Annotated in this window: 53 protein-coding genes; 32 read left to right on the top strand and 21 right to left on the bottom strand. The window is 71.1% G+C overall.

Features of this window, described 5'->3' with window-relative positions:
- Nucleotides 1-59: 59 nt before the first annotated feature.
- Both OG788_RS30145 and OG788_RS30140 read right to left on the bottom strand, forming a co-directional pair.
- Nucleotides 60-953 (bottom strand): PhzF family phenazine biosynthesis protein, encoded by an 894-nt coding sequence (locus OG788_RS30145; protein ID WP_406374488.1) that lies wholly within the window; start codon nucleotides 951-953, stop codon nucleotides 60-62.
- A gap of 365 nt (nucleotides 954-1,318) precedes the next feature.
- Nucleotides 1,319-2,491, bottom strand: a complete 1,173-nt coding sequence (locus OG788_RS30140) for a Ku protein (protein ID WP_406374487.1) — start codon at nucleotides 2,489-2,491, stop codon at nucleotides 1,319-1,321.
- A 53-nt stretch (nucleotides 2,492-2,544) separates the two neighbouring features.
- On the opposite strand from OG788_RS30140, the gene ligD reads away from it, so the two are divergent.
- The gene (ligD, locus tag OG788_RS30135) at nucleotides 2,545-3,426 is read left to right on the top strand and encodes a non-homologous end-joining DNA ligase (RefSeq protein ID WP_351547417.1); all 882 of its coding nucleotides are present in this window, start codon (nucleotides 2,545-2,547) and stop codon (nucleotides 3,424-3,426) included.
- A gap of 66 nt (nucleotides 3,427-3,492) precedes the next feature.
- On the opposite strand, the gene OG788_RS30130 is transcribed toward ligD, so the two are convergent.
- Nucleotides 3,493-4,296 (bottom strand): nuclease-related domain-containing protein, encoded by an 804-nt coding sequence (locus tag OG788_RS30130; protein ID WP_406374486.1) that lies wholly within the window; start codon nucleotides 4,294-4,296, stop codon nucleotides 3,493-3,495.
- 99 nt (nucleotides 4,297-4,395) lie between these two features.
- On the opposite strand from OG788_RS30130, the gene OG788_RS30125 reads away from it, so the two are divergent.
- From OG788_RS30125 to OG788_RS30095, 7 genes are all read left to right on the top strand, one after another.
- A complete protein-coding gene (locus tag OG788_RS30125) occupies nucleotides 4,396-4,902 on the top strand; it encodes a dual specificity protein phosphatase family protein (RefSeq protein ID WP_406374485.1) in 507 nt (168 codons plus the stop codon).
- A gap of 68 nt (nucleotides 4,903-4,970) precedes the next feature.
- A complete protein-coding gene (locus OG788_RS30120; RefSeq protein WP_406374484.1) occupies nucleotides 4,971-5,093 on the top strand; it encodes a hypothetical protein in 123 nt (40 codons plus the stop codon).
- Between the two features lie 850 nt (nucleotides 5,094-5,943).
- Nucleotides 5,944-7,227, top strand: coding sequence for an ATP-binding protein (locus OG788_RS30115; protein WP_406374483.1), 1,284 nt, complete (start codon nucleotides 5,944-5,946; stop codon nucleotides 7,225-7,227).
- A 71-nt stretch (nucleotides 7,228-7,298) separates the two neighbouring features.
- The gene (locus tag OG788_RS30110; protein WP_406374482.1) at nucleotides 7,299-8,051 is read left to right on the top strand and encodes an SH3 domain-containing protein; all 753 of its coding nucleotides are present in this window, start codon (nucleotides 7,299-7,301) and stop codon (nucleotides 8,049-8,051) included.
- Between the two features lie 73 nt (nucleotides 8,052-8,124).
- The gene (locus OG788_RS30105) at nucleotides 8,125-9,501 is read left to right on the top strand and encodes an FtsW/RodA/SpoVE family cell cycle protein (protein WP_406374481.1); all 1,377 of its coding nucleotides are present in this window, start codon (nucleotides 8,125-8,127) and stop codon (nucleotides 9,499-9,501) included.
- Nucleotides 9,498-10,967, top strand: coding sequence for a penicillin-binding transpeptidase domain-containing protein (locus tag OG788_RS30100; protein WP_406374480.1), 1,470 nt, complete (start codon nucleotides 9,498-9,500; stop codon nucleotides 10,965-10,967). Before OG788_RS30105 ends, OG788_RS30100 begins: the two co-directional genes overlap by 4 nt.
- A gap of 136 nt (nucleotides 10,968-11,103) precedes the next feature.
- Entirely contained in the window at nucleotides 11,104-11,577 is a 474-nt protein-coding gene (locus tag OG788_RS30095; RefSeq protein ID WP_351547436.1) for a DUF3291 domain-containing protein, read from the top strand.
- 109 nt (nucleotides 11,578-11,686) lie between these two features.
- Here OG788_RS30095 and OG788_RS30090 read toward each other — a convergent pair whose 3' ends face one another.
- Complete coding sequence (locus OG788_RS30090) at nucleotides 11,687-12,790, bottom strand: ferritin-like domain-containing protein (protein ID WP_406374479.1); 1,104 nt, start codon at nucleotides 12,788-12,790, stop codon at nucleotides 11,687-11,689.
- 140 nt (nucleotides 12,791-12,930) lie between these two features.
- On the opposite strand from OG788_RS30090, the gene OG788_RS30085 reads away from it, so the two are divergent.
- The 5 genes from OG788_RS30085 (at nucleotide 12,931) to OG788_RS30065 (ending at nucleotide 16,745) form a co-directional block, all read left to right on the top strand.
- Nucleotides 12,931-13,860, top strand: a complete 930-nt coding sequence (locus tag OG788_RS30085) for a diiron oxygenase (protein ID WP_406374478.1) — start codon at nucleotides 12,931-12,933, stop codon at nucleotides 13,858-13,860.
- Between the two features lie 60 nt (nucleotides 13,861-13,920).
- Nucleotides 13,921-14,646 (top strand): TetR/AcrR family transcriptional regulator, encoded by a 726-nt coding sequence (locus OG788_RS30080; protein ID WP_406374477.1) that lies wholly within the window; start codon nucleotides 13,921-13,923, stop codon nucleotides 14,644-14,646.
- A 10-nt stretch (nucleotides 14,647-14,656) separates the two neighbouring features.
- Entirely contained in the window at nucleotides 14,657-14,977 is a 321-nt protein-coding gene (locus tag OG788_RS30075) for a hypothetical protein (RefSeq protein WP_351547447.1), read from the top strand.
- A gap of 109 nt (nucleotides 14,978-15,086) precedes the next feature.
- A complete protein-coding gene (locus tag OG788_RS30070; protein WP_406374476.1) occupies nucleotides 15,087-16,244 on the top strand; it encodes an NlpC/P60 family protein in 1,158 nt (385 codons plus the stop codon).
- 78 nt (nucleotides 16,245-16,322) lie between these two features.
- The gene (locus OG788_RS30065; RefSeq protein WP_406374475.1) at nucleotides 16,323-16,745 is read left to right on the top strand and encodes a hypothetical protein; all 423 of its coding nucleotides are present in this window, start codon (nucleotides 16,323-16,325) and stop codon (nucleotides 16,743-16,745) included.
- Nucleotides 16,746-16,785: 40 nt separating this feature from the next.
- Here OG788_RS30065 and OG788_RS30060 read toward each other — a convergent pair whose 3' ends face one another.
- The 7 genes from OG788_RS30060 to OG788_RS30030 all read right to left on the bottom strand — a co-directional run bounded on the left by OG788_RS30060 (nucleotide 16,786) and on the right by OG788_RS30030 (nucleotide 25,119).
- Nucleotides 16,786-17,883, bottom strand: coding sequence for a CU044_5270 family protein (locus tag OG788_RS30060; protein WP_406374474.1), 1,098 nt, complete (start codon nucleotides 17,881-17,883; stop codon nucleotides 16,786-16,788).
- Nucleotides 17,880-18,578, bottom strand: coding sequence for an RNA polymerase sigma factor (locus OG788_RS30055; protein ID WP_406374473.1), 699 nt, complete (start codon nucleotides 18,576-18,578; stop codon nucleotides 17,880-17,882). Before OG788_RS30055 ends, OG788_RS30060 begins: the two co-directional genes overlap by 4 nt.
- Nucleotides 18,579-18,924: 346 nt before the next feature.
- Nucleotides 18,925-20,178, bottom strand: coding sequence for a styrene monooxygenase/indole monooxygenase family protein (locus OG788_RS30050; protein WP_406374472.1), 1,254 nt, complete (start codon nucleotides 20,176-20,178; stop codon nucleotides 18,925-18,927).
- A gap of 31 nt (nucleotides 20,179-20,209) precedes the next feature.
- Entirely contained in the window at nucleotides 20,210-20,848 is a 639-nt protein-coding gene (locus OG788_RS30045; protein WP_351547463.1) for an ATP/GTP-binding protein, read from the bottom strand.
- Nucleotides 20,829-21,239, bottom strand: coding sequence for a DUF742 domain-containing protein (locus OG788_RS30040; RefSeq protein ID WP_351547466.1), 411 nt, complete (start codon nucleotides 21,237-21,239; stop codon nucleotides 20,829-20,831). Before OG788_RS30040 ends, OG788_RS30045 begins: the two co-directional genes overlap by 20 nt.
- A complete protein-coding gene (locus OG788_RS30035) occupies nucleotides 21,236-21,739 on the bottom strand; it encodes a roadblock/LC7 domain-containing protein (protein WP_351547469.1) in 504 nt (167 codons plus the stop codon). The genes OG788_RS30040 and OG788_RS30035 overlap by 4 nt, the downstream gene beginning before the upstream one ends.
- Nucleotides 21,736-25,119 carry a nitrate- and nitrite sensing domain-containing protein gene (locus OG788_RS30030; RefSeq protein WP_406374471.1) on the bottom strand — a complete coding sequence of 1,128 codons (3,384 nt, stop codon included), beginning with the start codon at nucleotides 25,117-25,119 and terminating at the stop codon, nucleotides 21,736-21,738. The genes OG788_RS30035 and OG788_RS30030 overlap by 4 nt, the downstream gene beginning before the upstream one ends.
- 370 nt (nucleotides 25,120-25,489) lie before the next feature.
- Here OG788_RS30030 and OG788_RS30025 point away from each other — a divergent pair, with 370 nt between their 5' ends.
- Nucleotides 25,490-26,278, top strand: a complete 789-nt coding sequence (locus tag OG788_RS30025; protein WP_406374470.1) for a protein phosphatase 2C domain-containing protein — start codon at nucleotides 25,490-25,492, stop codon at nucleotides 26,276-26,278.
- Between the two features lie 46 nt (nucleotides 26,279-26,324).
- On the opposite strand, the gene OG788_RS30020 is transcribed toward OG788_RS30025, so the two are convergent.
- Nucleotides 26,325-26,843, bottom strand: a complete 519-nt coding sequence (locus tag OG788_RS30020) for a MarR family transcriptional regulator (protein WP_356461356.1) — start codon at nucleotides 26,841-26,843, stop codon at nucleotides 26,325-26,327.
- 301 nt (nucleotides 26,844-27,144) lie between these two features.
- Here OG788_RS30020 and OG788_RS30015 point away from each other — a divergent pair, with 301 nt between their 5' ends.
- Nucleotides 27,145-27,963, top strand: coding sequence for a lysozyme (locus OG788_RS30015; RefSeq protein WP_406374469.1), 819 nt, complete (start codon nucleotides 27,145-27,147; stop codon nucleotides 27,961-27,963).
- A gap of 112 nt (nucleotides 27,964-28,075) precedes the next feature.
- On the opposite strand, the gene lon is transcribed toward OG788_RS30015, so the two are convergent.
- Entirely contained in the window at nucleotides 28,076-30,490 is a 2,415-nt protein-coding gene (gene lon, locus OG788_RS30010; protein WP_351547483.1) for an endopeptidase La, read from the bottom strand.
- Between the two features lie 295 nt (nucleotides 30,491-30,785).
- On the opposite strand from lon, the gene OG788_RS30005 reads away from it, so the two are divergent.
- The 7 genes from OG788_RS30005 (at nucleotide 30,786) to OG788_RS29975 (ending at nucleotide 39,606) form a co-directional block, all read left to right on the top strand.
- Entirely contained in the window at nucleotides 30,786-31,448 is a 663-nt protein-coding gene (locus tag OG788_RS30005; RefSeq protein WP_406374468.1) for a GNAT family N-acetyltransferase, read from the top strand.
- 272 nt (nucleotides 31,449-31,720) lie between these two features.
- Nucleotides 31,721-31,999, top strand: coding sequence for a hypothetical protein (locus OG788_RS30000; RefSeq protein WP_351547488.1), 279 nt, complete (start codon nucleotides 31,721-31,723; stop codon nucleotides 31,997-31,999).
- Nucleotides 32,000-32,400: 401 nt separating this feature from the next.
- On the top strand, nucleotides 32,401-33,078 hold the full coding sequence (locus OG788_RS29995) for a spermidine synthase (protein WP_406374467.1): 678 nt from the start codon (nucleotides 32,401-32,403) through the stop codon (nucleotides 33,076-33,078).
- 113 nt (nucleotides 33,079-33,191) lie between these two features.
- Nucleotides 33,192-33,929: a response regulator transcription factor gene (locus OG788_RS29990; RefSeq protein ID WP_266762665.1), complete on the top strand. Its 738-nt coding sequence runs from the start codon at nucleotides 33,192-33,194 to the stop codon at nucleotides 33,927-33,929.
- A 62-nt stretch (nucleotides 33,930-33,991) separates the two neighbouring features.
- The gene (locus OG788_RS29985; RefSeq protein WP_406374466.1) at nucleotides 33,992-35,128 is read left to right on the top strand and encodes an ATP-binding protein; all 1,137 of its coding nucleotides are present in this window, start codon (nucleotides 33,992-33,994) and stop codon (nucleotides 35,126-35,128) included.
- Nucleotides 35,129-35,409: 281 nt separating this feature from the next.
- The gene (locus tag OG788_RS29980; RefSeq protein WP_406374465.1) at nucleotides 35,410-39,210 is read left to right on the top strand and encodes a multifunctional oxoglutarate decarboxylase/oxoglutarate dehydrogenase thiamine pyrophosphate-binding subunit/dihydrolipoyllysine-residue succinyltransferase subunit; all 3,801 of its coding nucleotides are present in this window, start codon (nucleotides 35,410-35,412) and stop codon (nucleotides 39,208-39,210) included.
- 210 nt (nucleotides 39,211-39,420) lie between these two features.
- Nucleotides 39,421-39,606, top strand: coding sequence for a DUF6104 family protein (locus tag OG788_RS29975; protein ID WP_030190019.1), 186 nt, complete (start codon nucleotides 39,421-39,423; stop codon nucleotides 39,604-39,606).
- A 287-nt stretch (nucleotides 39,607-39,893) separates the two neighbouring features.
- Here OG788_RS29975 and OG788_RS29970 read toward each other — a convergent pair whose 3' ends face one another.
- A complete protein-coding gene (locus OG788_RS29970; protein WP_406374464.1) occupies nucleotides 39,894-40,733 on the bottom strand; it encodes a hypothetical protein in 840 nt (279 codons plus the stop codon).
- 165 nt (nucleotides 40,734-40,898) lie between these two features.
- Here OG788_RS29970 and OG788_RS29965 point away from each other — a divergent pair, with 165 nt between their 5' ends.
- Nucleotides 40,899-41,897 carry a DUF4097 family beta strand repeat-containing protein gene (locus OG788_RS29965; protein WP_406374463.1) on the top strand — a complete coding sequence of 333 codons (999 nt, stop codon included), beginning with the start codon at nucleotides 40,899-40,901 and terminating at the stop codon, nucleotides 41,895-41,897.
- Between the two features lies 1 nt (nucleotide 41,898).
- Entirely contained in the window at nucleotides 41,899-42,975 is a 1,077-nt protein-coding gene (locus tag OG788_RS29960; protein ID WP_406374462.1) for a helix-turn-helix transcriptional regulator, read from the top strand.
- A 220-nt stretch (nucleotides 42,976-43,195) separates the two neighbouring features.
- On the opposite strand, the gene OG788_RS29955 is transcribed toward OG788_RS29960, so the two are convergent.
- From OG788_RS29955 to OG788_RS29940, 4 genes are all read right to left on the bottom strand, one after another.
- Nucleotides 43,196-43,765: a Clp protease N-terminal domain-containing protein gene (locus OG788_RS29955; RefSeq protein ID WP_406374461.1), complete on the bottom strand. Its 570-nt coding sequence runs from the start codon at nucleotides 43,763-43,765 to the stop codon at nucleotides 43,196-43,198.
- A complete protein-coding gene (locus tag OG788_RS29950) occupies nucleotides 43,765-43,974 on the bottom strand; it encodes a helix-turn-helix domain-containing protein (RefSeq protein WP_121405930.1) in 210 nt (69 codons plus the stop codon). The genes OG788_RS29955 and OG788_RS29950 overlap by 1 nt, the downstream gene beginning before the upstream one ends.
- A gap of 198 nt (nucleotides 43,975-44,172) precedes the next feature.
- Complete coding sequence (locus OG788_RS29945; RefSeq protein WP_406374460.1) at nucleotides 44,173-45,138, bottom strand: zinc-binding dehydrogenase; 966 nt, start codon at nucleotides 45,136-45,138, stop codon at nucleotides 44,173-44,175.
- Between the two features lie 324 nt (nucleotides 45,139-45,462).
- Nucleotides 45,463-46,686: an NADP-dependent malic enzyme gene (locus tag OG788_RS29940; RefSeq protein ID WP_356461335.1), complete on the bottom strand. Its 1,224-nt coding sequence runs from the start codon at nucleotides 46,684-46,686 to the stop codon at nucleotides 45,463-45,465.
- A gap of 538 nt (nucleotides 46,687-47,224) precedes the next feature.
- Here OG788_RS29940 and OG788_RS29935 point away from each other — a divergent pair.
- Genes OG788_RS29935 through OG788_RS29925 form a run of 3 tightly spaced genes read left to right on the top strand, consistent with a single transcriptional unit; the run spans nucleotide 47,225 to nucleotide 49,936 of the window.
- Nucleotides 47,225-48,184 carry an ABC transporter substrate-binding protein gene (locus tag OG788_RS29935; protein ID WP_406374459.1) on the top strand — a complete coding sequence of 320 codons (960 nt, stop codon included), beginning with the start codon at nucleotides 47,225-47,227 and terminating at the stop codon, nucleotides 48,182-48,184.
- Nucleotides 48,185-48,212: 28 nt separating this feature from the next.
- Complete coding sequence (locus tag OG788_RS29930) at nucleotides 48,213-49,178, top strand: amino acid ABC transporter permease (protein ID WP_406374458.1); 966 nt, start codon at nucleotides 48,213-48,215, stop codon at nucleotides 49,176-49,178.
- Nucleotides 49,175-49,936 (top strand): amino acid ABC transporter ATP-binding protein, encoded by a 762-nt coding sequence (locus OG788_RS29925; RefSeq protein WP_406374457.1) that lies wholly within the window; start codon nucleotides 49,175-49,177, stop codon nucleotides 49,934-49,936. The genes OG788_RS29930 and OG788_RS29925 overlap by 4 nt, the downstream gene beginning before the upstream one ends.
- A gap of 120 nt (nucleotides 49,937-50,056) precedes the next feature.
- Here the strand turns inward: OG788_RS29925 and OG788_RS29920 are convergent, their stop codons facing one another.
- Nucleotides 50,057-50,815: a class I SAM-dependent methyltransferase gene (locus OG788_RS29920; RefSeq protein WP_406374456.1), complete on the bottom strand. Its 759-nt coding sequence runs from the start codon at nucleotides 50,813-50,815 to the stop codon at nucleotides 50,057-50,059.
- Nucleotides 50,816-50,915: 100 nt separating this feature from the next.
- Between OG788_RS29920 and OG788_RS29915 the strand changes: the two genes are divergently transcribed.
- The gene (locus OG788_RS29915; RefSeq protein ID WP_406374455.1) at nucleotides 50,916-51,545 is read left to right on the top strand and encodes a CGNR zinc finger domain-containing protein; all 630 of its coding nucleotides are present in this window, start codon (nucleotides 50,916-50,918) and stop codon (nucleotides 51,543-51,545) included.
- Here the strand turns inward: OG788_RS29915 and sodX are convergent.
- A complete protein-coding gene (gene sodX, locus OG788_RS29910) occupies nucleotides 51,449-51,883 on the bottom strand; it encodes a nickel-type superoxide dismutase maturation protease (RefSeq protein WP_351547549.1) in 435 nt (144 codons plus the stop codon). The genes OG788_RS29915 and sodX overlap by 97 nt on opposite strands.
- Nucleotides 51,884-52,028: 145 nt before the next feature.
- Between sodX and sodN the strand changes: the two genes are divergently transcribed.
- Nucleotides 52,029-52,424 carry a superoxide dismutase, Ni gene (sodN, locus tag OG788_RS29905; RefSeq protein WP_261707948.1) on the top strand — a complete coding sequence of 132 codons (396 nt, stop codon included), beginning with the start codon at nucleotides 52,029-52,031 and terminating at the stop codon, nucleotides 52,422-52,424.
- A gap of 113 nt (nucleotides 52,425-52,537) precedes the next feature.
- Here the strand turns inward: sodN and OG788_RS29900 are convergent, their stop codons facing one another.
- A complete protein-coding gene (locus OG788_RS29900; RefSeq protein WP_266762642.1) occupies nucleotides 52,538-52,735 on the bottom strand; it encodes a hypothetical protein in 198 nt (65 codons plus the stop codon).
- Between the two features lie 701 nt (nucleotides 52,736-53,436).
- On the opposite strand from OG788_RS29900, the gene OG788_RS29895 reads away from it, so the two are divergent.
- The 3 genes from OG788_RS29895 to OG788_RS29885 all read left to right on the top strand — a co-directional run bounded on the left by OG788_RS29895 (nucleotide 53,437) and on the right by OG788_RS29885 (nucleotide 56,283).
- Complete coding sequence (locus OG788_RS29895) at nucleotides 53,437-54,669, top strand: DUF2254 family protein (RefSeq protein ID WP_406374454.1); 1,233 nt, start codon at nucleotides 53,437-53,439, stop codon at nucleotides 54,667-54,669.
- Nucleotides 54,670-55,292: 623 nt separating this feature from the next.
- Nucleotides 55,293-55,706, top strand: coding sequence for a PLDc N-terminal domain-containing protein (locus OG788_RS29890; RefSeq protein ID WP_406374453.1), 414 nt, complete (start codon nucleotides 55,293-55,295; stop codon nucleotides 55,704-55,706).
- 196 nt (nucleotides 55,707-55,902) lie between these two features.
- The gene (locus tag OG788_RS29885) at nucleotides 55,903-56,283 is read left to right on the top strand and encodes a helix-turn-helix transcriptional regulator (protein ID WP_406376885.1); all 381 of its coding nucleotides are present in this window, start codon (nucleotides 55,903-55,905) and stop codon (nucleotides 56,281-56,283) included.
- The last annotated feature ends 4 nt before the right edge of the window (nucleotides 56,284-56,287 follow it).

The raw sequence follows: 56,287 nt of genomic DNA, 5'->3' as shown, positions 1-56,287 counted from the left end.
GTCCATCGCCCGTCGGTCCGGCGTCGCCCGTCGGTCCCGGCCGGCCCCGCACCGTACGGCTAGGCCTCGGACGCGTTCCTCTCCTGGTCGACGCACGCCGTTCCTCCCAGTCGGATCCGTTGTCCCTGGTCGCCGGAGGAGTATGCCGTCGCGCTGATCGTGGCGGGGTTGCCGAGTGCGTCGCCCATGTCGATGGTGAGCTCGGCGGTGCCCTGTCCGGCCAGGTGTGCGGCGAGGCAGGCGCTGCTGTTGGCGTTGGCGATGTCCTCCGGGACGCCGATGGACGGGGCGAACATACGGGCCGCCAGGGAACCGGAGGGCGACGGCGGGGAGTAGACGTACGCACCCAGCAGGCCGAAGCGGTCGCAGGCGTCGCGGAGTCGGTCGAAGTCCGGGGTCAGCGCGGCGAGGGTCGTGCGGTCGGGAACGGGCACCAGGAGCCGTTCCCTTCCCAATGCGGCCACGCGGACCTTCGAGCCGGAGTCGTCGGGCTCTTCGGGCACCATGCCCAAGGCGGACAGGGCGAGGCCGCGTTCGGTTTCGGTCGGCTCGCGCAGGTCGACCGGGCCGGGGTCGAAAGCGGCGGCGACGTGGACGCCACGCGGTTCGGACCAGCCGTCGAAGACGCGTGTCGATGTCCGCAAGGTGGCCCTGCGGGGCGCGGGGGCGCCGTCGCGCGACGCGAGGTACGCCAGTGCGGCGACCGTTCCGTGGCCGCAGGCCGGCAACTCCCCCTCCGCGGTGAAGAATCGCAGGTCCACGATCGGTTCGCGGGTCTCGCCGGGGTGCACGCGGACGAAGACGGCGTGCGACGTACCCGACTCCACCGCCACCCGGCGCCGTTCCGCGTCACTCAGGCTCAGCGGCGTATCCTCCAGCACCACCGCCGTGGGGCTGCCGCCCGAGCCGTCGCGCAGGCAGGCACGGACGATAGTCGCGGGCGGCTCTGTCACTGTTCGTCCTCCAGCGTGGCGTAGCCGGTCACCCTCCGGCATGACGTGACCCGGCCGTCCTCCAACGTAGCGTCATCCGGTCGCCCTCCAGCATGGCGTGACCCGCTCGCCCCGCACGACGCGGCCTCGCCCGTCCTCGCGTCCTGCTCCGCAGTGGGCACCCTCCGGCCCCTCCTGGAACGGGAAGAGGCAGTCGCAGGGGCCTGTACCGCCGGAAGGCACCGGGCACCGAGCCTCATCCCGAGCGCCCGAGCCCCATCCCGCTCCCCCAAGACCACCGGAGACCGGCAACTGCACGGGCGTCGAGCGCCGGACACTCGCTTACCCGGCACCGGCACCCGACAGCCCGCACCCGGCACCGGGCGTTACGCGGACGCCCGCTTACGCGGTGCCGACTTCTTCGTGGTCGTCTTCTTGGCGGCGGTCTTCTTGGCCGACGTCCGGGAGCCGGCCGTGCCGCCGGTCGACTTCGCGGTGCCACCGTCGGCCGTCTTGGCTGTCGTTTTGGCGGTCGTCTTGGCTGTCGTCTTGGCGGTGGACTCCTTCGCCGTCGACTTCCTCGCTGTCGACTTCTTCGCCGCGGTCTTCTTGGCCGCCGCCTTCTTCGCCGTGGACGTCGTCTTCTTCCCGCCGACCTCCTTGGGCGCCGTACGGGCCGGTCCGCGGGTGGCGGACTTGCGGGCCGGCATGTGGGTGACCTCGGCGTCCTCGCCGGTCCCGGTGGTCTCCTCGGCCTCGTCGGTCTCCTCGCCCCGCGACTCCTTGGCCGCGCGCACGCTCTTCTCCAGGGCGGCCATCAGGTCCAGCACCTTGCCGCCGGACTTCTCCCCGGAGGGGGCGGCGGGTGCCTCGTGACCCTCGGCCTTGGCCGTGACGAGTTCCTCCACGGCTTCGCGGTAGTCGTCGTGCAGGTCCGCGAGGTCGACCTCGCCGAGCGTGTCCATCAGGGCGTCGGCCAGGTCGAGTTCCTTGTCGCGGACGGTGACGTCGGCGTCCGGGGCGACCTCGTCGGTGGCCCGGATCTCGTCCGGCCAGAGCAGGCCGTGCATGGCGATCACGTCGCCGACGACGCGCAGCATGCCGAGCCGCTCCCGCCCGCGCAGCGCGAATTTCGCCACCGCGACCTTCTGGCTGCGCTTGAGGGCCTCGCGCAGCAGGACGTACGGCTTGGCGGCCGGAACGCCGTTCGCGGAAAGGTAGTACGCCGTGTCCATCTGGAGCGGGTCGATCCGGTCGGCCGGGACGAAGGCCACGATCTCGATCGTCCGGGCGGTCGGGATCGGGAGCGATGCCAGATCCTCGTCCGTGATCGGGATCAGTGTGCCGTCCGCGTCCTCGTAGGCCTTGCCGATCTCCGCCGTCGAGACCTCGCTGTCCTCCAGCTCGCAGACCTTGCGATAGCGGATGCGGCCGCCGTCGTCGAGGTGGATCTGGCGGAAGGAGATCGAGTGGCTCTCGGTGGCGTTCACGACCTTGATGGGGATGCTGACCAGGCCGAAGGAGATGGCGCCGTTCCAGATGGATCGCACGTGCAGCACCCTTCCGATCACTTTGAGCCGTTTTCATGCCTTTTTCGTGGGATTCTCATCGTATGACGCCGATCACGGAGGTGGAGGGCAGAAGGCTCGCGCTCACCAACCTGGAGAAGGTCCTCCATCCGGCCACCGGCTTCACCAAGGGCGAGGTGCTGCACTACTACGCCACCGTGGCGGACGTACTGCTCCCCCATCTGCGTGACCGGCCGGTCTCCTTCCTCCGGTATCCCGACGGGCCGGACGGGCAGCTCTTCTTCACCAAGAACGTGCCGCCCGGTACGCCCGCCTGGGTCAGAACGGCCGAGGTGCCGCGCACCGAGGGGCCCGCGCGCATGGTCCTCGTCCAGGACCTGGCCTCGCTCATGTGGGCGGCGAACCTCGTGACCGAGTTCCACACGCCGCAGTGGACGATCGGCACACCCGGGATCGCCGACCGGATCGTCTTCGACCTCGATCCGGGGGCGCCGGCGACGGTCGTGGAGTGCTGCGAGGTGGCGTTGTGGCTGCGCGAGCGGCTGGCCGGCGACGGGATCGAGGCGTACGCGAAGTCGTCCGGGTCGAAGGGGCTGCATCTGCTGGCCGCCGTCGCGCCGACCCCCTCCGCCGATGTCAGCGCATACGCGAAGGAACTGGCCGTGGAGGCGGAGAAGGCGCTGCCCCGACAGGTCGTGCACCGGATGACACGGAGCCTGCGGCCCGGGAAGGTGTTCGTCGACTGGAGCCAGAACGCCGGCCGCAAGACGACGGCCACCCCCTACACGCTCAGGGCGCGGGCGGAGCCCACGGTCTCGGCGCCCGTGACCTGGGACGAGGTCGAGGCGTGCGGGACACCGGACCGGCTGGTCTTCCGGGCACCGGACATCGCATCCCGCGTGCGGGAGTTCGGCGACCTGCTGGCCCCGCTGTTCGACCCGGACCGCGCGAGCCCGCTGCCCTGAACGCCCCGGCGGAGGCTCACGGAGCGTACGCGTACGGGGAGGCCTCACGGAGCGTACGCGTACGGCTCATACCCGTTGCCAGGTGTGCCGGTCCCGGGCCATCGCGTGCAGGGCCTCCACGTCCGCCGGCTTGAGCACCCCGCCGAGCCGGGCGAGGCCCGCGAGGTCGGTGTCCCGCAGGACGCGGACCCCGCGCGGTGGCGCGGGCGCGTCCAGGCCGGCGGGGCCGACCACGGCGAGGACGGCGTGGACCTCGGCCGTCAGGGCATGGGACGCGCGGTCGGCGCCCGCGCGGACCCGGCGGAGCAGCGGGTGCGGTTCGCGGCGTCCGACGGCGACCATCGGGTGGGCGACCCGGACGCGCTGCTTGCGGGCGTACAGCGCGTGGACGCAGAAGAGGCCGGCGGGGCCGATCGCCAGGTGATGGACGCGGTCTCCGCCCGGGAGCGGGATCGAGTGCAGGGTGTGCCAGCCGCCCTCCTCCAGCCGGTCGAGGGCCGCGCCGACGATCTCCTCGGCGGCGAGCGCGTGGCGGCGCGGGTCGGGGCGCAGCCGGCGCGCCGGGCCCGGGTCGCGGTCGAGGGCGATCAGCAGGGCCTCGCCGGGCCGGTTCGGCGCGAGGTCGTCGTCCGGGTGGAGTGTCAGCCGGGCCAGTTCGGCCGGGGTGGGGACGGGGGGCGGCCCGACCGTCACCGGGCCGGTCAGGAACGGGCCCAGCACGTCGAGCACGTCCTCACGCCGGTCCTCGCTGAGCAGGTTGACCCGGGCCGCCTCACGGTCGTACCAGGCGACGTTCCTCCCGTCGGTCAGGCACACGTACAGGCGCTCCTGTCCGTGGCGCCAGGCCGGTATGACGCGCAGTCCGTTCATGCACCATCACCCCACGACCATGGGAACAGGCGGGGTGCTCCAGGGGCAAGAACCCGGTTACCTTTGGGAGCAGTTGGGGGAGTTGGGTGGGAGGCCCCGTTGCGGACTCGCAGGAAGTATCCGGATGTTCCGTCCCCGGACAGCCCATGGAGCGAGATCGTGCCCGGCCTGTGGATGGGCGGCCACGAGTTCGCGGGGCGTTCGGGGCAGACCGAATCCGCCGTCGTACGCGATGAGTTCGACCTGGTCCTGACGCTGCTGCGGCTGCCGGGGCACGGGCCCGACCCGGGGGTCGAACACTATGTGTGGCCGATACCGGACGGACCGTTGGACGGTACGCAGCTCACGGGGGTCATGCGGCTCGCGCGGGCCGCGGACGACGCTCTGGAGGACGGGCGCCGGGTGCTCGTCCGCTGCTACCACGGCTACAACCGCTCGGGGCTGGTCGTCGCGCACGCGCTCGTCCTCGCGGGGCACACCACCGACGACGCGATAGAGCTGATCAGGGCCCGGCGCTCGCCCTGGGCGCTGCACAACGAACTCTTCGTGGAGTACCTGCGGGCCGGGCTCACCACGGCACGCCTCCTCGAGGAACTCGCGGAGTAGGAGCGCTCGGGCGCATGACCAGGACCTGGGTGAACAAAAAGGACTTCTGTGTGAATAGGCACTTCTGTGTGAATAAGGTGTACGAGGCGACGGCCGGTCGTCCCGAGCCGTGCCCGATGGCCCGGCGCGGGGCCCTCGTGAACGGCCACCGCGCCGACGGCAGCACTTCCTTCGCCGATCTCGTGCGGTAGCGGCGCGGCAGCGCATCGCGCACGGGGCGGCCCGGACACAGGAGCGCAGTGATCCACAGCCGCCTCGCGCGCGGGACGGGCGGCCCCCGACGCGCCGTCCTCGGCGCCGCCGTCGCCGCCGTGCTGGCGGCGTCCCTGGCGGGCTGCGGCGACTCCGGCGCTCCGCGCGACGCGGGCGCGACCCCCACCGCCGTCGGCCCGACCAGACTGTGGCCGCAGCTGCCGCCCGCCTCGACGCCCGCGATCGACTACGGCGAGGCGGACACCGAGACCGTCAAGGGCGTCACGGCTCCCGGCGACGACATCCACGAGGTCGATCCGGTGGCCGTGGTGCGCGCCGAGGTCGCCGCCCATCCCGACGACTACAGCGGGCCGCACGCGATGTACGCCCAGACGGTCCGGCAGCTCGAGGACTGCGGGGAGGGCGGCACGCGGGGCGGGAAATGCCCGGTCCTCCAGGCGTACTACCGGGATCTCACGGGCGACGGGAAGGACGACATGGTGCTCGGCATCCGTTTCCCCGCCCACCAGTTGGCGGTACGGGTGTACGCGTTCCTGCGCCACCGGCTGGTGCAGGTCATGGGCACCTCGGACAGCGTGGTCAGCGTGGAGCTCGCGGGCCGTGACGTGATCATCCGCTCGCCCTCGACCCTGCCGGGATACAAGTTCCGTACGGTCTGGTCCTGGGATCCGCACCAGGACGCGATGCTGGCGGCCCGCGACGAGATCCTGCGGATCGGACCGGCGACACCGCCGGGCCGGCCCACACCGTCGGCCTCCCCTCCGTCACCCCCTCGCTCTCCGTCTCACCCACGCTCTCCCCGTCCGCGAGCGGCTCATGAGAGGGCTCATGAGGCGGCCCCCGCGCCTGCCGCGGTGGACCGCCACCCTGACCTGGAAGGCGGCCGCGTTCATCGCGGTGATGTGCTGCGGTCTGGCCGCCCTGCTGGGCGTCCTCGTGCATGTCTCGGTGACCGACCAGACCGTCGGCGAGGCGCGCGGCCGCGCGCTGGACCGGCTCACCGACGTCACGGCGGCCTACGAGGCGGGAGACCGGCTGCCGCCGGGCGCGGGCCTCGACCCTCCCGGGCTGCCCGCGCGACTGCGGCAGCTGGCGGTGGACGGGAAGCGCGGTTCGATGGTCGGCGAGCACGACACGCACCCCACGATGTGGGCGGCCGGGCCCGCCGACGGTGGACGCGCGCTTGCCGTCCAGTACGACTACGCCCAGGGCGCGCACACCATCGACGCGCTGGACCGGGCGATCGTGTGGTCGTCGGCGCTGGCGATCGGCGTGACGCTGCTGGTGGGGGCGTTCGCGGTGACACGGGTGACCCGTCGGCTGCACGCGACGGCGCGGGTGGCGCGCCGGATCAGCGGAGGCGACCTGGACGCGCGCGTCGACGACCCGCGCGCCCAGGATCCGAGGCGGCCGCAGGACGAGGTGGCCGCGGTCGCCGGCGCCCTCGACACGATGGCGTCGTCGTTGCAGGGCAAGCTGCTGAGCGAGCAGCGGTTCACCGCCGATGTGGCGCACGAGCTGCGCACTCCGCTGACCGGGCTGCACGCGGCGGCCGAACTGCTCCCGCCGGGGCGGCCGACGGAGCTGGTGCGCGACCGGGTGGCCGCGCTGCGCACCCTCACCGAGGACCTTCTGGAGATCTCCCGCCTGGACGCCCGCAGCGAGCGTCTGGAGCTGGACTCGGAGCCGTTGGCGCCGCTGGCCGAGCGGGTGGTGCGTGCGTCGGGGACCGACACGGCGGTCCGGGTGGTGCGGGGTGCGCGGGTCGAGACCGACCGGCGCCGGCTGGAGCGGGTGCTCGGGAATCTGGTGGCCAACGCCCACAGGCACGGCAGGGGGCCGGTGGTCCTGACCCTGGACGGCCCGGTCGTCACCGTCCGGGACCACGGGGACGGCTATCCGGGCTACCTCGTGGAGCACGGGCCGCAGCGTTTCCGGACCGACGGCGGTTCGAAGGGCCACGGCCTCGGCCTGACCATCGCGCTCGGCCAGGCGCAGGTGCTGGGCGCACGCCTGACGTTCGCCAACGCCCCGGACGGCGGAGCGGTGGCGACGCTGACGCTCCCTCAGGGCGGGTGGGAGGAGCCCGGCGTCTCCGATGGCGGAGTGTGAACTGCGCTCTCCGGCTCCCGATCCTAATGTGGCGATAAGTCAGGTTCACCCCCTTTCCGGAGGAGCCCCCCATGTCCCTGCGATCCACGTACACCCGAATCGGTATAACGCTCGCCGCCGGCAGCCTCGTCGCCCTCGCCGCGGCCACCCCCGCCCTCGCCGACGGCGATGGGGGCTCCGGAAGCGGTGGCACCCAGGAGTGGAGCAACGGCGGCGGTGACGGCGGCACCGGCCAGACCTGGAACAACGGCGGCACCGGCGGGGACGGCGCCCAGCAGGGCACCGGTGGCGGGGGTGACGGCCAGACAACATGGAACAACGGCGGCACCGGCGGGGACGGCGCCCAACAGGGCACCGGTGGCGGCGGTGACGGCGGCACCGGCCAGACCTGGAACAACGGCGGTGGCGGCGGTGACGGCCAGAACAACGGTGGTGGCGGCGACGGCGGCCAGACCTGGAACAACGGTGGCGGCGGGAACGGCCAGACCTGGAACAACGGTGGCGGCGGGAACGGCCAGACCTGGAACAACGGTGGCGGGGGCGACGGCCGCGAACCGGCGACCGGCAACAACAACCAGAACGACCCGCGCCTGTACAGGGGCAGGATCACCGCCCGCGACGGGCTGGCCCTGCGCAGCGCCCCGACCCGCGGCAGTCAGTTGATCCGCGTCGCGCGGTACGGCGAGACCGTCTCCATCTACTGCAAGACCTCGGGCCAGAACGTCCAGGGCAACCCTCTCTGGTACCTCCTCACGGACGGCACCTGGGCCTGGGGCGCCGCGCGCTACATCGACAACATCGGCCCGTCCCCCCGCTGGTGCTGACACGACGAACCGGAACGGCCTGTTCGTCATCGCATGACGGGACATCGGGTCGCCCGCTTGCTACGTTCCGGACATGATCCAGCCCGGAATGTCCGGAACGGCCGTTACGGCGGACCCGGCTCCTCCCGCCGAACGCCTGCCCAGGCGCCGTGGCATCGAGTTCACCCTCATCGTCGTCGCCGTCCTGCTCTGCGTGTACGGCTACTGCGCTGTCGGCCTCGCCAAGAACGGCACCGTCCCGCCCGGCGCCGCCGGTTACGGCGCCGGGCTCGGCGTGCTCGCGCTGCTCGCCCACGTCGCCGTGCGCCTCCGGGCCCCCTACGCCGATCCGCTGCTGCTGCCCATCGCCGTCCTCCTCAACGGCCTGGGCCTGGTGCTGATCTACCGGCTCGACCTGGAGACCCCGGCCGACCAGGCGGCGCCCATCCAGCTGATCTGGTCGACGCTCGGAGTCGCGTTCTTCATCGTCGCCGTGCTCTTCCTGCGCGACCACCGCGTCCTCCAGCGCTACACCTACGTTTCGGTGGTCTGCGCGCTCGCCCTGCTCGTCCTGCCGATCTTCTTCCCGGCGGTGAACGGCGCCCGCATCTGGATCCGGATCGCCGGATTCTCCATCCAGCCGGGCGAGTTCGCGAAGGTACTGCTCGCGGTCTTCTTCGCCGGCTACCTCGCCGCCAACCGCAACGCGCTCGCCTACAGCGGCCGCCAGATCTGGCGGTTCCGCCGGCTCCAGCTGCCCACCGGCCGTGTCCTCGGCCCGATCGTGGCGATCTGGCTGCTCAGCGTGCTGGTCCTGGTCCTGGAGCGGGATCTCGGGACCTCGCTGCTCTTCTTCGGCCTGTTCGTGATCCTGCTGTACGTCGCCACCGGCCGCACCGGCTGGATCGCGGTCGGGCTGCTGCTGGCCTGTGTCGGCGCGATCGCCGTCGGCCGGCTGGAGCCGCATGTGCACAGCCGGGTGCAGGACTGGCTGGACCCCTTCGCGTCGATCACCGCGGGCCGGGGCCCCAATCAACTCGCCCAGTCCCTCTTCGCGTTCGCGGCCGGCGGGATGCTCGGCACCGGCCTCGGGCTCGGCCACTCGATCCTCATCGGCTTCGCCGCCAAGTCCGACTTCATCCTGGCGACCGCGGGCGAGGAGCTCGGACTGGTCGGCCTGTCCGCGATCTTCCTCCTCTACGCCCTCCTCGTGGAGCGCGGATACCGTGCGGGGCTCGCCCTGCGCGACCCCTTCGGCCGGCTTCTCGCGATCGGCCTCGCCTCGATCGTGGCCCTCCAGGTCTTCGTCATCGCGGGTGGCGTGACCGGCCTGATCCCGCTGACCGGCATGGCGATGCCCTTCCTCGCCCAGGGCGGCTCCTCGGTCGTCACCAACTGGATCATCGTGGCGCTGCTGATCCGGATCAGCGACTGCGCCCGCGGTCAGTACGACGGGACACCGGCGCCATGACCAAATACATCCGCCGGGCCATGGGACTGTGCGCCGTGCTGCTGGTCGCCCTCCTGGTCAACGCCGCCCGCGTCCAGGTCGTCCAGGCCCCGTCGCACGACCACAACCCCGCCAACCGCCGTCAGGCGATCGCCCGTTACGGCCAGCCCCGCGGCGACATCGTCGTCGACGGCCGCACGGTCACCGGCTCCAAGGACACCGGCGAGCAGCTCCGCTACGAACGGACCTACCGGGACGGCCCGTTGTACGCGTCCGTCACCGGCTTCGCCTCGCAGTTGTACGGGACGACGCTGCTGGAGAGCACCGAGGACGGCATCCTGTCCGGCGCCGACCCGATGCTCGCCCCGTTTCCGCTGCTGAACGACGTCACCCGGGCGCGGAACCCGGGCGGCGAAGTCGTCACCACGCTCGACGCGGCGGCGCAGCGCGCGGCCTTCGAGGGGCTCGGCTCCCGGCGGGGTGCGGTCGCCGCGATCGAGCCGTCGACCGGCCGGATCCTGGCACTGGTCTCCACTCCGTCGTACGATCCCGGGGACCTGTCCGGGACGGGGCCGACCGCGTCGAAGGCGTGGGAGCGGCTGAACGGCGAGGCCGCCAAGCCGATGCTCAACCGGGCGATCCGGCAGACGTATCCGCCGGGGTCGACGTTCAAGGTGGTGACCGCCGCGGCGGCGCTGGACGCGGGCGTGGTGAGCGACGTGGACGAGCCGAGCAGGTCGCCGAACCCCTACCGGCTCCCCGGCACCACGACGAGGCTCACGAACGAGATCGAGGGCTGCGAGGACGCCTCCCTGCGGTACGCCTTCACCTGGTCCTGCAACACGGTCTTCGCGAAACTGGGCGTCGACGTCGGGCTCGACGCCATGACGAGGACGGCGGCGGACTTCGGCTTCAACGACCGCAAGCTGCGCATCCCCTTCTCGGTGGCGCCCAGCAATTTCGACCTGCGGCTCGACAAGGCGCAGCTGGCGCTCTCCTCCATCGGCCAGTTCGACACCCGCGCGACTCCGCTGCAGATGGCGATGATCTCGGCGGCCGTGGCGGGGGACGGCACGGTCAAGACGCCCTACCTGGTGGAGAGGACGACCACACGGGGTGGCGGGACGCTGGCCACGACCGGACCGCGGACCCTCCACCAGGCGATGAGCCCGTCGACGGCGCAGCGCATGCGCGAGCTGATGACCGACGTGGTGGAGGACGGCACGGGAACCGTGGCCGCCATTCCCGGCGCCACCGTCGGCGGAAAGACCGGCACCGCCCAGCACGGCATCGGCAACTCCGGCACCCCGTACGCCTGGTTCATCTCCTGGGCGCGGGCCGACGACTCCATGGAGCCCGCGGTGGCCGTCGCGGTCGTCGTGGAGGACGCGGCGGCGGACCGGGGGGACATCACCGGGGGCGGGTTCGCGGGGCCGATCGCGCGGGCGGTGATGGAGGCGGTGCTGGGGTCGCGACGGGGTGGGTGAGGGGATGGCCAGGGGGCCGGCGCGGGGATGGCCAGGGGGTTGGTGAGGAGATGGTCGGCCTGGTGGGCCAGGGGGCGTTCTCTCACTGCGTGAGACGGGGGTGTGGCCGCCGCCCCGGCCGACCTAACGTTCGGTCATGACTCTGTCGACAGCCTCGTACGAGCTCGCCCAGGTCAACATCGGCCGCCTCAAAGCACCTTTGGAATCACCCCTGTTGAAGGACTTCGTCGAAGCCCTCGACCCCGTGAACGCCGTCGCGGACGCGGCGGACGGATTCGTCTGGCGACTGCAGAGCGACTCCGGCAACGCCACGGACGTTCCCGTCCTCGGCGACGAATGGCTGATCATCAACATGTCCACCTGGCGCGACACGGACGCGCTGACGGCGTTCATGTACCAGGGCCGGCACCGTGAGCTGCTGGCGCGACGCCGGGAGTGGTTCGAGCGTCTGGAGGAGGCCATGGCGGTGCTGTGGTGGGTCCCGGCCGGCCACCGCCCGACGGTCGCGGAGGCCGAGTCCCGCCTGCTGCGTCTGCGTGAACACGGGCCCACACAGGACGCGTTCACCCTGCGGACGCCCTTCCCGCCGCTGGCCCCGGCCACGGCCTAGACTCCCCCGGGCGCCGAGCCGGGGAGCCGTTTCAGGACGCCTTCCCGGCAACGCGCGGCCGCGGCACGGCGACCGGCCCGGGCACCGCGCCCTGGACCGCTCCGGGCCTCTACGGAGCCCCCTCCTCGATCATCTCCTCGACCTCCGCGACACGTTCCCGTTCCTCCGTGGCGAACCGTTCCGCGTCCAGCCTTTCGGCGATCTCCTCGTCCTGGGCCATCAGGAGGTCCAGGTTGGAGTTGCCCATGTCGAAGACGCCCATGTCGACGTAGGCCTGCTGGAGGCGTTTGCCCCACAGGCCGATGTCCTTGACGCAGGGGACGATGCGGCTGAAGAGCAACTGGCGGAAGAGGTGCAGGAATTCGGACTGCTCGCTGTACTCCTCGGCCGCCGCTTTCGGGATGCCGAAGTTCTCCAGGACCTCGACGCCGCGCAGCCGGTCCCGCATCAAGTAGCAGCCCTCGATGACGAATTCCTCGCGCTCGCGCAGTTCGGCGTCGGAGAGCTGTTTGTAGTAGTCGCGCAGGGCCATGCGGCCGAAGGCGACATGCCGCGCCTCGTCCTGCATCACATAGGCCAGGATCTGCTTCGGCAGCGGCTTGTCGGTGGTGTCCCTGATCATCCCGAAGGCGGCCAGGGCCAGGCCTTCGATCAGGACCTGCATGCCCAGGTAGGGCATGTCCCAGCGGGAATCGCGCAGGGTGTCGCCGAGGAGGGACTGGAGGTTGTCGTTGATCGGGTAGAGCATGCCGATCTTCTCGTGCAGGAAGCGGGCGTAGACCTCCGCGTGCCGGGCCTCGTCCATGACCTGGGTGGCCGAGTAGAACTTGGCGTCCAGGTCGGGGACCGATTCGACGATCCGCGCCGCGCAGACCATGGCTCCCTGTTCGCCGTGCAGGAACTGGCTGAACTGCCAGGAGGCGTAGTGCTTGCGCAGTTCACCCTTGTCCCGGTCGGTCATCCTCGCCCAGTACGGGGTGCCGTACAGGGTCATGGCCTCGTCGGGGGTGCCGAGCGGATCGAGGGGGTCGACCTCCAGACCCCAGTCGATGCGCTTCTGGCCGTCCCACTGTTTGTCCTTGCCCTTCTGGTAGAGGGCGAGCAGCCGGTCACGACCGTCGTCGTACTCCCAGCTGAAGCGCGCTGCCCCCGAGGCCGGTACCTGCCAGAGGGGATCTCCCGAGTCCGTGGCGTACAGCTCATGCGTCGGCATACCTCGCAGGCTCACACGGGGTAGACGCGTCGTCAACAAGTCCGGCACAAGGGATTGACGAGCTTGCTGACAAGCAGTCTCATAAGTGGTGACCGCCGGTAACTCCTGAAGCGATCCCGTACGACGAGGTGGGAACAGCCATGACGACGGTGCCCGAAGCCGATGTGCTCCGTGACGCGCTCGGTCTGCTCAAGGACCGGGAGCAGGTGGCCGAGCGCCTCCTCGACTCGTCCGCCAAGCACTCCTTCGACCCCGACAAGGAGCTCGACTGGGACGCGCCCTTCGAAGAGGGCAAGTGGTTCTGGCCGCCCGAGCTGGTGTCGCTGTACGACACCCCGCTGTGGCGGCGGATGAGCGAGGAGCAGAGGATCGCCCTCTCCCAGCACGAGGCCGCCGCGCTGGCGTCGCTGGGCATCTGGTTCGAGATCATCCTGATGCAGCTGCTGGTGCGGCACATCTACGACAAGGCGGCGACGAGCGCGCACGTGCGGTACGCGCTGACCGAGATCGAGGACGAGTGCCGGCACTCGAAGATGTTCGCCCGGCTGATCACCCGCGGGGGCACGCCGTACTACCCGGTGAGCCGGGCGCATCTCAACCTGGGCCGGCTCTTCAAGACCATCTCGACCACGCCGGGTTCCTTCACGGCGACGCTGCTCGGTGAGGAGATCCTCGACTGGATGCAGCGGCTCACGTTCCCGGACGAGCGGGTGCAGACCCTCGTCCGGGGTGTCACGCGGATCCACGTCGTGGAGGAGGCGCGACACGTCCGGTACGCCCGGGAGGAGCTGCGGCGGCAGATGGTCACGGCGCCGCGGTGGTCCCAGGAGTTCACCCGGATCACGTCGGGCGAGTTCGCCCGCATCTTCTCGGTGGCCTTCGTCAACCCCGAGGTCTACACGAACGTCGGCCTCGACAAGCGCGAGGCCCTGGCGCAGGTCAAGGCCAGTGGACACCGCCGGGAAGTGATGCAGACCGGGGCCGGGCGGCTGACGGACTTCCTGGACGACATCGGGGTGCTGCGGGGGGCCGGGCGCCGGCTGTGGAAGTCCTCGGGGCTGCTGGCCTGAGCGGCTCCCGCGGGTTCGGTGCCGGGCTGCCCAGGACGGCGGGCGGTTACGCTGCCCGACATGACCTCGCAGGCTCCTCCCCCCGCATACCGTCGGCTCAGCGTCGAGGAGCGGCGCAGTCAGCTGCTCGAAGCCGCGCTGTCCCTGTTCGCTCAGCGGGTGCCCGAGGAGGTCTCGCTGGACGATGTGGCGGAGGCGGCCGGGGTGTCGCGGCCGCTCGTGTACCGGTACTTCCCGGGCGGCAAGCAGCAGTTGTACGAGGCTGCCCTGCGGTCCGCCGCCGAGGAGCTGGAGCACTGCTTCGCGGAGCCTCCGGAGGGGCCGCTCACCGAGCGGCTCTCCCGGGCCCTGGACCGGTACCTCGCGTTCGTGGACCAGCACGACGCCGGGTTCAGCGCACTGCTGCAGGGCGGCAGCGTCATCGAGACCTCACGGACCACGGCCATAGTCGACGGGGTCCGCAGGGCGGCGGCGGAGCACATTCTCGATCATCTGGCGGTGAAGGATCCCGGGCCCCGGCTGCGGATGACCGTACGGATGTGGATCACGGCCGTGGAGGCCGCCTCGCTGATCTGGCTCGACGAGGACAAGGAACCCCCGCTGGACGAGCTGCGGGACTGGCTCGTCGAGCAGTTCGTGGCCGCGCTCGTGGCGAGTGCGGGGCGCGATCCGCAGACCGCGGCGGTGGTCCGGGCCTCGCTCGCGATGGAGAGCCCCGACGGCATCGTGGGGGCACTGGTCCGCCGGGTGCTGCCCGTTGTCGGGGATGCGGCCCACCTGCTGTGACACTGGTCCGGTGAAGAGCGAAGACACCCCCTTTGTCGGCGGCCCGCTGGACGGCCGCGTCCTGCCGGTCCTGCTCGGGATCACCGGTCACCCGCCGAAGACGTACCGGATCCCGGTGCCCGACGCGAACGGCGGGAAGCCCACCGTGCTGGTCTACCGGCGCGTCCAGGCGGCCACCAGCAAGCGGCTCGGGCTCCATCAGGGGTGGAAGTACGAGTACGACCCCGAGGCCGACGCGTCGGAACGCCGGTTCAAGTGGCCCTGGTCCTCGGGGACGCACGGCAGCCGGGGCAGGAGCGGCGCCACGCCGGACGGCAACGCCGACGAGTGACCTTCTTGGGCCGAAGCGGTCACCCGGCGCGCGCCCGGGCCGCGGTCGCCCCATCCTGCCGGTGCGAGACGGGTGGTGGACGGACCACCCCGGCACCGGAGGTGATGACGTGTCAGCAAGGCTTCTGCGTCTGGTCTGTACGGGGGCGGTGGCGGCCGGGATGCTGCTCTCGCCCGCGCCCGCGATGGCCGTCCCGGAGCCCGGCCCGGGGTCCGGAGCCGATGCCCAGCGGTCCGTCGCCTCGCTGCTGACGGATCTTCAGCGGCTGTACCGGGACGCCGAACGCGCCACCGAGACGTACAACGGGACCGCCGAGAAGCTGAAGAAGAAGCGCGCGGAGGTCGGCAGGCTCGACGCCGGACTCGCCAGGGCCCGCCTCTCCCTGCACGACAGCCGCGGCGCCGCGGGGCGCCTGGCCCGACAGCAGTACCAGAGCAGCGGCGAGATCTCCACGTACGTACGGCTGCTGCTCGCCCGGGATCCGCAGCACGCCCTCGATCAGGGGCATCTGATCGGACAGCTGTCGCTGGAGCGGGCCGAGACCGTGCAGCGGGTGACGGGCAGCGAGCGGCGGATCGACGTGCTCGCGCGCGCTGCCCGGAAGGCGCTGGACGGTCAGCTCTCCCTCGCCGAACGGCAGAAGAAGGAGCGGGACGCGGTGCGCGAGCGGCTCGACGACGTCCAGAAGCTGCTCGCCTCACTGACCGCGGAGCAGCTCGCCGAGCTGGACAGGTTCGTGAAGTCGGGGACGGCCACGGCCCAGAAGAAGATCATGGCGTCCGGCGCGCTCAGCAGCGTGCGGCCGCCGTCGCGGGAGGGCGAGGAGGCGCTGCGCTACGCCGTCGAGCAGATCGGGAAGCCGTACGAGTGGGGCGCCGAGGGTCCGGCGGCCTACGACTGCTCGGGACTGACGTCGCAGGCCTGGGAGCGGGCCGGCCGTCCCATCCCCCGCACCAGCCAGGAGCAGTGGGCCCGGCTCCCGAGGATCCCGCTGAACGAGCTGCGTCCCGGCGATCTGGTGATCTACTTCCCCGAGGCCACGCACGTCGCCCTCTACCTGGGCGACGGAATGGTGGTGCAGGCGCCGCGGCCCGGGTCGAAGATCAAGGTGTCTCCCATCGCGGCGAACCCGCTGCTGGGCGCGGTGCGTCCGGATCCGGACGGGTCGCCCCTGGGGCAGTACACGCCGCCGAAGCTCCCCGAGGGCGCCACGGCGGGATCCGACGAGGGCTACGCCTCCGCGACGCCGGCGACCGGCGCGAGGTAGGGGCTGCTCCGCCCGGGGCCGGCGCGGCCGGAAGCCCGCGGGACCGAACGGAACGTGAACCCCGGGCGTCCTGGGACCATGAAGACATCGCGCCGAGCCGCCACCCTGCTCCTGAGCGCCGGGCTGTTGCTCACCGGCTGCTCGTCCCTGACCGACACCCCGGCCGCCGAGGGCTACCACGGCCCCACCCTGCCCGCCCGCACCCCCGAGGCGGGCCATTGGAAGGAGGGTCCGGCCAAGCCCGTGCAGCACAAGCCGTACCCGTACGACATCTATACGCACTGCGGGATCAAGTGGGTCAAGTTCGGAGGCCGTTGGTGGACGCTCGACACGGTCTTCCCCGGCGTCGAGCAGGTCAAGGGGGAACGTGCTCCGCGGTACAGCCAGACGCTCTCCGGCTACATGACCCTGATCGGCCCGGACACCGCCGACTTCGACGCGGCGGGCATGCCCACCCTCCAGTTCGTGCCGGCCGAGAAGAACCCGCCCGGCTGCGACTAGGGGCTGTCGCTCCGCCGGACGGGCCTTGTCGACCGGGACCTCAGCCCTTCTGCTCGGGGGTCTGCTTCATGCCGTCGACGATCGCGCGCTCGGTGATGGCGCTGATGCCGCGGACGGTGCCGGGCTTGATGACGACGCCGTCCTGCGTGACCGACTTGACCTGCACGGTCCGCTCGCCGAGGAAGACGTGGGTCTTCTTGTCGAAGATCCACTCCTCGCGTTCGCCGCTGGTCTCGTCCAGCCGCGCCACCGCGACGCCCGAGCGGCCGAGCGCGTCCTTGGCGTCGTTCACCACGACCACGCCCGGGATCTTCGCGGCGGCCTTGAACAGGGCCGGGTAGAGCTTCGCGGGCGGGTAGCTCTCGCCGAGCAGGTCACCGATCGTGGTGAACGCCTCCTGGTCGGGGGTGTTGCCCTGCCCCGCGGTCTCCTTGTAGATCACCTTCAGCAGCTCGTCGGGGTCGGTGGTCAGCCCGGCCAGGAAGTCGTACGACGGGTGGTTCAGGCCGGCCTCGGGGGTGTTGCCCTGCTCGTCGGGCAGGCTCAGCGTCTCGCCCTCGGCGCTGTCGTTGACGGCCGCGTCGATCAGCCAGCCCTTGGTGCCGTCGGCGGACTGCCAGATCTGGCGCCGGTGCAGCGCGTAGCTGGCGAGGCTGCTGTCGTCGCCGGCCGTCTTCACGAAGGTGCCGGAATCCTGGGACTCGATGTAGACGTACTGACCGGGCCCGACCGTGGGGTGGGTCTCCTCGGCCGCCGCCAGGGAGACCTGGTCGATCAGCTGCGGCAGGCCCTTGGTGGTCGTGGCGCCGACGGGGACGACCGCCGCGGGTCCGGTGGCGAGACCATCGCTGTGCACGCCGCTGTCGATCAGCAGCGTTCCGGCGACGACCGCGCCGGCCACAGCCATCGCGGGCAGCACGAACGCCGGACGCAGCAGGCGGAGACCTCGGGGCTTCGGCAGGGCGGGGGCGGCCTTCGTGGTGTTCGCGTCCCGCTGGGTGTCCTGCTGGATGTGGGCCATCAAACGCTCCTTGTGGAACTGGTGACGGCCCGCCGGGAGATCGCGCGCAGTCTGCGGGAGGAGAGGCGCGCTCTCCTCCCACTCGGCCGGACTCTGCCGGGACTGGGTCGCTTTCATCGATTTCCTTCCGATACGGGCCGGATCGAGTGGATGTGTTCTCCTCTTGTCTGTCGATCCGGCCGGCCGAGTTCCCGATTTCCTCGTACGGGTTTTCCCGCGCGTTCTTCGGCGCGGTGGTCCGTGTACGGGACCGGCGCCGCCCGGGCGTCGAGTTGGCCGCCGAGTTCGGCCTCGGTGAGCTTGCGCAGCTTGGCGCGTGCGCGGGAGAGACGGGAGCGCACCGTCCCGACGGCGATGCCGAGCGCCTCGGCCGCGGCCGTGTACTCCAGCCCCTCCCAGAGGCACAGCGTCAGGACCTCGCGCTCGGGTCTGCGCAGGGCGGCGAGCGCGCGCAGGGCGGCGGCGATACGCCGTCGGTCGTCGAGCCGGCCCGCCACCTCGTCGGCGTGGTCGGGCAGCGCCGTCTCGGCCTCCGCGGCGGCGTTCGCCGCCGCCCGGTAGCGCCGGTTGCTGCGATGGTGGCCACGGGCGACGTTGATCGCCACGCCGAGCAGCCACGGCCGCAGGCTGCCGCCCTCGGCGTCGACCCGGTCACGCAGCCGCCACGCCTCCATGAAGGTCTCGGCCATCACGTCCTCCGCCGCGGACCAGTCGGCGGTGAGGCGGAAGGCGTGGTTGTAGACGGCGCGTGCGTAGCTGTCGTACAGCTCGGCGAACGCGCTCGGATCCCCGGCCCGTATCCGGGTACGCATGTCAGTGCTCACCTTCATTAACTGACGATCCACGCACACCGGGTTCCCGTGATCCGCGTCACAGGGAACGGCGGAGGCGCCGTCCGGCCGGCGGGCGCCAGGCCGATGCCTGCCGCGAGCAGCCATCATGCATCCCGGCCGGACACACCCGCGCAGCGCGTTGCGCCGGCCCGTCAGGCCGGTGCGGGCGGCCTCCACGCAAGGCGAAGAGGCCCGGACAGGATGTCCGGGCCTCTGATGTCGCGATGTTCGGGTGGAGCCGGGCCCTCCGAGGGCCGTCCGGGGGGTGACCGAAGCCGACCGGCAACGACCGGCCATGACGGCCGGACCGCAGGTCGGACGACCGTCAGGCCCTGGTGACCGACGCCAGGTACGCGGCCGTCTTCTCCGGCTCGAAGAAGAAGTTCTCGAAGTCGGCCGGGTTGTTGAAGCCGTTGGCGAATCGGTCGGCGACCGGCGGGAGTTGACCCGCGGCGCCGATCAGGTTGAGGACGTGCTCCGGCGGGACGCCCAGCATCGCGTTGGTCCACTTGGTGACGTGCTGCGCGGTGTCCCAGTAGCGGTCGAACGTCGCCTGCATCCACTCCTCGTCGAAGGGCTTGTCGCCCTGCTCGACGATCGAGGCGAGGTAGGCGGCGGCGCACTTGGAGGCCGAGTTGGAGCCCTGGCCGGTGATCGGGTCGTTGGCCACGACGACGTCGGCGACACCGAGGACCAGCCCACCGCCGGGGAGGCGGCCGATCGGGTTGCGGACAGTGGGGGCGTACCGCCCGGACAACGTGCCGCCCGCGTCGGTCAGTTCGACGTTGGTGGCCCGCGCGTACTCCCAGGGCGTGAACCGCTCCATGAGTTCCAGGGTCAGGGAGAGGTGCTCGGCGGGGTCCTTCACGCCGTTGAAGACGTCGAGCGGGCCGCCGGGTATGCCCTCCCAGAAGAGGATGTCGGCGCGTCCCGAGGTGGTGAGGGTCGGCATGATGAAGAGCTCACCGACACCGGGCACCAGGTTGCAGCGGACCGCGTCGTAGTCGGGGTGCTCCGGACGCGGGCCGAGGCCGTGCACGTAGGCCACCGCGAGGGCGCGCTGCGGCTCGGTGTACGGGGAGCGGGAGGCGTCGCGGCCGAACATCGAGACGAGTTCGCCCTTGCCCGCCGAGACGAGGACCAGGTCGTAGGCGCGGGAGAAGTAGTCGAGGTCGGAGACCGCCGCGCCGTGGATGACCAGCTGGCCGCCGCGCTGCGCGAACGTCTCCATCCAGCCGGCCATCTTGACCCGCTGGTCGACCGACTGCGCGTACCCGTCGAGCTTGCCGACCCAGTCGATGGCGCGCTGCGAGGGGCCCGGGTCGAAGGAGCCGGGGGCCGCGACCGAGACGCCGAGCCCTTCGATCTTCGGGGCCTGCGACTCCCAGAAGTTCAGCTGGAGATCACGCTCGTACTGGAGTGCCGTGTCGAACATGCACTGCGTCGACATGACCCGGCCGGACCGGATCTCGTCCGCCGTCCGGTTCGACATCAGGGTGACCTCGTACCCCTGCGACTGGAGGCCGAGGGCGAGCTGGAGTCCGGACTGACCGGCTCCGACGACGAGTATCTTCCGCATGCGGGTTGCTTCTCCTAGGACTTGGGCGTCCCTATTCGGGGCTGACTTCGAGCGCGTGACCGACCAGGGCGAGCAGGGTCTCGACGACCGAGATCCGGCGGCGCGCGTCCATGATCATGACAGGTATGTGCGGAGGAACCGTGAGGGCTTCGCGCACGTCGTCCGGCTCGAACCGGTCACTGCCGTCGAAGTGGTTGACGGCGACGACGTACGGCAGTCCGCAGCTCTCGAAGTAGTCGAGTGCCGGGAAGCAGTCCGAGAGACGGCGGGTGTCGGCGAGGACCACCGCACCGATCGCGCCACGCACCAGGTCGTCCCACATGAACCAGAACCGCTGCTGGCCCGGCGTACCGAAGAGGTAGAGCACCAGGTCGTCGTCGAGCGTGATGCGGCCGAAGTCCATGGCCACGGTGGTGGTCAGCTTCTCCGGCGTACCCGTGAGGTCGTCGGTGTCCTCGCTCGCCCGGGTCATCAGCGCCTCCGTCTGGAGAGGCGTGATCTCCGAGACGGAGGTGACGAGCGTGGTCTTGCCGACGCCGAAGCCGCCGGCCACCACGATCTTGGTCGCGATCGGCGCGCGCGTGCGGTCCGTCTGCCAGGCCTGCAGATTCTCCTCGTCGTCGAGGAGAGGGGCGACGCCAGGTTCGGCGTCAGAGACGACGGAGTCCACTCAGCACCCTTTCCAGCAGAGCGCGGTCCGGCTGTCCCGGGCCGTGACCTGTTCCGTACACACGGATCTTTCCCTGGTCCGCCAGGTCGCTCAGCAGCACCCGGACCACTCCGAGCGGCATCCTGAGGAGGGCGGCGATCTCGGCCACCGTGCGCATCCGGCGGCAGAGTTCGACGATGGCCCGCATCTCGGGCATCACCCGGTGGGTGAGCGAGCCGTTCGTCAGCTCCTTGCGCTCCTGCGGGGCCTCCAGCGCGGCCACGAAGGTCTCCACCAGCAGGACGTGCCCGAAGCGCGTCCGTCCACCGGTGAGCGAGTACGGGCGCACCCGGGCGGGCTTGCGGTCGCCGCCGCGGACGGGGAGCTTCGACACGCCGTTCGACACGGTCATCGGGTACTCCCGATCGCCGCGGCCTCGAGGGATTTTCGGAGCTCGATGCGCAGCTCGGGGGTCAGGACGTGTCCGGCACGGCCGACGAAGAGCGCCATGTGGTACGCCACCACGCTCATGTCGCAGTCCGGGGAGCCGTGCACGCCGAGCAGCGAGCCGTCGCTGATCGCCATGACGAACAGACTGCCCTCGTCCATCGCGACCATGGTCTGCTTGACGCCGCCGCCGTCCATCAGCTTGGCGGCACCGATGGTGAGGCTGCCGATGCCGGAGACGATGGTGGCGAGGTCCGCGGCGGAACCCTTGGGGCCGGTGGGCCTGGTGCTGTCGGCCGTCCGCGCCTCGGCGTTGCGGCCGGGGTCGGAGGAGAGCAGCAGCAGGCCGTCGGAGGAGACGACCGCGACCGACAGGAGGCCCGGCACCTCCTCGACGAGATTGGTCAGCAGCCAGTGCAGGTTACGTGCTTCGCTGCTCAGGCCGAAGGTACTGGTCGCGGTCAACTGCTTGCCTCCTCGACTGTGCCCCCCGATGCTTCTACGACCTGTGCGTTGAGCCGCTGCGCCGTGGGCGCGTGTCCTGCGGGAGCGTGTGCGGCGGCCACGGGTTCCGACGGTGCCGGCCCGTCGGGCGTGGGGGTCTCCGCCGTCCGGTCGGCGATCTCCGCCTCCACGTCACGACGGCCCTCGATGGCGCCCCGGTGGAAGCCGCCCAGCCTGCGGCGCAGGGCATCGGCGTCGACGCCGCCCACGCGCGGCCGCGGGGCGGCGGCGGGGGCGGAGATCTTCGGCGTCCGCTTGGGCAGGCCCTTGTCGGTGACCCGGGGGTGATCGTCGGGCGCGCGCTCGTGGCTGTCGGGGCCGATGGCGTAGGGGTCGGTGGTGGCCTCTGCGCGCGGGTCCGGCACCGGAGCGCGCTCGGCGGGGGCGTCCGCGGCGGAGTCGGGAGCCGGCTCGCCGAGGTCCGCGGCCGCCTGGGCGAAGACCGGTGCGGGTCCGGCGAGGCCGGGGTCCGACTCGGGGGCTCCGGGGGCGGGTACGGCCACGGGCCCGGAGTCGGGCCTGGGTGCCGTCCCCGTGGTGGTCGCCGCCACGGGAGAGTCCGGCTCGGAGACCTCCGCCGCGGGAGCCCCGGCCGCCGGAGCCCCCGGTCCGGGAGCTTCCGGTACGAGGGCCTCACCTACGGGGGATCCCGGTGCCGAGCCCCCCTGCGCCGGGGACTCGGGTGCGGGAGACCCCGATGCCGGGGATCCCTGCGCCGGAGTCTCCGATGCCAAGGTTCCCTGTGTCTGAGAACCCGACGCCGAGAAGTCGCGGGCCGCAGACCCTGCTGCCGAGAAATCCCGTGGCGGAGACTCGGGTGCGGGAGACCCCGATGCCGGGGATCCCTGTGCCGGGGACTCGGATGCGGGAGTTCCCGTACCGGAGGCGTCCGACGCGAGGTCCGGGAGGAGCAGCTCCATCGTGGTCTCGGGCGTGAGTTCGGTCTCCGGCCCGGCGGCCGGCTGGGGCTCGCGGGGCGCCGGGATGACCGGGGTCTGCGCGGCCCGCTCGGGCGCGGTCACGGGTGCCTGCCCGGGAACCGGGTCCGCCTCGGGTCCGGCGTCCCGTACGGCCGCCTGGGCCGCCGCGATCAGCGGGTCCTCGTCGCCGGCCGGGACCGACGCGGATCCGGCGCGCACCGAACGACCACGCAGGACATTGGAGTTGGCCTCGGCGTCGGCGCCGGGCAGGGCGACCTGGGGGGCGCCGCCGACGACCCGGGTGGTGGCGGGGACGGTGGACGCGGGCGCGGCTGCCAGCAGTGCCTTCGGGAGGACGACCACGGCGGCCACACCGCCCTGCTTCTGCTCGCGCAACTGCGCCCGTACGCCGTGCCGGTGGGCGAGCCGGGCCACCACGTACAGGCCGAGCCCGAGCCCCTCGCCGCTCTCCTGGTCGTAGGTGTCCTCCGGGTCGAACTCGTCGAGGCGGGCGTTGAGGTGACTCATCCGCTCGTCGGTCATGCCGATGCCCTCGTCCTGCACGGAGAGCATCACCTCGCCGCTCTCGAGCAGCCAGCCGGAGACCTCGACGGGCACGTCGGGCGGCGAGAACGAGGTGGCGTTCTCCAGGAGTTCGGCCACCAGGTGGCTGAGGTCGTCGGCGGCGAATCCGGCGAGGTGCGCGTGCGGGGGCAGCGCGGCGATCCGCACCCGCTCGTAGCGCTCGATCTCGCTGACCGCGGCCCGTACGACATCGACGAGCGGCACGGGGCCCGCGTGGTGCTGGACGTGCTCGGCGCCCGCGAGGACGAGGAGGTTCTCGCTGTGCCGCCGCATGACGGTGGCGAAGTGGTCGAGCTTGAAGAGGGTGGCGAGGCGGTCCGGGTCCTGCTCGCGGTCCTCCAGGCCCTCGATGACGCCGAGCTGGCGCTCCACGAGGCCGAGGGTGCGCAGCGCGAGGTTGACGAAGGTGCTGTGGATGGTGCCGCGCACCTGCTGCAAGTGGGTTGCCGCCTCGGCGAGTTCGCCGCGCAGTTTGTCGCGCTCGTCGGCCATCAGCTGACGCTGGCCGATGAGGTGCTTGCGGTCGCCTTCGAGGGTGCCGATCCGCTCGTGGAGCGTGGCGGCGTGCGTGTGCAGCGCGTTGACGGAGCGGACGACCTGGGCGAACTCGTCGTTGCGGCCGGTGAACTTGACCGGTTCCTGGGAGCCCGGGTCGGCCGCGAGCCGGGCCGAGCCGAGGCGCAGGACGGCGAGCGGCCGGGTGAGACTGCGGGCCATGGCCATCGCGACGCCGACCGCGACGAGCAGCAGCACACCGAGGGCGGTGATGCGGATCTCCAGCGCGGTGACGTCGTCGTCCCGCAGCAGTTCGAGGTCCTTGGTGCGGTGGTCGTTGAGGGAGGCCTCGGCCCCGCGCATCAGCTCGATCCGGGCGGACAGCGCGGCGTCCAGCTTCTTGGTGCCGGTGTCGAGCGCTGAGCCGGAGAGCTTCGGCTGGCCGGTGAGGCTCGCCAGGTACTTGTCGGCGGAGGCGACGTCGGGGCCGGTGACGGTGGAGTCGTAGGACGCCACGGCCTTCTTGGGCGCGGTCTCCCGGAAGTCGGCGACGGCCGCGTCGGAGCGGAGGCGGGCCTGCTGGGCGGCGGCGCTCAGCGCGTCGCGCTGCTTGGTGTCGGCGTCCGAGGAGGTGGTCGTGGTCGTCGCCAGACCGGTGATGGGGTCGATGACGGTCTGGGTGGTGCGCGGGATACCGAGGGCCGCGAGGAGCAGTCCGCGGGCGGCGGCGGACTGCTGGACGGCGGTGTCCAGTTCGGCGAGGGCGTGTGCGCCGGAGCCCGCGCGCAGCGGCGTCCGGTCGGCCAGGTCCTCGGCGAGGGCATGGAGTTCGGTGATGGCCTCGGAGTACGCCCGGTGCGTTTCCAGGGCGGTGCTCTTCCCGGTGAGCGCCGCTCGCCTGAGGGCCGCGATGCTGTCGAGGTCCTCGAGCAGCGCGGCGGGGGCGTCGTCGTCGGCGCGCAGTTCGTCGACCTGCCGGTCGACGCGGGCGCTGCGCTGTTCGGAGGGCGCCTTGGCCTTGGGCCGGCCGGCGGCGACGTACGAGGTGACGTCGTCGCGCTCGTCGGCCAGCGAGTGCGCGAGGGTCAGCGCCTGCTGGGTGCGCTGGGAGAGCGTCACCAGGTTCTGGGAGTCGTTCAGTTGTTGCGAGGCGGACAGCACCGTGGGCGCGCCGGCTCCGGCGATGGCGGCCGCGACGACCGCCACGGCCACGATCAGCCGGTTGCGTACGTGGGCGGTCCTGCCCCGGCCCGTGGAGTCGGTGGCGTCGCCGACGGCGCCACCCTCTGTGGAGTTGGAGGCCGTCTTCTTGCCTGTGCGCCTCGGCCGCGTCTTCTGCACCGGTGCTCGCATTCCTGACTCGTGTACCCATTTGGGGCCCGGGTGACGTCCCGTCAATCGCGGCGTACGCCCGGTACGGCTCCCGACCCTCCCAGTGCCGGTGGGCAGTGGTCCCGCATCATCTGACCCGCCACCCGAAGGAGTGAACATCGGAGGGGAGTTGGCGGGCAAGTTTCCGGGGCGCGCGCGAGGGGCTTGCGCGGCGGGCCGGTTGGACGTCGGGGACGCGCTTTGGCAGTATGCGCCGCCACGTGTTGCCGGAGTCGATCATTCCATGCCAAACCTGGCGCCTGAGCTGCTGGTCCGCACGATCGTGCGACCGTTGCCGCCGTCTCGGGGACCTTGTGAAGGGCTCGTGCAGACTGACGGGATGCGCACTGAACTCGTCTCGGAGCCCGGTGACCCGGACCGCCCCAATGAGGACTTCGCATCGGTCGGACTTCCCGCTTCAGGACAGGGCGGTTCACTGGTGGTGCTGGACGGGGTGACACCTCCTCGGGGCGACTACGGCTGTGTTCATCCGGTCGCCTGGTTCGCCGCGCGGCTCGGCGGGGCACTGACCGAACTGTCCGTTTCACAGGGGGATTTGCCGCTGCCGGAGGTCCTGTCGCAGGCGATCGGCCGGGTGGCCGCCGCGCACGCCGCCACCTGTGACCTTTCTCACCCGCGCACACCCCAGGCAACCGTCGTCCTCGCACGGTGGTCCCCGTCCGGCGTCGAGTACTTGGTGCTCTCGGACTCGGCCCTGCTGGTGGAATCCCCCACCGGTGAGGTGACCGCTCTGCTGGACGACCGCCTCTCCCGCCTCCCCCGCACCTCGCTCGCCACGGACGCCGTCGCGGACGCCACGGTCCGCAACAGGGAGGGCGGCTTCTTCACGGCGGCCGCGGACCCCTCGGTGGCCTCCCGCGCGGTGACGGGCACACTCCCCCGCGCCTCCGTCCGCGCCCTGGCGGCCCTCACGGACGGCGCCACCCGCTGGGTGGAGCGGTTCCACAGGGGCGACTGGGCCGATCTGTTCGCCCTCGTGCGCACGGAGGGGTCCCCCGCCCTCGTCGAGCGCGTCCGGGGCCTGGAACGCGCGGACGCGCCGGAGGGGTCGTGTCCGCGGCGGGGCAAGAAGCACGACGACGCGACGGTGGTGTTCGTGGAGCTGTGAGGGGATACGGGGAGCCGTGAGAGGACGGGTACGGCGGCCGGCCGGGCTACTTCTCCATGCCGAGGTTCAGCTGGTGCAGCAGCCTGGCGAGTTCCGCGACCTCGTTCTGGTCCCAGTGGGCGAGTTGGCTGACGTAGCGGGCGCGGCGGGCCTCGCGGACGCTGGTGACGCGGCCGCGGCCCTCCTCGGTGAGGTGGACGAGCCAGGCACGGCCGTCCGCGGGGTCGGGTTCGCGCGCCACGAGGCCCAACTCCTCCAGGGCGCGCAGCTGCCGGGACATGGTGGCCTTGCCGACGCCGATGTAGGCGGCGAGTTCGGTGGCGCGCTGCCGGCCGCACTCCTCGAGGCGGACGAGCAGTCCGTACGCGGCGGACTCCAGGTCCGGATGGACCTCGCGGGCCATCTCCCCCTGGTTGGCGCGGGCGCGGCGCAGGAACACGGTCAACTCGCGTTCCAGGGAAAGGAACTCGCGCTCCGCGCCGCCGTGCGTCGCGGGCCGGTCCACACCATTTCCCGACACGTCGGATTCGACCGGACGTCCGCCGTCGTTTCCGTGCTCGTGCACGTCAGCACCCCTGACCCGGTTTCCCGATCCTGAAAGTTTCTGCCAGAACTCGCCGTTGCCGCAGCTCCGCCAGTATTTCGCAGGCGTAGACCAACGGCAGCCTCCGGCCCCTCTTCCCACGCCGTCGTCTACGTGCGTAGCTTCTTTATCAGACACTTATCTGCTGGCATGCGCACGCCACCCCAGTGCAAGGACGACCTGATCCCCCCTTCGGCACGCGTGCCCGCACTCTCCCCCCACCGAGCTCCGGCGAGCTCCACCGAGCCCCTCCGGAGTTCCATCGCCCTTCGGAGGCACGCACATGCCCGTGCACAGATCCGGAACGGCCCACCGCCTGCGCGTGCTCGCGGTAGGAACCCTGCTCGCCGCCTTCACCCTCCTCTACTCCCTCCCCGCCTCCGCCGCCGACACCCCCGCCCGGGGTTCCGCCCGGATGGGCATCGGGGTCATCGCCCACGACGGCCAGGACGGCACGCCGTCCACCGGTGACGCCACCCAGACGGAAGGCGTGGACGTCTCCGGCCACCAGGGCAACGTCGCCTGGTCGACGCTGTGGAGCAGCGGGGTCAGGTGGGCCTACACCAAGGCGACCGAGGGGACGTACTACACGAACCCGTACTTCGCCCAGCAGTACAACGGCGCGTACAACGTCGGCATGATCCGCGGCTCGTACCACTTCGCGACCCCGGACACCACGACCGGCGCCACCCAGGCCAACTACTTCGTCGACCACGGCGGCGGCTGGTCCAGGGACGGCAAGACCCTGCCCGGCGTCCTCGACATCGAGTGGAACCCGTACGGGGCCGCCTGCTACGGCAAGACACAGAGCGCGATGGTCAGCTGGATCAGCAGCTTCCTCGCCCAGTACAAGGCCCGCACCGGGCGGGACGCGGTGATCTACACGGCCACCACCTGGTGGACCCAGTGCACCGGCAACTACGGCGGCTTCGCCTCCGCCAACCCGCTGTGGATCGCGCGCTACGCCTCCGATCCGGGGACGCTCCCGGCGGGCTGGGGGTTCTACACGATGTGGCAGTACACCTCGTCCGGCCCGACGGTCGGGGACCACGACAAGTTCAACGGCGCCCTCGACCGCGTGGCGGCCCTCGCCAACGGCTGACCCGCACAGGACGAGCGGCGCGGGCACCTGACGCGGCGCGCACGCGCCTGACGTACGGCGAAGGCCCGGGCCTCCCTCACGGGACCCGGGCCTTCCCTTCCGGCAGCGTCCGTCACGCCGCTACCGGAACCTCCGGCACGGCGCCGTTCGTCGCCGGCGCCAGTGCCAGCTCCAGGACCTGGCGGACGTCCGTGACGGCGTGGACGTCGAGCTTGTCCAGGACCTCGGCCGGGACGTCGTCCAGATCGGCCTCGTTGCGCTTCGGGATGATCACGGTCGTGACACCCGCCCGGTGCGCGGCGAGCAGCTTCTGCTTCACGCCGCCGATGGGCAGGACACGGCCGGTCAGCGAGACCTCGCCGGTCATGGCCACGTCGGTGCGGACCAGCCGGCCCGACAGGAGCGACGCCAGGGCGGTCGTCATCGTGACGCCCGCGCTCGGCCCGTCCTTGGGGACGGCGCCCGCCGGGAAGTGGATGTGCGCACCCCGGTCCTTCAGGTCGCCGACGGGCAGTTCGAGCTCCGCGCCGTGCGAGCGCAGGAAGGAGAGCGCGATCTGTGCCGACTCCTTCATCACGTCGCCCAGCTGACCGGTGAGGGTCAGACCCGCAGCGCCCGTCTCCGGGTCGGCCAGCGACGCCTCCACGTAGAGGACGTCACCGCCCGCGCCGGTGACGGCCAGACCGGTGGCGACACCGGGCACCGCCGTACGGCGCTCGGCCGGGTCCTGAGCGGACTCGGGCACGTGGTGCGGGCGCCCGATGAGCCCGCGCAGGTCGGCGTCGGTCACCGTGAACGGCAGCTCCCGCTCGCCCAGTTCGTGCTGGGCCGCGACCTTGCGCAGCAGCCGGGCGATGCCCCGCTCCAGATTGCGCACGCCCGCTTCCCGGGTGTACTCCCCGGCGAGCTTGCGCAGCGCGCTCTCCGCGAGGACGACCTCGTCCTTCTCGAGACCGGCCCGCTCCAGCTGACGCGGCAGCAGGTGGTCCCGGGCGATGACGACCTTCTCGTCCTCGGTGTAGCCGTCGAGGCGGACCAGCTCCATGCGGTCGAGCAGGGCCTCCGGGATGGCTTCGAGCACATTGGCCGTGGCCAGGAACACGACGTCGGAGAGGTCGAGTTCGACTTCCAGGTAGTGGTCACGGAAGGTGTGGTTCTGCGCCGGGTCGAGGACTTCGAGCAGCGCCGCCGCCGGGTCGCCCCTGAAGTCGGAGCCGACCTTGTCGATCTCGTCGAGCAGGACCACCGGGTTCATCGACCCGGCCTCCTTGATGGCGCGGACGATCCGGCCGGGCAGCGCGCCGACGTACGTACGGCGGTGGCCGCGGATCTCGGCCTCGTCCCGTACGCCGCCGAGGGCGACACGGACGAACTTGCGGCCCATGGCGTGCGCGACGGACTCGCCGAGCGAGGTCTTGCCGACGCCGGGCGGGCCGACGAGCGCGAGCACGGCACCGCCGCGCCGGCCTCCGACGACTCCGAGACCGCGCTCGGAGCGCCGCTTGCGCACGGCGAGGTACTCGGTGATGCGCTCCTTCACGTCCTCCAGACCGGCGTGCTCGGCGTCGAGCACGGACTGGGCGCCCTGGATGTCGTACGCGTCCTCGGTCCGCTCGTTCCACGGCAGTTCCAGGACGGTGTCGAGCCAGGTCCTGATCCAGCTGCCCTCGGGCGACTGGTCACTGGACCGCTCCAGCTTCTCGACCTCCTTGAGAGCGGCCTCACGGACGTTCTCCGGAAGATCGGCGGCCTCGACGCGGGCGCGGTAGTCGTCGGACTCGTCCTCGCCGTCCTCGCCCTTGAGGTCGCGCAGTTCCTTGCGTACGGCTTCCAGCTGGCGCCGCAGCAGGAACTCGCGCTGCTGCTTGTCGACGCCCTCCTGGACGTCCTTGGCGATCGACTCGGCGACATCCTGCTCGGCGAGATGCTCACGGAGCTGCTCGGTGGCGAGCTTCAGCCGGGCCACGGGGTCGGCGGTCTCCAGCAGCTCGACCTTCTGCTGGACGGTCAGGAACGGTGAGTAACCGGAATTGTCGGCAAGGGCGGAGACATCGTCGATCTGCTGCACCCTGTCCACGACCTGCCAGGCGGCGCGCTTGCGCAGCCAGCTGGTGGCCAGGGCCTTGTATTCCTTCACCAGGTCGGCGACCCGGCCGGGCAGGGGGTCGGGGAGGGTCTCCTCGATCCGGGTGCCCTCGACCCAGAGTGCGGCACCGGGACCGGTGGTCCCCGCGCCGACCTTCACGCGCCCGCGCCCGCGGATCAGCGCGCCCGGGTCGCCGTCGGCCAGCCGGCCGACCTGCTCGACGGTGCCGAGCACTCCGGTGCTCGCGTAGGTCCCGTCGATGCGTGGCACCAGGAGTACCTGAGGCTTGCCGGGCGTTGAACGGGCGGCGGCCTGAGCAGCCTCCACCGCGGCACGCACATCGGTGTCGTTCAGATCCAGCGGAACCACCATCCCGGGCAGCACGACCTCGTCGTCGAGCGGCAACACGGGCAGGGTGAGTGATGCGGACGTCGAAGCCATGATCTCCCCTTCGGCAGTCAAGTTGAGCTATGCCGACTCAATGCACGGAGGCCGCCCAATGTTCCCCTGGGACTGTTCGCTCTGAGCGATCACTTCCGATCGACCGCGACCCGCCAGCATCTCCGCTGGTCATCAGCGGTCCGGGGCCGGTCCGGTCGAGCGGGAAGCCGCCGCCCGGGCACCGGCCAAGGGGGTGGCGCGACGCCGGGCCGCCCTGGCATCATCACCAGGTGGGTAATGGCTAACATCACGTAGTGACCATTACATGAACCGGAAGCGGGCGCAGGGGGGCAGCGTGGACAGGATCGTGCGGGCCTGGGTGGACGGATGGGTCGTCTCGCGCGGGGCGGCGCCGCCCGTCGTCGAGGGATGGGGGTACACCATCGATGTCGGGCAGAAGGGGCACGTGACGCGGCATGTCCTCGGGGCGACGAACGACCGGGTCGAGGAGGCCTCGGTCCGGAAGGTCGCGGACGCGGTGACCGCGGCCGGGGTCTGGCTCAAGGTCTTCGCCGAACCCTCGGCCGTCCGGCCCTGGCTCGGCGCGGGCTGGTGGATCGACCCTGAGCCCGGCTATCTGATGTCCGTGCCCCTGACCGACACCGGGAGCGCCGCCTCGGACGGTGGCCTGCCCGTCGGCTACCGGCTGCGCACCTGGACCCGCGGTGGCGTCACGCGCGCCCTGGTCACGGCGTCGGACGGCTCCTGGGCGGCCCGCGGCCAGATCGCCCCCACGGGCGGGACGGCGGTCGTGGACCAGATAGAGACGTCGGCGGAGCACCGGCGACGGGGGCTCGGCCGCTTCGTGATGCGGACCCTCACCCGGGCCGCCGCGGACCAGGGCGCCGAGACGGGAGTGCTGGCGGGGACACCGGAGGGGCGGGCACTGTACGAGTCACTGGGGTGGCGGGTGGAGGCACCGCTGGCGAGCGGGCACTTCGTCGGGGACCGGTCCTAGCGCCGGATTCCTCGAACGGCGTACGCACGTCTCTCCGGAACAGAGGAGTCGGTGGTGCGGGTCTCCCCCGTGGCCAGGGTCGGGCTCGGGTGGTGAGCCGACCGGTGCGCGGCGGGTGGCAGGGGCGAAGGTCAGCACGTAGCAGGGGGCTCCGGTCGCCGGTCGCCTCCTCGCGCGCCACCAGGACCGCACGTCACACGACGCGGGTCACCCGGCCGCTCGAGCTGTTGATCGGGATGCGAGGTGGCCGCCTGCCGTTGGAAGGTGGAGTCATGAACCATCACCACTCCCAGCACACGATCGACATCGACAGCCGGCTCGTCACCACCGGCGCCGTGCTCACCGTGACCGGTGCCGTAGTGGCGTGCACCGGCATGGTCATCGCGGCCGTCGCCGTGTTCTCCGCAGGCCGGCGCCTGATCCGCGACATGGACGTGACCCCGGCCCAGCAGGCGGCCATCAAGTGGCAGCAGGCCAAGGAGGCGTCCCGAGCGGGCATGCAGGCCTGGCAGTCCGCGTCCGACGCCCAGAACGGGTCGCTCTCCAACTAGCGGGCCCCGCCCGCGGCCCTTCGAGGGGCAGGCGCCCTCGCGCAGGCCTCGGAGCGGGCCCGGGCCGAAGGCCGAGAAGGAGCCGGCCGGACAACTGGACATGAACCCGAAGGACAGCGACCGGCCCGTCCCGGAAGCCGCCGAAGCCGGCCGACCTCCGGCTGCCTCCCGGGCTCTTCGCTTCCTTCCTCCCCGCCGGCTCGCCCGCCCTCCCCGAGGACGAGCCGAAGGACATCCTGCCGCCACTGAACGCGGTCCCCACACTGGTGTGCGTCAACCCCGAACGCAGGTGACCGCGGGGCGCCTGATCCCGCCTCGCACCGCCCGGGGCCGGACCCTGGGGGCCGGGCCCCGGGCGAAATCCTGGCCACCCGTTCCGGTGAAACTGCCAGGATGGCGCCATGACTGCCTCGTACGACATCCCTGTGGTCATCGACCGCCGCCAGGGCCCGTACGGCGAGGTCGTGTTGCGGCGCCACGGCGCGCTGCTGCAGATCATCGCCAACGGGTGCTTTCTGATGGACACGTCCGACGGGCGTTCCGAGCGACTGCTCGTGGACGCGGCGTACGACGCCCTGGACGGGCGCCCGGAGCCGAGTCTGCTGATCGGCGGGCTCGGCGTCGGCTTCTCGCTCGCGCACGCGGCCGCCGACCCCCGCTGGGGGCACATCACGGTGGTCGAGCGCGAGCGGGCCGTCATCGACTGGCACCGGGACGGCCCGCTCGCCGGACTCTCGGCCCGGGCGCTCACCGACCCGCGCACGGAGATCGTCGAGTCCGATCTCGTCGAGTACGTCAATGAGATCTCCGACACGTTCGACGCGCTGTGCCTCGACATCGACAACGGACCCGGCTGGACCGTCACCGAGGGCAACGCGGGCCTCTACGGGGCGTCCGGACTCGCAGGCTGCGCAAGGACGTTGAAGCCGGGCGGCGTGCTCGCCGTGTGGTCGGCACAGCCCTCTCCGGAATTTGAAGGATCCTTGCGGAATGCCGGATTCCAGCGGATCCGTACCGAAGAGATCCCTGTTGCCCGGGGCGTTCCCGACGTCGTGCATCTCGGGGTAAGGCCTGGATAGCCGAGGCACGGTGACTGCCCGTACCCTGCTTGCCTGACGCGGATCATTCAAGCGTCAAGCGCAGTCATGGGATCACCCCACGGATTCCGGAAAGCACACTTCAGGGGCGGGCGATGGAGCAGACACACACCTCCCAGAACGGCACGGCGGCGACCCAGGGCGCTCAGCGCCGGGTATTGGTCGTCGAGGACGACCCGACGATCGTCGACGCCATCGCGGCCCGCCTGAGAGCCGAGGGATTCCTCGTGCAAACCGCGGGCGACGGTCCGGCCGCCGTCGACACCGCCGAGGCCTGGCAGCCCGATCTGCTGATCCTCGACATCATGCTGCCCGGCTTCGACGGCCTGGAGGTCTGCCGCCGTGTGCAGGCCGCCCGCCCGGTGCCGGTACTGATGCTCACCGCGCGCGACGACGAGACCGACATGCTGGTCGGGCTCGGCGTCGGCGCCGACGACTACATGACCAAGCCCTTCTCGATGCGTGAGCTGGCCGCTCGCGTGCACGTCCTGCTCCGCAGGGTCGAGCGCGCGGTGGTCGCGGCCTCCACGCCGCGCAGCGGCATCCTGCGCCTCGGTGAGCTGGAGATCGACCACGCGCAGCGCCGGGTGCGGGTGCGCAGCGAGGACGTGCACCTCACTCCCACAGAGTTCGATCTCCTCGTCTGCCTCGCGAACACCCCGCGTGCCGTACTCTCGCGCGAGCAGCTGCTCGCCGAGGTGTGGGACTGGGCGGACGCCTCCGGTACCCGGACCGTCGACAGCCACATCAAGGCGCTGCGTCGCAAGATCGGTGCCGAGCGGATCCGTACGGTGCACGGCGTGGGCTACGCACTCGAGACCCCGACTCCCTGAGCCGGGGCTCCGTCGGAACGTCGGGACCTGCGTGATCGGGACCTGCGTGAGGGGCTGATGTGATGAGCGGACTCGGAGAGAGAGGACGCGGGCTCGGCGAGCGCGCGTCCGGGGAGCGCAGGAGCGCGGGCCCCTGGGGCGGTGTACGGCCCTTCTCGATCAAGACCAAGCTGGGCGCGCTGGTCGTCATCTCCGTACTCATCACCACGGGTCTGTCGATGATCGCGGTGCACACCAAGACGGAGCTCCGCTTCATCACGGTCTTCTCGATGATCGCCACCCTGCTGATCACGCAGTTCGTGGCGCACTCGCTCACCGCGCCGCTGGACGAGATGAACGCCGTGGCCCGCTCCATCTCGCACGGCGACTACACCCGGCGGGTGCGTGACGACCGGCGGGACGAGCTGGGCGACCTGGCCCAGACGATCAACCTCATGGCCGACGAGCTGGAGGCGCAGGACCGCCAGCGCAAGGAACTCGTGGCGAATGTCTCGCACGAGCTGCGCACCCCCATCGCGGGCCTGCGCGCGGTCCTGGAGAACGTCGTGGACGGTGTCTCGGCGGCCGACCCCGAGACGATGCGCACGGCGCTGAAGCAGACGGAGCGGCTCGGACGGCTGGTGGAGACCCTCCTCGACCTGTCCCGGCTGGACAACGGCGTCGTGCCGCTGCGCAGGCGCCGCTTCGAGGTGTGGCCCTATCTGTCCGGTGTGCTGAAGGAGGCCAACATGGTCGCCTCCGCGCGCGCGGACATCGCCTCGGGCTCCGGCAGCCACACCCGCACGGACGTCCATCTGCACCTCGACGTGTCCCCGCCGGAGCTGACCGCGCACGCGGACCCGGAGCGGATCCACCAGGTCGTGGCGAATCTCATCGACAACGCCGTCAAGCACAGCCCGCCGCACGGCCGGGTGACCGTGAAGGCGCGACGCGGCGCCTACCCCGAGTCGCTGGCCCTGGAGGTCCTGGACGAGGGGCCCGGCATTCCGAAGTCGGAGTGGCACCGCGTCTTCGAGCGGTTCAACCGGGGCGGGGTGCCCGCGCCGCACGGTCCGGGCAGCGACGGCGGTACGGGACTGGGCCTGGCCATCGCCCGCTGGGCGGTCGATCTGCACGGCGGACGCATCGGCGTGGCCGAATCCCAGCGGGGCTGCCGGATCCAGGTCATCCTTCCGGGACTCCCTTCTCTGCCAAGTTGACGTAAAGTTCGAACCGGAGCCGCAAGATCCATCGCTGTAGCCGCCGGCGTACACGTGTGATCAGGCACAGGGCCGCGTGAGTCACGCCGTGCCCCCCGGTCGACGTACCCATTCCGAAGCGGAACCCCGCTTGTTTCCCGCCATTTCCACAGCCGAAACACGGATTCCGATGTGACTTGCGCGACGTTGGACGGGCCCGGCCTGACCTTCTCGGCCAGGGAGGCGTAGCCTTTATTCCCGCTGTCCATCACCTTGTGAAGCGGAAGAGGGCGGTTGCCGCCGTGTCGCCACAGTCCCCCAGTAACTCGAGCATCTCGACCGATGACCAAGCCGCCGGGAAGAACCCCGCGGCCGCCTTCGGTGCCAACGAGTGGCTCGTCGACGAGATCTATCAGCAGTACCTCCAGGACCCGAATTCGGTAGACCGAGCCTGGTGGGACTTCTTCGCCGATTACAAGCCCGGCGCGGCCGCAGTACCCGCCGCCTCGGGTCCGGCGGGTACTGCGGCCGCGGGGGCCGCAGGGACCACCACGTCCGCGCCTGCCGCGCCGGCCGCCCCCGTGGCGCCCGCGGCTCGCCAGGCTCCTCCCCAGGCCGCGCCCGCTCCGGCCGCCGCTCCCGCGGCCCCGAAGCCCGCCGCTGCCGCCCCGGCTCCCGCGAAGGCCGCTCCGGCCGCCGCGCAGCCGAAGGCCGCACCGGCCACCGAGGCGCCCGAGGGCCCCGAGTACGTCACCCTGCGCGGTCCCGCCGGTGCCGTCGCGAAGAACATGAACGCCTCGCTGGAGCTGCCCACGGCCACGTCCGTGCGCGCGGTCCCGGTGAAGCTGCTCTTCGACAACCGCATCGTCATCAACAACCACCTGAAGCGCGCCCGGGGCGGGAAGATCTCCTTCACCCACCTCATCGGCTACGCGATGGTGCAGGCCATCAAGGCCATGCCGTCGATGAACTGGCACTACGCGGAGAAGGACGGGAAGCCCACCCTCGTCAAGCCGCCGCACGTCAACTTCGGCCTCGCCATCGACCTGGTGAAGCCCAACGGTGACCGCCAGCTGGTCGTCGCGGGCATCAAGAAGGCCGAGACGCTGAACTTCTTCGAGTTCTGGCAGGCCTACGAGGACATCGTCCGCCGCGCCCGTGACGGCAAGCTGACGATGGACGACTTCACCGGTGTCACGGTCTCCCTGACCAACCCCGGCGGCCTCGGCACCGTCCACTCGGTCCCGCGCCTGATGCCCGGACAGTCGGTCATCATGGGCGTCGGCTCGATGGACTACCCGGCGGAGTTCCAGGGCACCTCCCAGGACACCCTGAACAAGCTCGGCATCGCCAAGGTCATGACGCTCACGTCGACCTACGACCACCGGGTCATCCAGGGCGCGGCCTCCGGCGAGTTCCTGCGCGTCGTGGCGAACTCCCTGCTCGGCGAGACCGGCTTCTACGACGAGGTCTTCGAGTCGCTGCGGATTCCCTACGAGCCGGTCCGCTGGCTCAAGGACATCGACGCCTCGCACGACGACGACGTCACGAAGGCCGCCCGGGTCTTCGAGCTGATCCACTCCTACCGGGTCCGCGGCCACGTCATGGCCGACACCGACCCGCTGGAGTACCGCCAGCGCAAGCACCCCGACCTGGACATCACCGAGCACGGCCTCACGCTCTGGGACCTGGAGCGCGAGTTCGCCGTCGGCGGCTTCGCGGGCAAGTCCCTGATGAAGCTGCGCGACATCCTCGGTGTGCTGCGCGACTCGTACTGCCGCACCACCGGCATCGAGTTCATGCACATCCAGGACCCGAAGCAGCGCAAGTGGATCCAGGACCGCATCGAGCGCCCGCACACCAAGCCGGAGCGCGAGGAGCAGCTGCGCATCCTGCGCCGTCTGAACGCGGCGGAGGCCTTCGAGACCTTCCTGCAGACGAAGTACGTCGGCCAGAAGCGCTTCTCCCTGGAGGGCGGCGAGTCCGTCATCCCGCTCCTGGACGCCGTCATCGACAGCGCCGCGGAGTCCCGCCTGGACGAGGTCGTCATCGGCATGGCCCACCGCGGCCGCCTGAACGTCCTCGCGAACATCGTCGGCAAGTCGTACGCGCAGATCTTCCGCGAGTTCGAGGGCAACCTCGACCCGAAGTCGATGCACGGCTCCGGCGACGTGAAGTACCACCTGGGCGCCCAGGGCACCTTCACCGGCCTGGACGGCGAGCAGATCAAGGTCGCGCTGGCCGCCAACCCGTCCCACCTCGAGACGGTCGACCCGGTCATCGAGGGCATCGTCCGCGCCCGGCAGGACATCATCAACAAGGGCGGCACGGACTTCACCGTCCTGCCCGTCGCCCTGCACGGTGACGCGGCCTTCGCCGGCCAGGGTGTGGTCGCCGAGACGCTCAACATGTCGCAGCTGCGCGGCTACCGCACGGGCGGCACGGTCCACATCGTCATCAACAACCAGGTCGGCTTCACCGCCGCCCCGGAATCGTCGCGCTCCTCCATGTACGCCACCGACGTGGCCCGCATGATCGAGGCGCCGATCTTCCACGTGAACGGTGACGACCCCGAGGCCGTCGTCCGCGTCGCGCGGCTGGCGTTCGAGTTCCGCCAGGCGTTCAACAAGGACGTCGTGATCGACCTCATCTGCTACCGCCGCCGCGGACACAACGAGTCCGACAACCCGGCGTTCACGCAGCCGCTGATGTACGACCTGATCGACAAGAAGCGCTCGGTGCGCAAGCTCTACACCGAGTCCCTGATCGGTCGCGGCGACATCACCCTCGAAGAGGCCGAGCAGGCGCTGCAGGACTTCCAGGGCCAGCTGGAGAAGGTCTTCACCGAGGTCCGCGAGGCCGTCGCGCAGGCGCCCGAGGCTCACGTCCCGGACGTCCAGGCCGAGTTCCCGGTCGCCGTGTCCACCGCGGTCTCCCAGGAGATCGTGAAGCGGATCGCCGAGTCCCAGGTCAACATCCCGGACAACGTCACCGTGCACCCGCGGCTGCTCCCGCAGCTCCAGCGCCGTGCGTCGATGATCGAGGACGGCACGATCGACTGGGGCATGGGCGAGACCCTCGCCATCGGTTCGCTGCTCCTGGAGGGCACGCCGGTCCGGCTGTCCGGCCAGGACTCGCGCCGCGGCACCTTCGGCCAGCGTCACGCGGTGCTGATCGACCGGGTCACGGGCGAGGACTACACCCCGCTCCAGTACCTCTCGGACGAGCAGGCCCGCCTGAACGTCTACGACTCGCTGCTCTCCGAGTACGCGGTCATGGGCTTCGAGTACGGCTACTCGCTGGCCCGCCCGGACGCGCTGGTGATGTGGGAGGCGCAGTTCGGCGACTTCGTCAACGGCGCCCAGACGGTCGTCGACGAGTACATCTCGGCCGCCGAGCAGAAGTGGGGCCAGACGTCCGGCGTCACCCTGCTGCTCCCGCACGGCTACGAGGGCCAGGGCCCGGACCACTCCTCGGCCCGCATCGAGCGCTTCCTCCAGCTGTGCGCGCAGAACAACATGACGGTCGCCCAGCCGACGTCCCCGTCGAACTACTTCCACCTCCTGCGGTGGCAGGTGCACAACCCGCACCACAAGCCGCTGGTGGTCTTCACCCCGAAGTCGATGCTGCGCCTCAAGGCGGCGGCCTCGAAGGCGGAGGAGTTCACGTCGGGTCAGTTCCGTCCGGTCATCGGCGACGACTCGGTCGACGCGGCCGCCGTGCGCAAGGTCGTGTTCTGCGCCGGCAAGCTGTACTACGACCTGGAGGCCGAGCGGAAGAAGCGCGGCAGCACGGACACGGCGATCATCCGTATCGAGCGCCTGTACCCGCTGCCGGGTGCCGAGCTCCAGGCGGAGATCGCCAAGTACCCGAACGCCGAGAAGTACCTGTGGGCCCAGGAGGAGCCGGCGAACCAGGGCGCCTGGCCGTTCATCGCGCTCAACCTGATCGACCACCTGGACCTGGCGGTCGGCGCCGACGTCCCGCACGGCGAGCGCCTGCGCCGCATCTCGCGTCCGCACTCCTCCTCGCCCGCCGTGGGTTCCGCGAAGCGGCACCAGGCGGAGCAGGAGCAGCTGGTGCGTGAGGTGTTCGAGGCCTAGGCCCGCGGCACGGCGGTACGCATCGCCTGTACGGCGTCGGAGACCCGGTTCCCTCTCGAGGGGCCGGGTCTCCGGTCTGTGCGGCGGTTCGTGCGCAGGCCGGTTCCCTTTCACCGCGTCACCCACCCCGGAGGCCCTCCGGGAGCCCCGCGCCCCCGCCTATCCTTTTGTCCAGCGTTTCCCTTCCCTTTCACCGACGGAGCACCAGCCATGTACTTCACCGACCGCGGCATCGAGGAACTTGAGAAGCGGCGCGGCGAGGAAGAGGTCACCTTCGAGTGGCTCGCCGAGCAGCTGCGTACGTTCGTCGACCTCAACCCGGACTTCGAGGTACCGGTGGAGCGGCTGGCGACCTGGCTGGCCCGGCTGGACGACGAGGACGAGGACGAGGAGTAGACGCTCCGGCGCTGATCTTCGGGGTGGGGTGCCGGGCGTCCGGATCCCTCCGGGCGAGGGCGTCCGGGAGCCGGTGTGGCCGGGCGCCGGTGTGACCGGGTGCCGTCCGAGCCTGCGTGGCCAGGCGTCCGAGCCTGCGTGGCCAGGCGTCCGAGCCTGCGTGGCCAGGCGTCCAGGCCAAGGCCTGTCCGGCAGGGCCCGAGCTTGCGCGGCAGGGCACCTGTCCCCGGCGCAGAGGCGGCTCGATCCCGGGAAAGCGGGCCCTCTCCAGGGGGACTGCGGTCGCGTCAGTCGAAGGCGCGCAGACGGTCGTACGCCAGGCCGAGGGCGCCGCGGAGCATCAGGACCGTGCCGGCGACGATCCAGCCGGCGCTGCGGCGGCGTACGCCCCAGGCGGTGAGCGGGAGGCCGACGACCAACTGGGCCGCGGCGAGGGTGCGCGCCCTCGGGCCGCGCAGCCAGGGCCCGAGGCCGCCGCTCTCCACGACGTCGAGTTCGGCGCCGACGGCGGCACGCCAGCCGGTCCACTCGATCTGCTCGGCGTCGGGCCGGATCCGGGCCGCGTCGCGGAGCCGGTCCGCGGAGCGGCCGGGCTCGAGCCCGGCCGGAAGCGCCAGCCCCGCGCGCGTGAGGACCGCGAGCAGCCCGCTCACGCGCGCGGGGGCGTCGGCCGCCGGATCGGGCTGCGTCAACGGTTCCAGGGACTGCATGTCGAGCACCGGGTCGAGGCCGAGGCGTGCGGCGAACGTGCGCATCGCCTCGTCCTCGCCGACCGGGGTGCCGTTCGCCAGCCATTCGTAGCCCACGGTGCGGCGGAAACCCGAGGCCAGGGTGAAGCCGCTGCGGTCGATGTCCCACCACAGGGCGAGGACGGGCCAGGGGGCGCCGACGGCGAGCGCCGCGGCCCAGCCGCCGAGCACCCGGTCGACGGGTTCCTCGCCGTGCTGCCAGGGCCTGCCCTCGGGGACCAGCACGCTCCACTCGGGACCCGCACCGGCGAGCAGCATCCGCTCGCGCAGCAACTGGGCGGCGGGACCGACCGACTCGGGACGGGCCCGGCAGAGGAGCAGGGCGCCGGGGGCCTGGACCGGGTGCTCGTCCCGGGACTCGCCGGAGGCAGTCGACATAGCCCCACTTTAGGGCGATTTACCCACATCAACGCATCGGTGATCCCCAGAACGGGTGTCTTGACTTTACGCATCCGCGATATATCGTGAATAGCGGAAGACGCGATATGGCGCGTCGAGTTCGGATTCGCGTGCGGGTCCGGTCCGGTCGAGGAGGTCTGCACCATGTCCGAGTGGTCCGTGGCAGAGCCGAAGAAGCTCTCCTTCGACGACCCCGTGACGACACTGCGCGTACGCGTCGTCAACGGAACAGTGAACGTCGTAGGGACCGACGAGGGTTCCGCCCGGCTGGAGGTCTCCGAGCTGGAGGGCCCGCCGCTCCAGGTGACCCAGGAGGGCGGCACGCTCACGGTGGCCTACGAGGACCTTCCCTGGAAGGGCTTCCTCAAGTGGCTGGACCGCAAGGGCTGGCGCCGTGCGGCGGTGGTCTCGCTGGCCGTCCCGACCGGCACGCGCGTCGAGGTGGGCGTCGTCGGCGCCGCCGCCGTGGTCTCCGGGGTGGACGGGCGGGTCGAGGTGAAGGGCGTCACCGGCGACACGACCCTCGTCCGGGTCGCCGGCCCCGTTCGGGTGGACACCGTCTCCGGGAACCTGGAGGCCCAGGCCGTCACGGGCGACCTCCGCTTCCACTCGGTCTCCGGCGACCTGACCGTCGTCGAGGGCTCAGGCTCCTCCGTGCGGGCCGAATCGGTGAGCGGCTCGATGATCGTGGACCTGGACTCCACGGGCGCACCCACCGACGTCCAGCTGTCGAACGTCTCGGGCGAGATCGCCATCCGGCTCCCCCACCCGGCGGACGCCGAGGTGGAGGCCAACACCGCGAGCGGCACCGTCTCCAGCGCCTTCGAGGACCTGCGGGTCAACGGCCAGTGGGGCGCCAAGAAGATCACCGGCCGCCTCGGCGCGGGCAACGGCAGGCTGAAGGCGGTGACCGTCTCGGGCTCCATCGCCCTGCTGCGCAGGCCCCCGGCGGAGGACGAGCCGTACGACGAGGCTCCGGAACCCCGGGACGCGGCCCCGCCGACCGCCCCCGTCGACACCGCGGTCCACGCCACCGGCGACACGGCGAGCGACACGGCTGGCGGCACAGCGAGTGACACCGTCGGAGACGATGCCGCCGAAGGCCGGCCGGCCGACACCCCGACCGACAAGAAGGTGCTCTGAGATGGCTCCCGTCTTCGCCCACGGCCGACTGCGCCTCTATCTCCTCAAGCTGCTGGACGAGGCGCCGCGCCACGGGTACGAGGTGATCCGCCTCCTGGAGGAGCGTTTCCAGGGCCTGTACGCACCCTCGGCGGGCACCGTCTACCCCCGGCTGGCGAAGCTGGAGGCCGAGGGACTGGTCACGCACACCTCCGAGGGCGGCCGCAAGGTGTACGCGATCACCGACGCGGGCCGCGCCGAACTGGCCGACCGCAGCGGCGAGCTGGCCGACCTGGAGCTGGAGATCCGCGAGTCGGTCGCCGAGCTCGCGGCGGAGATCCGCGCGGATGTCCGGGGTGCGGCCGGTGACCTGCGCCGCGAGATGCGGGCGGCGGCCACGGAGGCCCGGCGCGGATCCAAGGGCGGCGCCGGGGCGAATCGGCACGACGCCTCGCCCGGCGAGTCCGGCCCCGACGACTACCAGGACAAGGAGTCGTGGCGGGCGGCGAAGGAGGAGATGCGACGCGTCCGGCAGGAGTGGAAGGAGCAGGCCCGCCGAGCGAAGGACGAGAGCCGTCGCGCCCGCGACGAGGCGCAGCGCGCCCGCCGCCAGGCCAAGGAGGCTCAGGAGAGGGCCCGCGCCCAGGCCCAGGCGGAGATGCAGCGGATGGCCAAGCACGTCCAGGACCAGGTCCAGGACCACTTCGCGCGAGGCGACTGGCCGACGGGCGTCCGCGAGGGACTGACCGAACTGGCCAAGGAGTTCGGCGACTTCGGAAAGAACTTCGGCAAGGACCTGGGAAAGGACTTCGGCAAGGAGTTCGGCTTCGGCCGCACCGCTTCCGGAGCGCCCGCGGAGCCGGAGTACACGACCACCCCGGAGGACTTCCCCGCCGCGTACGAACCGGCCTGGGCCCACGAGGACTCCACCGGCAATCCCGGCCGCGATCTGGATCGCCTGCTGGACCGCTTCCGCGACGACATCCGTGACGCGTCCCGTGACCACGGGGTCTCGGAGGACCAACTCCGGGACATCCGCCGTCACTTGTCGGCGGCGGCGGCCCACATCGGATCGACCCTGCGGAGCAAGCGGCCGTAGCCCTTCCGGCACGCCCTCCCGGGGGCCGCACGAGTCGGCGGGGACTGTGGACACAGCCCCCGCCGACCCCCGCCGGCCCCCTCGGGCACTGACCGGCGCGGACCCGCACGGACCGGCTTTCGCCGGCGCCCGCCGACCTCCACGGATCTCATCGACGGGCGAAGACCTCACCTCGCCGGGCCGTACGGACCTGCGCCGGCCGTGCGGCACGGACCTCGCCTCACCCGGCCTCGGCCACGCCGCCCTCCCCGTACAGCACCCGGGTCACCGACCGGTAGGTGACGCCGTGATCGGCCAGCACCTCGCCTGCGACCCCGCCCCGAAGGGTGATCGCCAGCAGAAGGTGCTCGTCCCCGATGTGGCGGTCCCGTCGGGAGAGAGCGACCCGCAGGGCCCGCGTCAGGACATCCTTCGCCCCCTGCCCGAAGGGCCGGCGCCAGGACCGTCGGCCGTTCCCGCCGCGCTTGCCCGACTCCAACGCCCCCTCCCCGTGCGCCTCCTCGATCCGGGAGACGATCTCGGACAGGTCGATCCCGAGCCCGGAGAGGGCGTCCGCGTCGGCGCGCGACAGCCCGCCCCGGCGGCGCGCCTCGGCGAGGTCCCGCTCCAGCGACTCCCGGACCCCCGCCGCCCCGAGCGACGTCAGAGCGAAAGAACCCCGGCTGCCCTCCCGGTCGAGGAGGGCCAGCAACAGGTGCTCCTCCTCGACGGTCTCGGCCCCGAACCGCTCGGAGTGCGACACCGCGTCCTCGACGACGGCACGCGCATCCTTCGTGAAGCGTTCGAACATCACTGCCTCCCGTACTTCTTGTGCACGGCCTGCCTGCTCACTCCGAGTTCCGCGGCGATCTCCTGCCACGACCAGCCCTGATTGCGCGCACTGCGCACCTGTACCGCTTCCAACTGCTCCAGCAGCCTCCGCAGCGCGGAGACCGCTCGCAGCCCGACCCGCGGATCGCGATCACCCGCGCGCTCGGCAAGATCCGTTGCTTCGGTCATGGTGTCAACTTACGTTGACACCACTTCCATGTCAACCAACATTGACACCCGCGCCGGGGACGGGCGCGCACCACGGCCAGGACACAGGAAACGGCGGGCCCGGAAATCCGGACCCGCCGCAACACGACACTTCTCCGAAGCCGGCCGGCGACGGACTCACCCGGGGGCGTCGGCCGCGCGTCCGCGCGGCCCGGGGCATCAGCCCGCGGTCAGCACGATCTTGCCGAACTGGTCGCCGGACTCCAGTCGCTCGAACCCCTCCCGGGCCCGGTCGAGCGGAAGCACCTCGTCGATGACGGGCCGCACACCGGTGGCCGCGCAGAACGCCAGCAGATCCTCCAGCTCGTCCTTCGTCCCCATGGTGGAGCCGACCACCTTGAGCTCGAGGAAGAAGATCCGCGTCAGTTCGGCGTGCGAGGGCCGGTCACCGCTGGTGGCACCCGAGATGACGACGGTGCCGCCGGGACGCAGCGACTTGACCGAGTGCGACCAGGTGGCGGCGCCGACCGTCTCGATGACGGCGTCCACCCGCTGCGGCAGCCGCGCCCCGGACTCCAGCGCCTCGACGGCACCGAGTTCGAGCGCCCGCTTCCGCTTGGCCTCGTCGCGGCTGGTGGCGAAGACCCGCAGCCCGGCGGCCTTCCCGAGCACGATCGCGGCGGTGGCCACCCCTCCGCCCGCACCCTGCACGAGCACGGAGTCGCCCGGCCGTACCCCGGCGTTGGTGAACAGCATGCGGTACGCCGTCAGCCAGGCGGTCGGCAGACAGGCGGCCTCCTCGAAGGACAGCTCCCTGGGCTTCGGCAGGACGTTCCACGCCGGTACGGAGACCTGCTCGGCGAAGGTGCCCTGGTAGCGCTCGGTGAGGATGGACCGGGGCTCCTTGGGACCGACCCCGTGCCCGCTCTGGCCGATGACCGAGTGCAGGACGACCTCGTTGCCGTCCTCGTCGATCCCGGCGGCGTCGCAGCCGAGGATCATCGGCAGCTTGTCCTCGGCGAGGCCGACGCCGCGCAGTGACCACAGGTCGTGGTGATTGAGGGAGGCGGCCCGTACGTTCACGGTCGTCCAGCCCGGCCTCTGTTCGGGGGCCGGACGCTCCCCCAACTCCAGGCCGTTCAGCGGCTGGTCACGGTCGATTCGGGCGGCATAGGCAGCGAACATGACCTTGACGATAGGCTCCGCCCCCGGCCGGGGGAACCGCCTCTCCGTGTGACACGTCCCGCAGCCCCTGTGCGAGGCGCACCACGCGAGGCCGCAACGCGACAGGTTCCTTCGCCTCCCTCCGCCCCCTCCGCCCCTCCCCGTCCCGGCCCCAGGGGCTGCCGCCCCGGACCCCCCTTCGGCCTGACGGCCTCGTCCTCGAACGCCGGACGGGCTGTGACTTTCCAGCGCCGGATGCGAGGAACCACCCGTCCGGATGCTCCCCCAGGTAAAGAAATGGCCCCGCCGGAACCATCCCGGCGGGGCCAAGCGCGGCGCACCACGTCAGCGACGGGCGACGCCCTCCGCACGGGCGGCCGCGGCCACCGCCGCGGTCACCGCCGGAGCCACCCGCTCGTCGAACGGCGAGGGAATGACGTAGTCCGCGGCGAGGTCGTCCCCGACGACCGCGGCCAGCGCGTCGGCGGCGGCGATCTTCATGCCCTCGGTGATCCGGGAGGCCCGGACCTGGAGCGCACCGGCGAAGATCCCCGGGAAGGCCAGCACGTTGTTGATCTGGTTCGGGAAGTCCGACCGCCCGGTCGCGACGACGGCCGCGTACTTGTGGGCGATGTCGGGGTGCACCTCGGGGTTCGGGTTGGCCATCGCGAAGACGAAGGCCCCCTCCGCCATCGAGGCGACGGCCGGCTCCGGCACCGTACCGCCGGAGACGCCGATGAAGACGTCGGCGCCCGCGAGCGCCGTCTCCAGCGAACCGGAGATCCCGGCCCTGTTGGTGATCTCCGCCAGCTCCCGCTTGACGTCCGTCAGGTCGTCCCGGTCGCGCGAGACGACGCCCTTGCGGTCGGCGACCGCGACATCGCCGAGGCCCGCTTCCAGCAGGAACTTGGCGATGGCGATACCGGCCGCGCCCGCGCCGGAGATCACCGCGCGCAGGTCGCCGAGCGAGCGCCCGGTCAGCCTGGCGGCGTTCCGCAGGGCCGCGAGGGTGACGACCGCTGTCCCGTGCTGGTCGTCGTGGAAGACGGGAATGTCCAGGCGCTCCTGGAGCTTCCGCTCGATCTCGAAGCACCGGGGTGCCGAGATGTCCTCCAGGTTGATGCCGCCGAAGGAGGGAGCGAGCCGGACCACCGTCTCGACGATCTCGTCGACGCCGGTGCACGCGAGCGCGATCGGCACCGCGTCCACGCCACCGAACTGCTTGAACAGGATGGCCTTGCCCTCCATGACGGGGAGCGAGGCCTCCGGGCCGATGTCACCGAGCCCGAGCACTGCCGTGCCGTCGGTCACCACAGCGACCACGGACGACTTCCACGTGTAGTCATGGACGAGTTCCGGCTGCTCGGCGATCGCGCTGCACACCTTCGCGACGCCGGGCGTGTAAGCCAGGGACAGGTCGTCCTTGTTGCGGACGGGCACCGTGGCTTGCACAGCCATCTTGCCGCCGCGGTGCAGCGCGAAAGCCGGGTCGAAGGCATCGAGGGGCTCGGCCCCGCCTTCGTGATCCGTACTGCTGTCGCTGCGAGGATTGACGATCTCCGCTGCCACTTTGTTTTACCCCTTAAGTCTTCATTGTTTGAGGGTGACCACTCCTGGTTGAGGGGTGGGCGGGCACCGCGCAGGCCCTGCCGCCGTGGTTGCGTACGGGCGGTGCGCGACGGGCGCGCCGCACACGCGCCCTGAGCCCCGGATGAGGGGTGTAAAGAACCTTCTTACCCGACGGACCATGTCGAGGACGAGTCCATAACGCCAAGATCACACATCGGTGAGATGACACATGCCTTGATCCATTGACACATCAGGACATGTGCCCTTTCGGTCGCGAGTGCGGCGTAGCGGCCGTTCGTATCGCGCGATACACCGAAGATCTTCCGGCCGGAAGGAGGGATTCCCGCACAAGATCCGGCCTCGCCGTACCGGCGGGTAGCGGTTCGGGGATCACCCGTTATCCGATTTTGACATAGCGGGCACCCTGAATGCCGCAGTCCGAATGGCAAGATGCCGTCATTACACGAGGTCGCGACACTCGAAGGTGTGTGTTTCCGTCGACCTATCGGCTACTCCCTCATCCGCCGGAGGAACCCTCATGACCGCACGCACCACCCGTCGTACCACCGCTCAGTCCCGGATAGCAGCGGTCGGCGCGATCGCGGTCGCCGGCGCGCTGATCCTCACCGGCTGCGGTGACCAGACGAGCGATGGCGGCGGCAGCTCCACGGAGTCCGCCAAGTCCAACAGCGCTCCGCTGTTCTCCAAGCTGCCCAAGAAGATCCAGGACGCGGGCGTCATCAAGGTCGGCACGAACGCCGAGTACGCCCCCATGGAGTCGATCGACGGCGGCAAGATCGTCGGCGTCGACCCCGACCTGGCCGACGCGCTGGGCAAGCAGCTCGGCGTGAAGTTCACGTTCACCTCGGGCTCCTTCGACGGCCTGATCACGGCCGTCAACTCCGGCCGCTACGACATCGCGATGTCGTCCATCACGGACAACAAGCAGCGCCAGGAAGGCCTGGACGACAAGGGCAAGAAGCTCGGCGAGGGCGTCGACTTCGTCGACTACTTCACGGCCGGTACGGCGATCTACGTGAAGAAGGGCAACCCCGAGGGCATCAAGGGCCTCGAGGACCTCTGTGGCAAGACGGTCGCCGTGCAGCGCGGCACGACGTACGAGACGGCCCTCAAGGACCAGTCCAAGAAGTGCACGGACGGCGGCAAGAAGGCCCTCAACATCGAGTCGTTCGACAACGACACCGAGGCCCAGACCCGTGTGAAGTCCGGCGGCGCGGTGGCCGGCATCAACGACTACCCGGTGGCGGTCGACCTGGCCAACAAGGCCGACGGCGGCAAGGCCTTCGAGGTCATCAACAAGCAGTACGACGCCGGCCCGTTCGGCATCGTCCTCAGCAAGAAGAACACCGAGCTCCGTGACGCGCTGAAGGAAGCCGTCGACGCGATCATCAAGGACGGCTCGTACCAGAAGGTGCTGGAGAAGTGGGGCGCCCAGTCCGGCGCGATCGAGCAGTCCGCGATCAACGGCGGCAAGTAAGCCGAGCGCACCACTGAAGGGCAGTCACGTGACTGACAAACTCGACAAGTCCCCCTCGGACACTCCGCCCCCGGGCGACACGGTGTCCAAGAGCGGGGCATCCGGGCCGTCCCCGGAAGCCATCAAGGCGATCCCCGTCAGGCACTGGGGCCGGTGGATCAGCGGCGTCATCGTCCTCGCGCTTCTTGTCGCGCTGGTCCTCGCCTTCGCGCAGGGCGACATCCAGTGGAGCACGGTCGCCGACCAGCTCTTCGTGTCCAGTGTCGTCCAGGGCGCCGGCCGCACGCTGCTGATCAGCGTGCTCGCCATGATCGTGGGCGTGGTGCTGGGCATCGTCCTCGCGGTGATGCGGCTCTCGAAGAACCCGGTGACCAGCACGGTCGCCTGGCTGTACATCTGGTTCTTCCGCGGAACGCCGGTGTACGTCCAGCTGCTGCTCTGGTTCAACCTGGCACTGATCTTCCCCGTTCTGAATCTCGGCCCGATCTACAAGAACGAGATGACGGACGTCATGACTCCGTTCATGTGCGCCCTGCTGGGTCTCGGTCTGAACGAGGCCGCGTACATGGCCGAGATCTGCCGCGCCGGCCTGCTGGCCGTCGACGAGGGTCAGACGGAGGCCGCGCAGGCCCTGGGCATGAGCCACGCCAAGGCGCTGCGCCGGATCGTGATCCCGCAGGCGATGCGTGTGATCGTGCCGCCGACCGGCAACGAGTTCATCAACATGCTGAAGACCTCGTCGCTGGTGTACGCGGTCACGTACAACGAGCTGCTGCGCTCCACGTCGGCGATCGGCTCCACGTCGTACGCCGTGATGGAGATGCTGTTCGTCGCCTCCATCTGGTACCTGGCCATGACCAGCGTGTTCAGCGTCTTCCAGTACTACCTGGAGCGCTACTACGCCCGCGGCTCCAGTCGCAGCCTGCCGCCGACCCTCTTCCACAAGATCAAGGCGAACATGCTGGGGCTCGGCAGTGAAAGGGGCAAGGCATGACCGCGATGGTGAAGGCGGAGGGCGTCCACAAGTCCTTCGGTCTGGTGGAGGTCCTCAAGGGCATCAACCTGGAGGTGAACACCGGTGAGGTGTTCTGCCTGATCGGCCCGTCCGGCTCCGGCAAGTCGACCTTCCTCCGGTGCATCAACCACCTCGAGAAGGTCAACGCCGGCCGGCTGTACGTCGACGGCGACCTGGTCGGCTACCGCCAGAAGGGCGACAAGCTCTACGAGCTCAAGGACAGCGAAGTCGCTCTGAAGCGCCGGGACATCGGCATGGTCTTCCAGCGCTTCAACCTGTTCCCGCACATGACGGCCGCCGAGAACATCATGGAAGCGCCGATCCAGGTCAAGGGCACCAAGAAGTCGGATGCCCAGAACCGCGCGATGGAGCTGCTGGAGCGTGTCGGCCTGGGCGACAAGGCGAAGAGCTACCCCTCGCAGCTGTCCGGCGGCCAGCAGCAGCGTGTGGCCATCGCCCGCGCGCTGGCGATGGACCCGAAGCTGATGCTCTTCGACGAGCCGACCTCGGCCCTGGACCCGGAGCTGGTCGGTGACGTCCTCGACGTCATGCGCGACCTCGCCGAGTCCGGCATGACGATGGTCGTCGTCACGCACGAGATGGGCTTCGCCCGCGAGGTCGGCGACAGCCTGGTCTTCATGGACGGCGGTGTGGTGGTCGAGTCCGGCAACCCGCGTGACGTCCTGACGGACCCGCAGCACGAGCGCACGAAGTCGTTCCTGTCGAAGGTCCTCTGACCGGGACGTCGGCACTCCTGAGCGCTGGGAAGCAAGGGGCGGTACGGGTCTCCCGTACCGCCCCTTCCGCATGCCCCCACGGACTTTCTCCGTACCGCCTCGACAGGGCGCGCGCGGGGGCTACTTGAGCGCGAGAACCAGCGCGTCCGAGGGGGAACGCCACACCGGACGGGCCTCCCCGAAGCCCTTCTCGCGCAGGACGCGCGCGTGCCAGTCGGCGGACGGGGTGTCGCCGTCGGCGTGCTCGCCGTAGATCTCGAAGCGGCGCGCGGTGGGCTCGGCGAGGACGGGGTCCTGGGCGGCCACCTCCCACCATTCGGCCCAGTCGAGGGCGCCGTCCTTCCTCACCTGATCCATGCGGGCGTGCCGCTGGGCGCGCTCGGCCGCGTTGATCCGGGGCGTCGACGCGTCGATCATGTGGTCCGCGTTCATGAACACACCGCCGTCGCGGACGAGTTCGGCGATCTGGCCGTACAGGTCGGCGAGGGGTTCGCTGTGCAGCCAGTGCAGGGCCGTGGCGGTCAGCACGGCGTCGTACGTGTCGTACGGGAGCGCGGCGCGCCACCGCGGGTCCTTGAGGTCGGCCGTGACGAAGGAGACCCGGTCGTCGCCCGCGAAGGTGCCCTCGGCGATGGTGAGGAGGGCGGGGTCGAGGTCGACGCCGGTGCTGGTGGCTCCGGGGAGGCGGGCGAGCAGCCGGTCGGTGACGGTGCCGGTTCCGCAGGCGAGGTCCAGGACGCGGGGCGTGGGTCCGACCAGGGCCTCGACCATGTCGAGCATCACCCGGAAGCGGTCCTCGCGGTCCGGCATGTAGCCCTCCTGCTGCCGGTCCCAGCTCCGCTGCCAGGCATGCCAGTCGGTTCCGGTGCCGATGGCCATGAAAGCCCCTCCTCCAGTCGACTACGTAATACCCTGTAACCACGATCATCTGTTACCCGACCGCCGTCACGACGATAGAGCGCCTCCGTAAGGACTACAAGTGGAACTGGCCTATTACTCGGACTATGCCGTCCGGCTCGTCAACAGCGAGGAACCGGCCCGGGGCAAGGACGCGCTGACCTCGGTCGAGGCCGTCCGTGATCTCTTCGCCGGCAACTCCTCGGCGGCCCGCCGGGCCGCGGAGGCGGACGTCACCCGCTTCCGTTCCGTACGGGGGCGGCTGCGCGCGGTCTTCGAGGCGGCGGACACCGGCGAGGAGACGCTCGCGGTGGACCTGCTGAACTCCCTGCTCCTCGAGTTCCCGGTGAGCCCGCAGATCTCGGGGCACGACCACCGCGACGACGACGACCGCCCGCTGTGGCACATGCATCTGGCGGACCACCCCTCGAACGCGACCGCGGGCTACGCGGCGATCGCGGCGATGGGCCTGGCCTTCCATCTGACCGAGTACGGCGTGGACCGCCTCGGCCTGTGCGAGGCCGCCCCGTGCCGCAACGCCTACCTCGACACCTCGACCAACCGCTCCCGCCGCTACTGCTCGGACCGCTGCGCGACCCGCGCCAACGTGGCGGCCTACCGGGCCCGCAAGCGCCTGGAGGCGGACCGGGCGGAGAGCACCGGCCTGGCGGCCGCCAGCACCCAGCGGGCGACGGCGAACGGCGAACGCTGACCCGACTTCGGCGGCCGGTAGCGGAACCGCACCTTCCCGAGGACGAGTTCCTCGGGAACGGTTCCGTAGTCGGTGCTGTCCCCGCCCGCGTACGCGTTGTCCCCGAGGACCCACCAGCCGCCCTCGCGCCGCTCCGCGATCCGCTTCACGACGAGCAGGTCCTGCTGGAACGGATGCCGCAGGACGACGACGTCACCCGGCCCCACCCGCGCCCCCCATTGCACGACGAGGCGATCCCCGTGCTGGAGCGTGGGCACCATGGACGGGCCCGTCACCTCCGCCGCCCCGAACGGCAGCAGGGCCCTCCCCCGCTCGCTCTCCTGCGACAGCTCCGGCATCACCGGCACCTCCCCGGTCCTATCCTCCACCAGTCCCAGTTTGACCCTGGACTTTTGTCCTAAGCCCATGGGGGCACTCGCGAAAACCCGTCTCCTACGGAGTAATGTCCCACCTGAGAAGACGATCACGAGGAAGGACAGCTCAATGCTTTCCCGCCTGTTTGCCCCCAAGGTCAAGGTCAGCGCGCACTGCGACCTGCCCTGCGGTGTGTACGACCCGGCCCAGGCCCGCATCGAGGCGGAGTCGGTGAAGGCCGTCCAGGACAAGATGGCCGGTAACGACGACCCTCACTTCCAGGCTCGCGCCACCGTCATCAAGGAGCAGCGCGCCGAGCTCGCCAAGCACCACGTGTCGGTGCTCTGGAGCGACTACTTCAAGCCCCCGCACTTCGAGAAGTACCCGGAGCTGCACCAGCTGGTCAACGACGCGCTCAAGGCCCTCTCGGCCGCGAAGGCGTCCACCGACCCGGCGACGGGCCAGAAGGCGCTGGACTACATCGCCCAGATCGACAAGATCTTCTGGGAGACCAAGAAGGCCTGACCGTTCGTCCGGGCCGTCCGACCCGTGTTTTCGCGGGTCGCGTCGCCCAGTTGTCCGCACCCGGTCCGCGGGACGCCTGAGACGGTGTCCCGCGGACCGGGTGCGTTCTGCCGTCATACGGGCAGCTGGCGCATCTCGATCACTCGCAGGCCCAGTGCCTGGAACCGGGTGAGCAGTCCATACAGATGGGCGTCGTCGATCACGGTGCCGAAGAACAGGGTCTGTTCCTTCGTACGCACCTTCTCGAGTTCGGAAAAGGCCGAGGCGAGCGTGTCCGAAACGATGCCGGCGATGCGGAATTCGTAGCGCATACGAGCACTTCCCTCGGGGCCGGGGCACGGGGTCCGCTGCATTCCCCTGCCATCGTCGGCCCCCGCGCACCGATGGCGCATCCCCCGGTGCGGGCGACATCCGCCCACCTCAGGAGACTCCCGCTCACCCCACTCCACTCTCCGCCCGCGCGTCGTGGTCCGCTCTCCGGCGCCGCGGCGCTCCGCCCTCCACCCGGCCGGCCCTTCGGTCGTCAGGCCGTGCGGTGCGCACCGGTCCGCGCCTTCCGGGGCCGTACCGCGCCCGAAAAAGGTGAGGGGGCTCAGGGCGCCACCCGGGGCGGGGGGCTCACCTTCGGCGGGTGATGCGAGTGCTCGTCCCGAGGGCGAGCCTTGAGGGGCGGGTCCGCGCTCCGTGGGCCCCGGTACCGCCCCGGAGGATGTCCGATGAACGCTCGCGCGCCGGTCGACCGGGGTGCCCTCGCGGCCGTACCACCGCCACCCCGCGCACGGCAGACCGTCACCCGTCACCCGTCGCCCCGAACCGCCGGCCACGTTCCGCGCCCCGGCTCGGGCGCCCCGTACGCCGCGAGGGCTCGCGCACGAACGTCCCACTCGGGCGCACCGCCCGTGGCGCATCCGGCCCCGGGTCCTCCGGCGCCCCGGGCTTGATGGGGGTCCGCTCCGCCGGTCACGGCGGCTCCGTCCGCACCGGCCACTCCGCTTTCCGCCGGAGACGGCGGTTGCGCGCGGGCCTCCTCCAACTGGTGTTCATCGCCGTCGGACTGGGCCTCGGGCTCGTCGTCCCGGAGTTCACCCGGGGACCCGTGCTGCCCTCCCGCCCGGTGGCGGAGATGCTGCTCGCGACCGGTTTCGGGGTGCTGGGCGCGGCCACCGTCATCTTCTCCGTGCTGTTCCTGGTGGTGCAGTGGGCGGCCACGACGTTCACGCCACGCCTCACCCTCTTCCGGGACGCGCCGATCGTGTGGCGGACGTTCGCCTTCGCCGTCGGGCTGACCGTCTTCTGCGCCACCGCCGCCCTGACCATCGCCAACCGCGACGAGGTCTCGGTGGTCGTCCCGATCAGCGCGGGCGTCCTGCTGCTCCTGCTGCTGACGCTGCTGCGCACCCTCCTGCTGAAGGCCGTCGCCGCGATCCAGCTGGCCCCGGTGCTCGGCTCCATCACCGAGCGGGGCCGGCACAACCTCGACGTCCTGTACACGAGCGGCCCTGGAGATATGCGTGGCTCGGGAGATCCGGGAGGTACGCGTGGTCCGGGAGATGCCCAGGGCCCGAGAGGTCCGGCAGGTCCGGCAGGTCCGGGCGGGCCCCGGTCCGCGGTCTGCTGGCCGAAGGCCGCCGCGGTGCTGCAACGCGTGGACGTGGACCTGCTGGCGGGCGCGGCACGGGCGGCGAACGCCGTCGTCGTACTACGGGTGACCCCCGGCACCACGCTGCAGCACGGCACCACCGTCGCCGAGGTGTATGACGGCGAACTGCCCGGCTCCGCCGTCCTGCGCGGCCTGGAGACCGGCGCCGAACGCGTCTTCGACCAGGACCCCGGACTCGCGTTCCGGCTGCTCGCCGACATCGCGCTCAGGGCGCTGTCCCCCGCGGTCAACGACCCCGCCACGGCGGTCCAGGCCCTGGACGCCATGGAGGATCTGCTGCGCCGGCCGGCACCGGCCCGGTCGCGCGAGGTCGCCGACCGCTCGGGCGTCCTGCGCGTGGTCGTCCCGCTGCCGGCCTGGGAGGACTTCCTGCGGACCGCTCTGGACGATGTGATCCCTGCCGCCCGGAACTCCCCGTCGGTGCTCATCCGCCTCCGCGCGCTCCTGGAGGACCTGCTCAGCGCGGGCCACGACCGCGGCGAAGCGCTGCTCACCCGGCGGCTGGCCTGGGTGGACGAGGAGCTCGGCGCCCGTTTCTCCCGGCTGCGGGACGCTCTCGAGCAGGAGCGCCGGGACGAAGGATGAGCCGGTCGGCCAGGAGCCCCGGACCCGGCCGGCCGGTCGCCGGGGAGCCCGCGGCAACGGATCCGAGAGCTCACCCGCGGGGGGTGAGGCGGCGAGGCGGGGGATGACCGCACTCTGGAGCCGAAGCAAGACGTCTCGCGTCAGAGAGGGCACCGCTCATGGCCTGCATCCAGCGGCAGATCCGGCCCGTGCCGGGCGTGCCGCGCCCCGGGCCGGTCCGCCGAGGCCCCGATGACCCCGAACCGTCCTTCGCGCCGTCGTGGCCCGCGGGGGCCCGGTCCGCGCCGTCCCTGCGGCCGCTGCCGCTCCCGGACGACGTCCCGAACGTCGCACCGATCACGCCGGTCACACCGGACGACGTCCTCACGGCGTGCCCCGTGTGTTCGGGCGGCCCTGCTCGCCCCCCGCCTTCGAGCATCTGTCCGCCGGCGGACTCCGCCGCACCGTCCGCCACACCCCCGCGCTCTGCGCACCGATCCGCCAGGCCCTGCTGAACGGCCGTGACCCCCCGCTGGACGGGCCCGGGCGGAATCCCCGAGATCGCGACCCGGCGCCCGGCGACAGTTCGATCCGCACCAAGGCAACGCTCGCGGAGATGTCGCACAACCGACAGGAGTTCGACCATGAACGGCTCGACGCTCAATCTGGCAGCGGACTACCCCCTGCTGAACGTCTTCTGGAGCATGATGTGGTTCTTCCTCTGGATCCTCTGGTTCATGCTGCTCTTCCGCGTCATCGGGGATGTCTTCCGAGACGACGAGCTGAGCGGCTGGGGCAAGGCGGGCTGGTGCGTCTTCGTCGTCATCGTGCCGTTCCTGGGCATCTTCGTGTACCTGATCGCACGGGGCCGCGGAATGGGTGAGCGCGAGATGAAGCGCATGCAGCGGAACCAGGAGGACATGAACTCCTACATCCGTGAGACCGCCGGGACCACCGGCAAGGCCGACGAACTGGCCAAGCTCGCGGATCTCAAGACCCACGGCCACATCACGGCCGAGGAGTTCGAGACGGCCAAGGCCAAGGTCCTCGCCGCCTGACGGCAGGGACACCTCCCCCGCGTACGAAGGACCGTCGCCGTCCTCCGGGTCAGTGATCCCCCGGAGGACGGCGCGCTGTCGATCGTGGGTCCGGGGCGTTCCGGGCCCTGTTGTCGGTGGCGCGTGCCATTCTGGTGCTGTGGGCAATCCCAGACTCCTCGAAGACCTGGTCCGGTTGCGCCAGGCCCGCGACCGGATGAACCGCGACTACGCGGAGCCGTTGGACATGGCCACGCTCGCGCGCGCCGCGCTGATGTCGCCCGGGCACTTCCAGCGCAGTTTCCGGGAGGCCTTCGGCGAGACGCCGTACACCTACCTGATGACCCGCCGGATAGAGCGGGCCAAGGCTCTGCTGCGGCGAGGCGACATGACGGTGACCGAGGTGTGCTTCGCGGTGGGCTGTACGTCGCTCGGATCGTTCAGCTCGCGGTTCACGGAGCTGGTGGGCGAGACCCCGAGCGCCTACCGCGCCCGCCCGCACGACCACGGCGCCCCCATTCCGTCCTGCGTGGCGCGCCGCATGACCCGCCCGGCCCGTCACCGCAACCCCGAAGCGGAACCGGGCACGCGCCTCTAGGGCG

It is taken from the genome of Streptomyces sp. NBC_00647 (assembly GCF_045207245.1).
Classification (GTDB): domain Bacteria; phylum Actinomycetota; class Actinomycetes; order Streptomycetales; family Streptomycetaceae; genus Streptomyces.
The sequence above is the reverse complement of the archived record's forward strand: the minus strand, read 5'-3'. Positions and strand labels throughout refer to the sequence as shown.

Bases quoted from the DNA above. Each gene is read 5' to 3' on its own strand.
- OG788_RS29990 (WP_266762665.1), top strand. From the start codon at position 33,192: ATGGAGCAGACACACACCTCCCAGAACGGCACGGCGGCGACCCAGGGC.
- OG788_RS30040 (WP_351547466.1), bottom strand. From the start codon at position 21,239: ATGACCGTGTCGAACGGCGTGTCGAAGCTCCCCGTCCGCGGCGGCGAC.
- OG788_RS30095 (WP_351547436.1), top strand. From the start codon at position 11,104: ATGACTCTGTCGACAGCCTCGTACGAGCTCGCCCAGGTCAACATCGGC.
- OG788_RS29950 (WP_121405930.1), bottom strand. From the start codon at position 43,974: ATGACCGAAGCAACGGATCTTGCCGAGCGCGCGGGTGATCGCGATCCG.
- OG788_RS30015 (WP_406374469.1), top strand. From the start codon at position 27,145: ATGCCCGTGCACAGATCCGGAACGGCCCACCGCCTGCGCGTGCTCGCG.
- OG788_RS29985 (WP_406374466.1), top strand. From the start codon at position 33,992: ATGAGCGGACTCGGAGAGAGAGGACGCGGGCTCGGCGAGCGCGCGTCC.
- OG788_RS30000 (WP_351547488.1), top strand. From the start codon at position 31,721: ATGAACCATCACCACTCCCAGCACACGATCGACATCGACAGCCGGCTC.
- OG788_RS29960 (WP_406374462.1), top strand. From the start codon at position 41,899: ATGGCTCCCGTCTTCGCCCACGGCCGACTGCGCCTCTATCTCCTCAAG.
- sodX (WP_351547549.1), bottom strand. From the start codon at position 51,883: ATGCCGGAGCTGTCGCAGGAGAGCGAGCGGGGGAGGGCCCTGCTGCCG.
- OG788_RS30055 (WP_406374473.1), bottom strand. From the start codon at position 18,578: ATGCGTACCCGGATACGGGCCGGGGATCCGAGCGCGTTCGCCGAGCTG.
- OG788_RS30090 (WP_406374479.1), bottom strand. From the start codon at position 12,790: ATGCCGACGCATGAGCTGTACGCCACGGACTCGGGAGATCCCCTCTGG.
- OG788_RS30130 (WP_406374486.1), bottom strand. From the start codon at position 4,296: ATGAACGGACTGCGCGTCATACCGGCCTGGCGCCACGGACAGGAGCGC.
- OG788_RS29890 (WP_406374453.1), top strand. From the start codon at position 55,293: ATGAACGGCTCGACGCTCAATCTGGCAGCGGACTACCCCCTGCTGAAC.
- OG788_RS29900 (WP_266762642.1), bottom strand. From the start codon at position 52,735: ATGCGCTACGAATTCCGCATCGCCGGCATCGTTTCGGACACGCTCGCC.
- OG788_RS30080 (WP_406374477.1), top strand. From the start codon at position 13,921: ATGACCTCGCAGGCTCCTCCCCCCGCATACCGTCGGCTCAGCGTCGAG.
- OG788_RS30105 (WP_406374481.1), top strand. From the start codon at position 8,125: ATGATCCAGCCCGGAATGTCCGGAACGGCCGTTACGGCGGACCCGGCT.
- OG788_RS30085 (WP_406374478.1), top strand. From the start codon at position 12,931: ATGACGACGGTGCCCGAAGCCGATGTGCTCCGTGACGCGCTCGGTCTG.
- OG788_RS29945 (WP_406374460.1), bottom strand. From the start codon at position 45,138: ATGTTCGCTGCCTATGCCGCCCGAATCGACCGTGACCAGCCGCTGAAC.
- OG788_RS30050 (WP_406374472.1), bottom strand. From the start codon at position 20,178: ATGCGGAAGATACTCGTCGTCGGAGCCGGTCAGTCCGGACTCCAGCTC.
- OG788_RS30025 (WP_406374470.1), top strand. From the start codon at position 25,490: ATGCGCACTGAACTCGTCTCGGAGCCCGGTGACCCGGACCGCCCCAAT.
- OG788_RS30060 (WP_406374474.1), bottom strand. From the start codon at position 17,883: ATGAAAGCGACCCAGTCCCGGCAGAGTCCGGCCGAGTGGGAGGAGAGC.
- OG788_RS29955 (WP_406374461.1), bottom strand. From the start codon at position 43,765: ATGTTCGAACGCTTCACGAAGGATGCGCGTGCCGTCGTCGAGGACGCG.
- OG788_RS29995 (WP_406374467.1), top strand. From the start codon at position 32,401: ATGACTGCCTCGTACGACATCCCTGTGGTCATCGACCGCCGCCAGGGC.
- OG788_RS29965 (WP_406374463.1), top strand. From the start codon at position 40,899: ATGTCCGAGTGGTCCGTGGCAGAGCCGAAGAAGCTCTCCTTCGACGAC.
- OG788_RS30065 (WP_406374475.1), top strand. From the start codon at position 16,323: ATGAAGACATCGCGCCGAGCCGCCACCCTGCTCCTGAGCGCCGGGCTG.
- OG788_RS29920 (WP_406374456.1), bottom strand. From the start codon at position 50,815: ATGGCCATCGGCACCGGAACCGACTGGCATGCCTGGCAGCGGAGCTGG.
- sodN (WP_261707948.1), top strand. From the start codon at position 52,029: ATGCTTTCCCGCCTGTTTGCCCCCAAGGTCAAGGTCAGCGCGCACTGC.
- ligD (WP_351547417.1), top strand. From the start codon at position 2,545: ATGACGCCGATCACGGAGGTGGAGGGCAGAAGGCTCGCGCTCACCAAC.
- OG788_RS29970 (WP_406374464.1), bottom strand. From the start codon at position 40,733: ATGTCGACTGCCTCCGGCGAGTCCCGGGACGAGCACCCGGTCCAGGCC.
- OG788_RS29935 (WP_406374459.1), top strand. From the start codon at position 47,225: ATGACCGCACGCACCACCCGTCGTACCACCGCTCAGTCCCGGATAGCA.
- OG788_RS29975 (WP_030190019.1), top strand. From the start codon at position 39,421: ATGTACTTCACCGACCGCGGCATCGAGGAACTTGAGAAGCGGCGCGGC.
- OG788_RS29925 (WP_406374457.1), top strand. From the start codon at position 49,175: ATGACCGCGATGGTGAAGGCGGAGGGCGTCCACAAGTCCTTCGGTCTG.
- OG788_RS30100 (WP_406374480.1), top strand. From the start codon at position 9,498: ATGACCAAATACATCCGCCGGGCCATGGGACTGTGCGCCGTGCTGCTG.
- OG788_RS30115 (WP_406374483.1), top strand. From the start codon at position 5,944: ATGAGGCGGCCCCCGCGCCTGCCGCGGTGGACCGCCACCCTGACCTGG.
- OG788_RS30110 (WP_406374482.1), top strand. From the start codon at position 7,299: ATGTCCCTGCGATCCACGTACACCCGAATCGGTATAACGCTCGCCGCC.
- lon (WP_351547483.1), bottom strand. From the start codon at position 30,490: ATGGCTTCGACGTCCGCATCACTCACCCTGCCCGTGTTGCCGCTCGAC.
- OG788_RS29885 (WP_406376885.1), top strand. From the start codon at position 55,903: ATGAACCGCGACTACGCGGAGCCGTTGGACATGGCCACGCTCGCGCGC.